The organism is Andreprevotia sp. IGB-42 (assembly GCF_009848685.1).
Classification (GTDB): domain Bacteria; phylum Pseudomonadota; class Gammaproteobacteria; order Burkholderiales; family Chitinibacteraceae; genus Andreprevotia.
In genome coordinates, this window is the sequence record NZ_WXTX01000001.1 from 341,030 (window position 1) to 397,040 (window position 56,011).

The 56,011-nt window shown below is 60.1% G+C and carries 56 protein-coding genes and 3 tRNA genes (1 of these 59 only partly in view); 27 read left to right on the forward strand and 32 right to left on the reverse strand.

All coding sequences use genetic code 11. The annotated features are described in order from the left end of the window. Positions 1-483: the 3' portion of an energy transducer TonB gene (locus tag IGB42_RS01530; protein ID WP_159665595.1), read on the forward strand. It extends 1,314 nt beyond the left edge of the window; the window shows 483 of its 1,797 coding nt (coding positions 1,315-1,797); its start codon lies beyond the left edge, outside the window; its stop codon occupies positions 481-483. Positions 484-569: 86 nt separating this feature from the next. Here the strand turns inward: IGB42_RS01530 and IGB42_RS01535 are convergent, their stop codons facing one another. After that, a complete protein-coding gene (locus tag IGB42_RS01535) occupies positions 570-1,223 on the reverse strand; it encodes a pseudouridine synthase (RefSeq protein WP_159665598.1) in 654 nt (217 codons plus the stop codon). A gap of 177 nt (positions 1,224-1,400) precedes the next feature. Between IGB42_RS01535 and IGB42_RS01540 the strand changes: the two genes are divergently transcribed. Both IGB42_RS01540 and IGB42_RS01545 read left to right on the forward strand, forming a co-directional pair. Then, entirely contained in the window at positions 1,401-1,796 is a 396-nt protein-coding gene (locus tag IGB42_RS01540; protein ID WP_159665601.1) for a YkgJ family cysteine cluster protein, read from the forward strand. 5 nt (positions 1,797-1,801) lie between these two features. After that, positions 1,802-2,422, forward strand: coding sequence for a YigZ family protein (locus IGB42_RS01545; protein WP_159665604.1), 621 nt, complete (start codon positions 1,802-1,804; stop codon positions 2,420-2,422). A 4-nt stretch (positions 2,423-2,426) separates the two neighbouring features. On the opposite strand, the gene IGB42_RS01550 is transcribed toward IGB42_RS01545, so the two are convergent. Continuing rightward, complete coding sequence (locus tag IGB42_RS01550; protein ID WP_159665607.1) at positions 2,427-2,813, reverse strand: carboxypeptidase-like regulatory domain-containing protein; 387 nt, start codon at positions 2,811-2,813, stop codon at positions 2,427-2,429. Between the two features lie 254 nt (positions 2,814-3,067). Between IGB42_RS01550 and IGB42_RS01555 the strand changes: the two genes are divergently transcribed. The 6 genes from IGB42_RS01555 (at position 3,068) to IGB42_RS01580 (ending at position 9,365) form a co-directional block, all read left to right on the forward strand. After that, the gene (locus tag IGB42_RS01555; RefSeq protein ID WP_201799788.1) at positions 3,068-3,628 is read left to right on the forward strand and encodes a DUF1415 domain-containing protein; all 561 of its coding nucleotides are present in this window, start codon (positions 3,068-3,070) and stop codon (positions 3,626-3,628) included. A gap of 89 nt (positions 3,629-3,717) precedes the next feature. Beyond that, positions 3,718-5,706, forward strand: coding sequence for a biofilm regulation protein phosphatase SiaA (siaA, locus tag IGB42_RS01560; protein WP_159665610.1), 1,989 nt, complete (start codon positions 3,718-3,720; stop codon positions 5,704-5,706). A gap of 54 nt (positions 5,707-5,760) precedes the next feature. Continuing rightward, positions 5,761-6,303 (forward strand): biofilm regulation protein kinase SiaB, encoded by a 543-nt coding sequence (gene siaB / locus IGB42_RS01565; protein ID WP_159665613.1) that lies wholly within the window; start codon positions 5,761-5,763, stop codon positions 6,301-6,303. Between the two features lie 29 nt (positions 6,304-6,332). Next, entirely contained in the window at positions 6,333-6,707 is a 375-nt protein-coding gene (gene siaC / locus IGB42_RS01570) for a biofilm regulation phosphoprotein SiaC (protein WP_159665616.1), read from the forward strand. A 9-nt stretch (positions 6,708-6,716) separates the two neighbouring features. Continuing rightward, a complete protein-coding gene (gene siaD, locus IGB42_RS01575) occupies positions 6,717-7,508 on the forward strand; it encodes a biofilm regulation diguanylate cyclase SiaD (RefSeq protein ID WP_159665619.1) in 792 nt (263 codons plus the stop codon). Positions 7,509-7,667: 159 nt separating this feature from the next. Then, positions 7,668-9,365, forward strand: coding sequence for a sensor domain-containing diguanylate cyclase (locus IGB42_RS01580; RefSeq protein ID WP_159665621.1), 1,698 nt, complete (start codon positions 7,668-7,670; stop codon positions 9,363-9,365). Positions 9,366-9,535: 170 nt separating this feature from the next. Here the strand turns inward: IGB42_RS01580 and IGB42_RS01585 are convergent, their stop codons facing one another. Then, positions 9,536-10,471, reverse strand: coding sequence for a carbohydrate ABC transporter permease (locus IGB42_RS01585; RefSeq protein ID WP_236822459.1), 936 nt, complete (start codon positions 10,469-10,471; stop codon positions 9,536-9,538). After that, positions 10,471-11,355 (reverse strand): carbohydrate ABC transporter permease, encoded by an 885-nt coding sequence (locus IGB42_RS01590; protein ID WP_159665624.1) that lies wholly within the window; start codon positions 11,353-11,355, stop codon positions 10,471-10,473. Before IGB42_RS01590 ends, IGB42_RS01585 begins: the two co-directional genes overlap by 1 nt. Before the next feature lie 193 nt (positions 11,356-11,548). On the opposite strand from IGB42_RS01590, the gene IGB42_RS01595 reads away from it, so the two are divergent. Continuing rightward, on the forward strand, positions 11,549-12,412 hold the full coding sequence (locus IGB42_RS01595; RefSeq protein ID WP_159665627.1) for a polysaccharide deacetylase family protein: 864 nt from the start codon (positions 11,549-11,551) through the stop codon (positions 12,410-12,412). Here the strand turns inward: IGB42_RS01595 and IGB42_RS01600 are convergent. Next, positions 12,387-13,184, reverse strand: a complete 798-nt coding sequence (locus IGB42_RS01600; RefSeq protein ID WP_159665630.1) for an alpha/beta hydrolase — start codon at positions 13,182-13,184, stop codon at positions 12,387-12,389. The genes IGB42_RS01595 and IGB42_RS01600 overlap by 26 nt on opposite strands. A gap of 80 nt (positions 13,185-13,264) precedes the next feature. Between IGB42_RS01600 and IGB42_RS01605 the strand changes: the two genes are divergently transcribed. Both IGB42_RS01605 and IGB42_RS01610 read left to right on the forward strand, forming a co-directional pair. Beyond that, positions 13,265-14,215, forward strand: a complete 951-nt coding sequence (locus IGB42_RS01605) for an AraC family transcriptional regulator (RefSeq protein ID WP_159665633.1) — start codon at positions 13,265-13,267, stop codon at positions 14,213-14,215. Between the two features lie 102 nt (positions 14,216-14,317). Next, positions 14,318-15,262 (forward strand): glycoside hydrolase family 16 protein, encoded by a 945-nt coding sequence (locus IGB42_RS01610; RefSeq protein ID WP_159665636.1) that lies wholly within the window; start codon positions 14,318-14,320, stop codon positions 15,260-15,262. Positions 15,263-15,344: 82 nt separating this feature from the next. On the opposite strand, the gene IGB42_RS01615 is transcribed toward IGB42_RS01610, so the two are convergent. The 13 genes from IGB42_RS01615 to IGB42_RS01675 form a co-directional block, all read right to left on the reverse strand. Next, positions 15,345-16,133, reverse strand: coding sequence for a dioxygenase (locus tag IGB42_RS01615; RefSeq protein WP_159665641.1), 789 nt, complete (start codon positions 16,131-16,133; stop codon positions 15,345-15,347). Positions 16,134-16,224: 91 nt separating this feature from the next. After that, positions 16,225-16,653, reverse strand: a complete 429-nt coding sequence (locus tag IGB42_RS01620) for a DoxX family protein (RefSeq protein ID WP_159665644.1) — start codon at positions 16,651-16,653, stop codon at positions 16,225-16,227. A gap of 106 nt (positions 16,654-16,759) precedes the next feature. Beyond that, complete coding sequence (locus IGB42_RS01625) at positions 16,760-17,185, reverse strand: hypothetical protein (RefSeq protein ID WP_159665647.1); 426 nt, start codon at positions 17,183-17,185, stop codon at positions 16,760-16,762. Further along, positions 17,182-17,394, reverse strand: a complete 213-nt coding sequence (locus IGB42_RS01630) for a hypothetical protein (protein ID WP_159665650.1) — start codon at positions 17,392-17,394, stop codon at positions 17,182-17,184. The genes IGB42_RS01625 and IGB42_RS01630 overlap by 4 nt, the downstream gene beginning before the upstream one ends. A 176-nt stretch (positions 17,395-17,570) precedes the next feature. Further along, entirely contained in the window at positions 17,571-19,424 is a 1,854-nt protein-coding gene (locus tag IGB42_RS01635) for a SurA N-terminal domain-containing protein (protein WP_159665653.1), read from the reverse strand. Positions 19,425-19,562: 138 nt separating this feature from the next. After that, positions 19,563-19,639 (reverse strand) — tRNA-Asp (locus IGB42_RS01640). Positions 19,640-19,725: 86 nt separating this feature from the next. Beyond that, positions 19,726-19,802 (reverse strand) — tRNA-Val (locus IGB42_RS01645). Positions 19,803-19,844: 42 nt separating this feature from the next. Further along, a complete protein-coding gene (locus tag IGB42_RS01650) occupies positions 19,845-20,117 on the reverse strand; it encodes an HU family DNA-binding protein (protein ID WP_159665656.1) in 273 nt (90 codons plus the stop codon). An 83-nt stretch (positions 20,118-20,200) separates the two neighbouring features. Further along, positions 20,201-22,630 (reverse strand): endopeptidase La, encoded by a 2,430-nt coding sequence (gene lon, locus IGB42_RS01655; RefSeq protein ID WP_159665659.1) that lies wholly within the window; start codon positions 22,628-22,630, stop codon positions 20,201-20,203. A gap of 120 nt (positions 22,631-22,750) precedes the next feature. After that, complete coding sequence (clpX, locus tag IGB42_RS01660; protein ID WP_159665662.1) at positions 22,751-24,019, reverse strand: ATP-dependent Clp protease ATP-binding subunit ClpX; 1,269 nt, start codon at positions 24,017-24,019, stop codon at positions 22,751-22,753. A 54-nt stretch (positions 24,020-24,073) separates the two neighbouring features. Continuing rightward, the gene (gene clpP / locus IGB42_RS01665) at positions 24,074-24,688 is read right to left on the reverse strand and encodes an ATP-dependent Clp endopeptidase proteolytic subunit ClpP (RefSeq protein ID WP_159665665.1); all 615 of its coding nucleotides are present in this window, start codon (positions 24,686-24,688) and stop codon (positions 24,074-24,076) included. A gap of 143 nt (positions 24,689-24,831) precedes the next feature. Then, on the reverse strand, positions 24,832-26,139 hold the full coding sequence (gene tig / locus IGB42_RS01670; RefSeq protein WP_159665668.1) for a trigger factor: 1,308 nt from the start codon (positions 26,137-26,139) through the stop codon (positions 24,832-24,834). A 129-nt stretch (positions 26,140-26,268) separates the two neighbouring features. After that, positions 26,269-26,353 (reverse strand) — tRNA-Leu (locus tag IGB42_RS01675). A gap of 352 nt (positions 26,354-26,705) precedes the next feature. Between IGB42_RS01675 and IGB42_RS01680 the strand changes: the two genes are divergently transcribed. Beyond that, positions 26,706-27,758, forward strand: coding sequence for a DUF2007 domain-containing protein (locus IGB42_RS01680; RefSeq protein ID WP_159665671.1), 1,053 nt, complete (start codon positions 26,706-26,708; stop codon positions 27,756-27,758). A gap of 136 nt (positions 27,759-27,894) precedes the next feature. Here IGB42_RS01680 and tcdA read toward each other — a convergent pair whose 3' ends face one another. After that, on the reverse strand, positions 27,895-28,689 hold the full coding sequence (tcdA, locus tag IGB42_RS01685) for a tRNA cyclic N6-threonylcarbamoyladenosine(37) synthase TcdA (protein WP_236822460.1): 795 nt from the start codon (positions 28,687-28,689) through the stop codon (positions 27,895-27,897). A gap of 19 nt (positions 28,690-28,708) precedes the next feature. Beyond that, the gene (gene rimO, locus IGB42_RS01690) at positions 28,709-30,028 is read right to left on the reverse strand and encodes a 30S ribosomal protein S12 methylthiotransferase RimO (protein WP_255461403.1); all 1,320 of its coding nucleotides are present in this window, start codon (positions 30,026-30,028) and stop codon (positions 28,709-28,711) included. 252 nt (positions 30,029-30,280) lie between these two features. Here rimO and IGB42_RS01695 point away from each other — a divergent pair, with 252 nt between their 5' ends. Beyond that, positions 30,281-30,703, forward strand: coding sequence for a hypothetical protein (locus IGB42_RS01695; protein WP_159665680.1), 423 nt, complete (start codon positions 30,281-30,283; stop codon positions 30,701-30,703). Here IGB42_RS01695 and IGB42_RS01700 read toward each other — a convergent pair. Further along, the gene (locus IGB42_RS01700; protein WP_159665683.1) at positions 30,700-30,972 is read right to left on the reverse strand and encodes a hypothetical protein; all 273 of its coding nucleotides are present in this window, start codon (positions 30,970-30,972) and stop codon (positions 30,700-30,702) included. The genes IGB42_RS01695 and IGB42_RS01700 overlap by 4 nt on opposite strands. Positions 30,973-31,228: 256 nt before the next feature. Between IGB42_RS01700 and IGB42_RS01705 the strand changes: the two genes are divergently transcribed. From IGB42_RS01705 to IGB42_RS01720, 4 genes are all read left to right on the forward strand, one after another. Further along, complete coding sequence (locus IGB42_RS01705; protein ID WP_159665686.1) at positions 31,229-31,753, forward strand: hypothetical protein; 525 nt, start codon at positions 31,229-31,231, stop codon at positions 31,751-31,753. A 388-nt stretch (positions 31,754-32,141) separates the two neighbouring features. After that, positions 32,142-32,855, forward strand: coding sequence for a GTP cyclohydrolase I (gene folE / locus IGB42_RS01710; protein ID WP_159665689.1), 714 nt, complete (start codon positions 32,142-32,144; stop codon positions 32,853-32,855). A gap of 3 nt (positions 32,856-32,858) precedes the next feature. After that, entirely contained in the window at positions 32,859-33,284 is a 426-nt protein-coding gene (locus IGB42_RS01715; RefSeq protein WP_159665692.1) for a BLUF domain-containing protein, read from the forward strand. 255 nt (positions 33,285-33,539) lie between these two features. Beyond that, on the forward strand, positions 33,540-34,121 hold the full coding sequence (locus IGB42_RS01720) for a lipocalin family protein (RefSeq protein WP_201799789.1): 582 nt from the start codon (positions 33,540-33,542) through the stop codon (positions 34,119-34,121). Between the two features lie 79 nt (positions 34,122-34,200). Here IGB42_RS01720 and phaR read toward each other — a convergent pair whose 3' ends face one another. Continuing rightward, positions 34,201-34,851 (reverse strand): polyhydroxyalkanoate synthesis repressor PhaR, encoded by a 651-nt coding sequence (gene phaR / locus IGB42_RS01725; protein ID WP_159665695.1) that lies wholly within the window; start codon positions 34,849-34,851, stop codon positions 34,201-34,203. Between the two features lie 193 nt (positions 34,852-35,044). On the opposite strand from phaR, the gene IGB42_RS01730 reads away from it, so the two are divergent. Continuing rightward, positions 35,045-35,614 carry a phasin family protein gene (locus IGB42_RS01730; protein ID WP_159665698.1) on the forward strand — a complete coding sequence of 190 codons (570 nt, stop codon included), beginning with the start codon at positions 35,045-35,047 and terminating at the stop codon, positions 35,612-35,614. 351 nt (positions 35,615-35,965) lie between these two features. Here IGB42_RS01730 and pnp read toward each other — a convergent pair whose 3' ends face one another. The 7 genes from pnp to rimP all read right to left on the reverse strand — a co-directional run bounded on the left by pnp (position 35,966) and on the right by rimP (position 44,956). Then, positions 35,966-38,113, reverse strand: a complete 2,148-nt coding sequence (gene pnp, locus IGB42_RS01735) for a polyribonucleotide nucleotidyltransferase (RefSeq protein ID WP_159665701.1) — start codon at positions 38,111-38,113, stop codon at positions 35,966-35,968. A 257-nt stretch (positions 38,114-38,370) separates the two neighbouring features. Beyond that, the gene (gene rpsO / locus IGB42_RS01740) at positions 38,371-38,640 is read right to left on the reverse strand and encodes a 30S ribosomal protein S15 (protein ID WP_084089147.1); all 270 of its coding nucleotides are present in this window, start codon (positions 38,638-38,640) and stop codon (positions 38,371-38,373) included. A gap of 110 nt (positions 38,641-38,750) precedes the next feature. Next, positions 38,751-39,665 (reverse strand): tRNA pseudouridine(55) synthase TruB, encoded by a 915-nt coding sequence (truB, locus tag IGB42_RS01745; protein ID WP_159665704.1) that lies wholly within the window; start codon positions 39,663-39,665, stop codon positions 38,751-38,753. Beyond that, positions 39,665-40,042, reverse strand: coding sequence for a 30S ribosome-binding factor RbfA (gene rbfA / locus IGB42_RS01750; RefSeq protein WP_159665707.1), 378 nt, complete (start codon positions 40,040-40,042; stop codon positions 39,665-39,667). Before rbfA ends, truB begins: the two co-directional genes overlap by 1 nt. Positions 40,043-40,211: 169 nt before the next feature. Then, a complete protein-coding gene (gene infB / locus IGB42_RS01755; protein WP_159665710.1) occupies positions 40,212-42,977 on the reverse strand; it encodes a translation initiation factor IF-2 in 2,766 nt (921 codons plus the stop codon). A gap of 27 nt (positions 42,978-43,004) precedes the next feature. Next, entirely contained in the window at positions 43,005-44,477 is a 1,473-nt protein-coding gene (gene nusA / locus IGB42_RS01760; RefSeq protein WP_159665713.1) for a transcription termination factor NusA, read from the reverse strand. A 47-nt stretch (positions 44,478-44,524) separates the two neighbouring features. Next, on the reverse strand, positions 44,525-44,956 hold the full coding sequence (gene rimP / locus IGB42_RS01765; protein ID WP_159665716.1) for a ribosome maturation factor RimP: 432 nt from the start codon (positions 44,954-44,956) through the stop codon (positions 44,525-44,527). Positions 44,957-45,162: 206 nt separating this feature from the next. Between rimP and IGB42_RS01770 the strand changes: the two genes are divergently transcribed. From IGB42_RS01770 to IGB42_RS01790, 5 genes are all read left to right on the forward strand, one after another. Beyond that, positions 45,163-46,830, forward strand: a complete 1,668-nt coding sequence (locus IGB42_RS01770; protein WP_159665718.1) for an AMP-binding protein — start codon at positions 45,163-45,165, stop codon at positions 46,828-46,830. Positions 46,831-46,848: 18 nt separating this feature from the next. Next, positions 46,849-48,018 carry a PilT/PilU family type 4a pilus ATPase gene (locus IGB42_RS01775; protein WP_159665720.1) on the forward strand — a complete coding sequence of 390 codons (1,170 nt, stop codon included), beginning with the start codon at positions 46,849-46,851 and terminating at the stop codon, positions 48,016-48,018. A gap of 87 nt (positions 48,019-48,105) precedes the next feature. After that, positions 48,106-48,450, forward strand: coding sequence for an ArsC family reductase (locus tag IGB42_RS01780; RefSeq protein ID WP_159665722.1), 345 nt, complete (start codon positions 48,106-48,108; stop codon positions 48,448-48,450). 11 nt (positions 48,451-48,461) lie between these two features. Continuing rightward, positions 48,462-49,595: a succinyl-diaminopimelate desuccinylase gene (dapE, locus tag IGB42_RS01785; protein WP_201799800.1), complete on the forward strand. Its 1,134-nt coding sequence runs from the start codon at positions 48,462-48,464 to the stop codon at positions 49,593-49,595. 363 nt (positions 49,596-49,958) lie between these two features. Then, the gene (locus tag IGB42_RS01790) at positions 49,959-51,659 is read left to right on the forward strand and encodes a hypothetical protein (protein WP_159665726.1); all 1,701 of its coding nucleotides are present in this window, start codon (positions 49,959-49,961) and stop codon (positions 51,657-51,659) included. Between the two features lie 101 nt (positions 51,660-51,760). On the opposite strand, the gene IGB42_RS01795 is transcribed toward IGB42_RS01790, so the two are convergent. Further along, complete coding sequence (locus IGB42_RS01795; protein WP_159665728.1) at positions 51,761-52,567, reverse strand: MipA/OmpV family protein; 807 nt, start codon at positions 52,565-52,567, stop codon at positions 51,761-51,763. Between the two features lie 141 nt (positions 52,568-52,708). Here IGB42_RS01795 and IGB42_RS01800 point away from each other — a divergent pair, with 141 nt between their 5' ends. Next, positions 52,709-53,248: a DUF2238 domain-containing protein gene (locus tag IGB42_RS01800; RefSeq protein ID WP_236822461.1), complete on the forward strand. Its 540-nt coding sequence runs from the start codon at positions 52,709-52,711 to the stop codon at positions 53,246-53,248. A 110-nt stretch (positions 53,249-53,358) separates the two neighbouring features. Here IGB42_RS01800 and IGB42_RS01805 read toward each other — a convergent pair whose 3' ends face one another. Then, entirely contained in the window at positions 53,359-53,667 is a 309-nt protein-coding gene (locus IGB42_RS01805) for a hypothetical protein (protein ID WP_159665733.1), read from the reverse strand. Between the two features lie 113 nt (positions 53,668-53,780). Between IGB42_RS01805 and IGB42_RS01810 the strand changes: the two genes are divergently transcribed. Next, entirely contained in the window at positions 53,781-54,059 is a 279-nt protein-coding gene (locus IGB42_RS01810; protein ID WP_159665736.1) for a DUF6150 family protein, read from the forward strand. A 14-nt stretch (positions 54,060-54,073) separates the two neighbouring features. Here the strand turns inward: IGB42_RS01810 and IGB42_RS01815 are convergent, their stop codons facing one another. Further along, positions 54,074-54,616, reverse strand: a complete 543-nt coding sequence (locus IGB42_RS01815; RefSeq protein WP_159665739.1) for an SPOR domain-containing protein — start codon at positions 54,614-54,616, stop codon at positions 54,074-54,076. Positions 54,617-54,968: 352 nt separating this feature from the next. Here IGB42_RS01815 and IGB42_RS01820 point away from each other — a divergent pair, with 352 nt between their 5' ends. Further along, positions 54,969-55,949 (forward strand): sigma 54-interacting transcriptional regulator, encoded by a 981-nt coding sequence (locus IGB42_RS01820; protein WP_159665742.1) that lies wholly within the window; start codon positions 54,969-54,971, stop codon positions 55,947-55,949. Positions 55,950-56,011: the final 62 nt, after the last annotated feature.

A 56,011-nucleotide genomic window follows, 5' to 3' on the forward strand; every position in this document is an offset into this window, starting at 1 on the left:
TCCAATGCAGCGGGCAGGGAAGTGGTGGTCGGCGACATGTCCAGCATGCTGGCCAAGCCCAGCGCACCGCCAGCACTGGTCACCCGTTATGGCGACCTGAAGCCGGAAGTGCCGCGTGTCACCCGCAGTGGCATGGAAACACCACAACCCGATTCGATCACCCGCGCCATCTATTCGCTGTGGGAAGACCAGATACGCCGCAAGATCGTGCGTATGGGCGAAATGAACTTCCCGCGTGACGAGCGCGGCAAGGCCATCTATGGCCAGGTGCGGGTGCGCATCGTACTCAATGCCAATGGCACGCTGGCCAGCAGCACCATCATCGAGCCCTCCGGCAATATGGAACTCGACAAGGGTGCACTGCGCATCCTGCAGTATTCGTCCCCGTTCGGGCCGATTCCACGGCCGTTGCTCGATAGCGATGGCCAGGTGGTGCTGCTGCGCACTTTCTATTTCTCCAGCGACAAGTTCGGGCTGGAATAAGACGCTACCGGCAAGAGCGCAGTCGGCAGCGTTGCACCGGGATTATCAGCAATGCCGGCAGTCCACCGGGGCAGCCAGGATGCAAGCTAGAACGGTGCCGGTGCGTCGAAGGTCATCGCCGCACCGCTGACCGGGTGTTGCAGCGACAGCAGCCGCGCATGCAGCAACAGGCGTGGTGCGCGTGGCGACCATTCCGGCCCGCCGTACAGGGTATCGCCGAGCATCGGATGCCCGATCGCCTGCATATGAATGCGCAACTGGTGGGTGCGGCCGGTCACCGGCTCCAGATCGACGCGGCTGCTGTTGCTGGCGGCATCGAACGCCACGCGCCAGAAGCGCGTGTGCGAGGGCTTGCCCGTTTCGAAGTTGACGTGGTGCAACGGCCGGTTGGGCCAATCGACGATCAGCGGCAAGTTCACTTCACCATCGGCAGCGATCTCGCCCCCCACCACCGCCACATAGCGCTTGTCCACCTGGCGATCCATGAAGGCCACGCTCAGATCACGCTGCATGAGCGGGCCGCGGCCGAAGATCACCAAGCCCGAGGTATCCATGTCCAGCCGGTGCACGGTCATGGCATCCGGGTATTCCAGCTGTACACGGCTGAGCAGGCAATCGGCCTTGTCTTCACCGCGGCCGGGCACGGCCAGCAGGCCGGCAGGCTTGATCACGACCACGATGTGGTCGTCGGCATGGACAAGATCGAGCCCGGTATGGGCGGGTGGCTGGTAAATGGACATGGCAACTCCGGTCAAGCGCGCGGTTTTACCAGCCGGCGGTCAGCCCGGCAAGCGGCACGCATGCCGCATTGTGCGACAATCCGCCCTCTTCGCATCTGCAAGGCACATTCCGGCACGTGTTGAGCGCAGTGGCCTGCAATGCAGCCGGCTGCGCAAAACAGGTGGTACGGCGCCATCATGGACAAAAAACTCATACACGTCTCCACGCTGGAGAACCTCGATACCTGGGCCAGATACCGCAACGGCATGTGCCTGGATTGCCGCTCTGCCTGCTGTAGCATGCCCGTGGAGGTCAAGGTTTCCGATCTTGTCCGCATGGGCGTGGTCGATCCGTTCGAAGCCGAGCACGAAGCTCCCAAGCAGATCGCCCGGCGGCTGCAAAAAGCCGGTGTGGTGGCGCATTTCAATTTCAAGCACAGCATCTTCACGCTGGCGCAGCGCGCCAGCGGTGAATGTACGTATCTGGATGCCGATACCCGTTTGTGCACCATATACGACCTGCGGCCCAATACCTGTAGGAACCACCCCAAGATCGGCCCGCGGCCGGGCTTTTGCGCGTACCGGAACAAATAAGCGCCATGCCGTATACCCTGGCCGCGCCGGTGAGCAGCCTGCTGGAAATAAAGAAAAGCCGCTTCATCGGCCTGGTGACGCCGGTGGCAGACCGGCCCGCCGCACAGGCCATCGTCGAGCGCTTACGCGTCGAGCACCCCGAGGCTGTGCATGTCTGCTGGGCCTTGCTGGCAGGCGGGCACTCCGCAGCGGTGGACGATGGCGAACCAGGCGGCACCGCCGGCCGGCCGATGCTGGAAGTATTGCGCCACCAGCAGCTGGAGCGTGTGCTGGCAGTGGTGGTGCGCTATTTCGGCGGTGTGAAGCTGGGGGCCGGCGGGCTGGTGCGCGCGTATACCGATACGGTGGCACAGGCACTGCTGCACGCCGAGAAAATGCCGTTGCGCAGCATGGGCACGCTGCACGCCCGGGTGCCATATGCACAGGAAGGTCTGCTGCGCCGGCTGATCCAGCAGGAAGCGGATGCCGAATTGCTGGCGGTGGAACATGGTGATGCGGTCACCATCACGTTGCGCTTGCCAACCGATCAGGCTGGCAACTTTGCGCTGCAGGCCAGCGAAGCCAGCCATGGCGCGCTGCGCTGGCTCAAGCCGGACGAAACCGATCCAGCTACGAGCCAGCGCTAGCCATTTAGAAAGTCAGGTGCAGATCGGGGCTACGACCACCGCGCACCAACAGCTTGCGCTGCTGGGACTTGCCCTCGGATTCAGCCGCCAGCGTGTATTGACCATCCGGTAACTGGGCGTAGAAATACGGGCCTTCCGATTGTGCATCGACCACCGCATTGCCTTGGCGATCCTTGATGGTGATCTGCACGCCCGAGAGGTAGGCACCGCTCTTCTCGGTCAGCAGCAAGTGCACGTTGTAATTGGCACGCTCGCTCTTGATTGCGACTTCTTCGCTGTCACCCACACCGCCGCTGGTAAAACTGGCTGTGCTGTCGGCAGCGTAAACAGGGGCAATGGCCAGCATTGCGACAGTGGTAGCCTGCAGCAGACTGCGTTTGAAGTTGTTCATTGTCGGTTCTCCTTATGCATCCTCGCCCCATTTCCGGACTTACCGGACAAGACGCGGGTTCATGGAATTTCATTAAGCCTCCATTTTGCTGGCTGCACACAGCCACAATTCACGCATCTGCCGGTTCAAAATGCCAAAACGATATTGCAATGCCAGCCATGCAGGCACCCGGAAAAATCCATGCGCTGATGGCAGACCGCATTGGCAAGGCCGGTGGGCAACGGGCAGAATCACGCACCTAGAAACAGGCAGGAATGACCATGATGCAAGACAAGGTAATCGCCGCAACGCGCAGCTGGGTGGAAAAAGCCGTGATCGGCCTGAATCTGTGCCCGTTTGCAAAAGCGGTCCATGTAAAGGAACAGGTGCGTTATGTGGTGAGCGAAGCACGCCACCTGGATGCATTTCTGGAAGATCTGGACCGCGAGCTGGATCTGCTGGCTGCGGCAGACCCGGCACAGATCGATACCACCTTGCTGATCCATCCCACCCTGCTGGCCGACTTCCTGGATTTCAACCAGGTGATCGGCATTGCCGAAGAGGCTGTTGAAGAGCACGAGCTGGAAGGCGTGATCCAGATTGCCGCCTTTCATCCACAATTCCAGTTTGAAGGAACCGGCCCGGACGACATCAGCAACTACACCAACCGCTCACCCTATCCTACGCTGCACCTGTTGCGCGAGGACAGCATTGCGCGCGCCGCAGCGGCGTTTCCCGATGCATCGGCTATCTTCGGGCGCAATATCGCAAAGCTGGAAGAACTCGGCCATAACGGCTGGCAAGCATTGCAGGTCGGGCCACCGGCAGCAGATTGATGAACTGGCTCCAGGATTCATGTTCCCGCACTGACAACAAGCGCATTTTCAATTTATAGTGAACGCCAAACTTACAGGGCAGGGCTGACATGGGGTTTCGTTTGGGGTTGCGCGGCAAGTCACTGGTGGCCTTGCTGGGCACTGCGCTGCTGGCATTGGTATTGGCCGGCGCACTGGGCTGGCAAGCCATCGATTCGATCCGCACTCACCTAGGCGATGCCTTTGCCCGCAACTTCACCCTGCTCAACCGTGAACGCATCCTGGCGCCGGTATCGCGCGAGCTGGCACTGTCATTGCGGCTGGCCCATTCCGAAGTCACGCGCCGCTGGCTGCTGGCGGAAAACAGTCAGGACATGCGCACGCTAGCGTTTACCGAGGCGGAAGGCTACCGGCAGGATTTCCGTGATCACTCGTACTTTTTGATCTCGGCGCTATCGAACAACTACTATTTCAACGACAGCAAATCGCCGTTCAGCACCGCCCCCCGTTACACGCTCAACCCTGCCACCAGCAACGATGGCTGGTTCTTCGGCACCATGAAGGACACGCACGATTTCAACATCAACGTCGATCACGACGTGGCGCTGGGGCTGACCAAGATCTGGTTCAACGTGATCGTGAAGGATGGCGACAAGCCGATCGGACTTGCCGGCACGGGGCTGGATCTGTCGACCTTCCTCAAGGATTTTGTCGGCAGCGGCGAAAAAGGCGTGACTGCCATGGTCATCGACGCCAAGGGCGCCATCCAGGCCCATCCGGACGACAAACGCATTGCGCTCAATTCAGCGGTGCGCCAGGCGGGTTACGACAAATCACTGTTCGGCCTGCTGGCACGCCCCGAAGACGTGGCGAGGGCGCAGCAGGCGATGGCCGCCTCCGTTGCAAAGCCGCAGGATGCCACGCTGTTTTCAGCACAGCTGCAAGGCAAGCCGCAGCGCTTCGCCATGTCCTATATCCCCGAACTGAAATGGCATGTGGTCACCGCGGTGGACATGGATGCCGCGCAGGTGATCGACAGCAAGCTGCTGCTGCCGATTGCACTGGCCGCACTGCTGCTGTTCATTGCCGCCATCCTCGCCTTCATCTATGCGGTGAACCGCCTGCTGATCGTGCCGTTGCTGCAGCTGGAGCAATCGGCCCGCGCCATTGCCAATGGCAACTACGCGGTGGCCTTGCCGCCTGCGCGGCTGGACGAGATCGGCGCGCTGACCACCGCATTCGGCAGCATGGCCAGCAAGATCCAGCGCCATACCGAAGAGCTGGAATCGACAGTACGCCAGCGCACCGGCGAGCTGATCGTGGCCAACCAGAACATGGTGGCTGCCCACAAGAAGATCAGCGATTCCATCGCGTATGCCAGCCTGATCCAGCGCGCCATCCTGCCCGAACAGCAACTGACGCAGGCACTGGGCAGCTCGCAGTTCGTGCTGTGGCAGCCGCGCGATGTGGTGGGTGGCGATTTCTACCTGTACCGCCCGCACCCGCGCGGTTATCTGGTTGGCGTGATCGATTGCGCCGGCCATGGCGTGCCGGGCGCGATCATGACCATGCTGGCCACTGCCGCAGTAGACCAGGCCATCCTCGAGGCCGGCGTGCAGGACCCCGCAGCGCTATTGACCCGGCTGGACGACATCGTACGCAGCAAGCTCACGCGCGATCAGCGCGACATGATCGCCACCAATATGGATGCCGGCTTTGCCTGGGTGGACCGCAGCACGCAGATAGTCACCTTTGCCGGCGCACATATCCCTCTTTACTACCACGATGGCGAAGAGGTGCAGGTGATTGCCGGCAACCGCCGCGCCATCGGCGACCGTCACCGCGGCGAGTTCGGCAATGCAAGCATCGAAGCCACAGCCGAAACCCGTTTTTACCTGACCACCGATGGGTTTCTGGACCAGGCCGGCGGCGACAAGGGCTTCGGCTTCGGCAACGCGCGCTTTGCCGACATGATCCGCCAGTATGCCCGCCTGCCGCTGGCCGAACAGGCGCAGGCATTTGCCGCCACGCTGGCTGCGTACCAGGGCGAGCATGCGCAGCGTGACGACATCACCATCATCAGTTTCCAGCTGGATTGAATTGCCATGCCCGATCAAGGCCCATCGGCCCAGAGCCCCACGAAGGGAAACCATATGGAAGTGCTAGACCTGCATGCATTGCAGCAAACCTATAACGAGCAGCGTATCCTGCTGTGCTTCAACGGGCCGCTGACGCGCAGCCTGATCGAGGAAATCGGCAAGGCGCTGCGTAACTACCTGCAAGGCGAAAATGCCGCCGCATCTGCAGCCACCGATGTATTCGGCGCTTATATCGAGATGACGCAAAACATCCGCCACTACGCCGCCAGCAAAGGCTGGGATGATCTGGAGGCATGTGCGACCGTAGTGATTGCCCGCGACCTGGAAGGCCGCTATGTCGTCTCCGCCGGCAATGTGGTTGATGCCGTCGATGGTACGGCGCTGGCGCAACAGGTGAACGGCCTTGCCGCACTGGACAAGGATGCGCTCAAGACCGCGTACAAGATGCAACTGCGCAAACCGCGCGACGAAGAAACCGGCAGCGGCGCCGGCCTTGGCCTCATCGACATGGCGCGGCGTGCCTCACAGCCGCTGGCCTGCGTGCTGCGCGAACTGCCCGATGGCCGCGCCTTTTTCAGCTTGCGTGTCGTGATCTAAAGAATATTGAGCAACAAGGAACAAGCCTGATGACCGACCTCCGTATCGCGGCTACGCAAGCCACCCCGGAAATCCATACCGACCACGCGGCCGGCCTGCTGACCATGCGCGGGGACTCCTATCCGGAAAACTCTTTCGAGCTGTTTTCACCGTTGCTGGAGTGGGTGGATGGCTTCCTGGCCTCCGGTGATGCCCCCCTTACCGTCAACCTGCATCTGCTATACCTGAACACCAGCAGTGTGAAGGTGATGATGGATATCTTCGATGCACTGGAAGACGCACACGCCAACGGCCGCGAAGTGACCGTGCACTGGCACTACGACCAGGAAAACGAACGCGTGGCCGAACTGGCCGAAGAATTCAGGGAAGACTGCAGTTTCCCGTTCCACATCATCAAGCAATAGGCAGCTGCAATGAAAGACGGCCGGATTCTTGATGGCACCATCGAAACGCTGCTGGCAGACCCGCAGTACGCCGGACATCCGCTGCGCGCGGCGCTGGATGAGCTGTATGGCGAATTTCGCGGCCAGCTGCATCAGATCGAACGCATCACGCATATTTCAGACCGTTACCAGAGCATGGCGCGCGAGCAGAACCAGTCGCTACTGGAGCGCTATCGCCGCCAGATGAAAAAACTGGAAAAGATTGCACGCATTTCCGATCGTTACCAGGCGGTGATGCGTGATCTGAACGAGGCCCTCAAGGAGGCATCCAACCACGATGCGCTGACCGGCCTTGCCAACCGCCGCATGCTGATGGAAGCGCTGCGTACCGAATCGAACCGCCTGCAAAGGCTGGACCGGCCGATGACGCTGGTGCTGGCCGATATCGACCATTTCAAGCTGATCAACGACGAATACGGCCACGAGCAAGGCGATGCGGTGTTGGTGGAAATTGCCCGGGCGCTGTCATCCGCGGTGCGCGAATACGATCTGTGCGGGCGCTGGGGCGGCGAGGAATTCCTGATCCTGATGCCCGAGACCGGTACCGCCGGCGCGCTGGAAGTGGTGGAGCGGCTGCGCAGCGCCATCACCGACCTGCACCTGCACACTGGTGACGTGCGCCTGCATGTATCGGCCAGTTTCGGCGTGGCTGACCACCTGCCCGGCGATCACCTGTCGGCCACCATCAACCGCGCCGATGCGGCGCTGTACAGCGCCAAGAAAAGCGGCCGCAACCGCTGCGAAGTCGCCAGCAAGCGCTAGCGCCAATCCGCCCTTTCCGGTCTGCCAGCCTGCGGGAGCGTGCTGTTGTCTGCCGCCTGTCGGTAATACCGCCAGCCATGTAGGAATCTTCCGGCCTGTTGCAGCGCATTTGCGGCACTATCCAAAGCAGGATCAGACCGCCAAACTCGTGCGATGCCGATGAGCAGCCCATTCTTCCTGTCGCGTTTGCTGCTGCGCTTTTCCGCCACGCGTGGCGTGGCCGGCTGGCTGTCATTTGCCGCCTTCCTGGCCTTGCTGGTCATCCTGACCATGCTCATGCTGCTGCCATTCAAATCACAGCAGAGCGCCGCACTGGCCGACCTGCGCGAAGCGCTGAACGCGCGGGCCATGACCATCGGCAACAAGCTGGGGGAAGTGGCGTATCAGGTCAGCGGCCAGCGTGAAGCTGCCGAAGCATTGCTCGAACCGCATACCGCCTTGCCCCCCTCCCCGCTATATGCGTATCTGGCCGATGATGCGAGCGCCAGCAGCTTCGGCCTCAACCATGTGCCGGCAACAATGGTGACGATGCGTGTGGGCAATATCTACGGGCTGGGCAGCTTCGCAGCTGCGGATGAACAACTGCAGCGCGAAGTACAGATGGCGCTGTGGCTGTTTTCGCTGCACCGTGCCGCACTGCGGGCCACCCCGGAGCTGGCAGCGGTTTACTACGATTCGGTGCAGCCGATGCAAGCAATATCGCCGTGGGTTTCGCACCAGAGCATGGTGCTGCAAACCCGTGCGGCCAATACCGCGGCAATGATCCGGCAACTGCAGCAGCAGCGCTTCATCACGCAGGGCGAACCCGCGCAGAACCCCAAGCGGCTGCCTTGCTGGAGCAGACCGTACCCGGCCGGCATCGGCCAGGGCAGCCTGATCAGCTACGGCGCACCGGTTTATGAGGGCAATACCTTCAAGGGCATCGTCGGTGCGGACCTCCGGCTGGATTTCCTGGCCGCACACATGAAGCAGGAGCGCCTGGCGGGTGGACGACTGTTCGTGGTGCAGGGAAAAAGCGGCCGCGCGGCACAAGGCACGGTAATTGCCAGCAGTGAAAGCATTGCTGCCGGCAAAGCGCCCCCCAGCTTGGCCGGCATGCTGGGCCTGCCGGCGGCAGCACTCGAGGATGTCTTATCCACCGAAGGCGAATTCCAGCCGGAAGGCCGCAATTACCTGATCGCGGTACCGGTACAGCAGGCAGACTGGTGGCTGGTCTACCAGGTGCCGCGCAGCAGGGTGTTGCTCAATGTGGTGGAGCAATTGCGACCGGCAGCGGGCATCGTCGTTGCGCTGTTATTGCTGTTGATCCTTACCTTCCACCGGCTGCGCCGCAGCACGCTGGCACTGCAGCAACAGGCCACGCGCGATGCGTTGACCGGTGCGCTGAACCGCCGTGCGCTGTTTGCCGCCATCGAGCAGGAGCGCGCGCGCCAGCGGCGTGGCGGTAGCTTCTATGCGCTTATCATGATCGATATCGATTTCTTCAAGCAGGTGAACGATCTGAACGGCCATGGTGGCGGCGATGAAGTGCTACGCCAGGTGGCCAGCGTGCTGCAGGCCAACCTGCGCGATACCGACCGGCTGGCGCGCGTGGGTGGTGAAGAGTTCGTGGTATTGCTGCCAGGCAGCGACCCGGCCACCGCCATGGCCACCGCGGAACGATTGCGCAAACAGGTGGAAGCGCTACGCGTGGTTGTGTGCGAGAAAACCATCCAGGTCACCATCAGCCTGGGCGTGACGGTGCCCGCCTATGCCGATGAAGCGATCGATACCACCTATCAGCGTGCCGATGTGGCGCTCTATGCGGCCAAGTATGCAGGTCGCAATTGCTGCAAGCCGTTTTTTCTCGATGAGTGAAGCGCTATCACTGCACCGCCTGAGTGCCCATCGCTGCATGGTTGACGGACCCAATCTCCACTCTTGTGGGCCAGCGCTGCGGTTCGCCCCTCTGCAGCCGATGAGAACCCGGTCAGGCCGGGCGCTTCCTACCGGTCACTACAGATAACGGTGGGGCGTATGACAAGCGCTCAGGCGCGCGTATCCATCACCCCGGCAAGGAACAAGCGCTGCGTGATGGCAAAGCAGGCCAGCACCGGCAACATGGCCAGCATGATGGCTGCCATCACCAGGCTGGTCGATACCGCGAACGGCCCGGTCAGATCGTTGAAGATACCCACGGTGATGGGCATTTTCATGCGGTCGTACAGCACCACTGCCGGCCACAGGTAATCATTCCACGCGGTGACCAGCGTAAAGATCGCCAGCGTGCCCACCGCGGGCCACGACATGGGCACGGCAATGCGCCACAGCACCTGCCATTCGCTGGCGCCATCCACCCTCGCCGCTTCAAGCACCTCGCCTGGCAGCTCCTCGAAGTACTGCTTCATCAGGAATACGCCGAATGCGCTGGCGATGTTGGGCAACACCGCCGCTGCGTAGCTGTCTATCCACCCCAAGCCGGAGAGCGTGAGGAAATTGGGCACGATGCCCACCTCCATCGGCACCATCAGGGTGGCCAGCAGCACGCCGAACAGCAGCTTGCGGCCAGCAAATTCCATCTGCGCCAGTGCATAACCGGCGGGAATTGCCAGCGCCAGCGTGGCCACCACGGTCATGCCGGCCATGATCAGCGAGTTTTTCAGGTAAGTGAAAAACGGCATGTCGTGTATGACGCGGCCAAACCAGTACCAACCCGGATCTTGCGGCCAGAACGCCTGCGGAAACTGCCAGATGCCCGATGGATCGACCGATAAGCCAACCGACAATGCCCACAGGAAGGGAAACGCCGTGACAGCAGCAAAAAAAATCAGGCCGGCATAACGCACCGGCAAGCCCAGCCACGCCGGCCAGCGCCGGTTGCGCCAGCTGCCATTGCGACTGCCATTGTGATTACCGCTACCAGCAGTGACCACGGGCGGCTGCGTTGGCATATCGTGGCTGGTGGTGATCTGTTCGGCGCCCATCACACTTCCCTCCCCCAGATGCCTTTCTGGCCGAACAGGCGGAACTGCGCTGCCGCGATCACAAAGCACACCACCATCATCACCACCGCGGCGGCGGCAGCCACGCCGAAGCTCTGTCCGCGGAAAGCCGCGCTGTATACGAACATCAGCAAGGTGATCGTATCGGAGCGCCCACCCGTGAGTACCAGGATTTCCTGGAAGGCCTTGAGCGCACCGATGGTGGACAGCAAGGTGCACAGCAGGATCACCGGCCGCAGCGTGGGCAGCGTGACATGGCGCAAGCGCTGCCATGGCCCGGCACCATCCAGATGCGCAGCATCAATCAATGCGCGCGGCACCGCCTGCAGGCCGGCCAGATACAGCACCATGTAATAGCCGACGTTCTTCCACAACGAGAACAGCATGGTGGCATACAGCGCCACCTTGGGCTCACCCAGCCAGTCCACCGCTGCGCCCGGCCATAGCCCGGTGAACGACAGCACGCCGTTCAGCATGCCCTCGTAATGGAATACATACCGCCAGACCACGCCGGCAATCGACACCGCAATGATCACCGGCAGGTAGTACACCGCGCGGAAGAAGCTGATGCCGCGCAGCTTCTGCTGCACCAAAAGCGCCAGAGCCAGCGCAGCCGCCTGCATCAATGGCACCACCAGCAGGAACAACAGAGAATTCTTCAGCCCCTGCGCAAACCATTCGGATTCGCTCAGGGTCACGTAGTTGGCCAGGCCGTTCCACGCGGTGATGCGTTCGGCAAGGAAATAATCCATCAGCGACAGCCACACGTTGTAAAGCAATGGCCACAGGCTGAATACCGCAAACGGCAGCAGGAAGGGTAAAACGAACAGGTAGGCGGTATATCGGTGGACCCCGGGTTTGGCCATGGCCCTTCCTCTTGTCGGGTGGAGACTGGATTACCTGCGTGATGTTTTCCGGCAAAGTACAGTTTGCGTCAAGCTGTCACATGCATGACCCGTATGCACACCGTGCATTGATGACTCGCGCATAATGGCGCCATCCATCTCGCTGGCATACCGCATGCGCCTTTTACACAAACCGTTGTCCGGGCAGAGAAAAATGTATCTTGCCGCTGTGGTGCTGCTGTTGCTGATCCTTGCCGCGTGGTGGGCTTGGGAGTGGTGGCCACGCCCGCCGCTGCCCGCGGGCACGGTGGCTGCAGGCACTGTCAAGCCCCGCCAGACCATCCGCACCGGCTTCCTGCCGAACTGGGACCAGGTGGCGCTGCAGGAAATGGAGCGCCAAGCGGCGAAGTACCCGCACAACCTGTGGCTGGAAGGCCCCACCTACCGCCGCCAAGTGGCATTCACCTTTGACGACGGCCCCAGCGAATACACCGGCGCGCTGCTGGACGTGCTGAAAAAACACGGCGTCAAAGCCACGTTCTTCTTCATGGGCCAGAACATGGAACTGCGCCCGTGGGCAGTGGAGCGTGCGTGGCGTGAAGGCCATACGCTGGGCAACCATACCTACACGCACCCGCATCTGGCCGGGGTGGATAGCACTACCTTCTGGGATGACGAAATCGGCAAGACCCAAGCTACCTTCAAACGCATGCTGGGCTGGGAGCCGGCAATGATGCGCCCGCCCTATGGCGAGATCAGCGATGCGCAGATCGAAGACCTGGGCCGCCACGGCATCAAGGTCATCCTGTGGTCGCTGGATACGCAGGACTGGAACAAGAACCGCATGCTGTTCGGCAAGCACAATATCGAGCGCAGCGTACAAGATCACATGCATGAGGAAGCCATCCTGCTGATGCACGACGGTGGCGGAAAACGTGCCAAGACCGTAGCGGCCGTCGATGCGCTGATCCCGTGGCTGAAAGCCGGCGGGTACGAATTCGTCACCGTCGATGCCTTGCTGGGGCTGCCGGCGCAGCCCCGCGCGCCGCAGGCTAAAGCGGCAAGTGCGCCGCAATGAAGCCTGCAATGCGTTGCTGCACGGCCTCGCCGTCCGGGCCTTCCAGCAAGTCGGCGCCGTGCAGGCCGGTCGGATAGATGTCGATCTCGCTGCGGTCCGCTACAGCGTCATGCATGCGGCGGGTATCGGCCAGATAGCTATCGTACTTGCTGTTGATGAACAACTTGGCCGCCGTTGAGGCCTGCAGCGCCTGATCCGTTGCGGCAATGCCACCAAACGCGCCGGGCGCACCGATCACCACGTAGGCCACCGGCTGCACCTCCAGCGCAACCGGCACGGTAACGAGGCCGCCCATGCTGGCGCCTACCAGTACCAGTTGCGTGGCGCCATGGGCACGCGCGTAGCCCACCGCGGCCTTCAGATCCTGGCCCAGCATGGCGACATCCACTTTGCCGGTCGACGGCGCATAGCCGCGGAAGTTGTAAGTGAGCACCGTGTAGCCCGCATCGCCCAGCCGTACCGCCAGCGGCAGCCAACTGCTCTGGTCGCGGTTGTACTGGTGGGAAAAGATGACCACCCGTGTGCCATCCGCCGGGCCGTACTGCACGCCGGACAGCGTAACGCCGTCATCGGTCTGGAAGCTGACCACGCGGCCAGCCGGTACAGGCTTCGGGGTTGGATTGGATGCTACAGCAACGGGCGATACCCTGGCGGCTTTGGCACGCGATGTCGCTGGCGCAGCAATGGCAATACCTGCTGCTATCAGCAGCGAGGTCAGCAGCGCCGCGCGAATGGCATGGCCGCTATGGGCGTAGCGATGTATTGCAGACATGATTTTCTCCGTGAACCCGGCAACACGCCGGTTGACGGCAACAAGCGTATTGCAGGAACAGGAACAGGGATGAGAGCCAGATGACCATCGAAGTGTGCGAAACGACAATCAGTGAAGATGAAGCCAGCGCGCCCCCACCCGGCATACTGGGCCGGGATATCTACCCGGGCTACCTGCTGCCCTTGTCCGTACATGCGGGCAACAGCTTGCTGATGGCAGATGCCACGCACCCGCGCTTTGCCATCGTGCATGTACAGCAGGGGTCGTGCCTGCTGGCGCATGGCGGTGAGCCCATCATCGTCACCGCGCCGGCAGTGCTGCTGCTGGACGAGCAAAGCCGCCCGGCAGTGTTGCGGGCCGCAGGGCTGGTGCTGGAGACCACGTATTTCCACCCCAATATCGTCAACAGCGCATTTTTCTCGCCGCAGGTGCTCAAAGACACCGAGTGGTTTGAAGGCACCACCAACCAGGATGCGTATCTGCTGCGCCTGTTCCTGGATGTGGCACGGGTGGGAAAACCGCTGCCGTTGCCGCCAATGGCGCAAAAACAGCTTGCCAGCTCGTTCGCGCGCATCGCCGAGGAAGGCCGCGCGCAGCGCAATGGCGACTGGCCCTGCCGCGCGCGTTCCTGGCTGATCGAGTTGCTGTTCCACCTGCGCGTGCTGGCGGAATCCGCACCGGCGGATCACATGCCCGCAGCCAGCGGCAGCCGGCTGGACCAGGCGCTGCTGGTGGTGCACGACCGTTACAACACCAGCATCACACTGGATGAACTGGCCCGGCTATGCGGCAGCAACCGCACCACGCTCAACACGCATTTCCGCACCGTCACCGGCCAGAGCGTGCGCGCCTACATCATCGGGCTGCGCATGCAGATGGCTGCCACGCTGCTGCGCGATACGCTGTTGCCGATTACTGAAATCATGAGCCGCGTAGGCTACGATAACCCCAGCAACTTCACCCGCACGTTCCGCAGCGCCACCGGCAAGACCCCGCGCGATTACCGCGATGCCGAATCGTGGCTGCTTTGAATCACCAGTGGTGGTAACCCGGCAGCTGATTATCCGGTCGCCAGGCCACGGCACCACTCCGGATCCGCCCGGAGCAATGAACAGAGCAAGGAGCATCCGGCAATGCACATTCCCGTCAAGCCTGTACGGCAGTTGCTGCCTCTCATATGCGTGCTGGCCCTGGCAGCCTGCCAGGAAAAACCGGCAGCGCCAGCGGTAGCCAGCGCCGATGCGAAGGGCGAGCTGTTCGACGATTTCAGCTACGGCAGCACCGGCGAGCTAGCCGGCAACGGCTGGACCATGCGTACCGCAGCGGGCTGGCCGGGGGTCGCTGGTGCGGCTTGGGGGGTGGAACGCTTTGCGCTGGTTGACGATACAGAGCAGGCCGGCAACCGGTTGCTGCGGATGAATGCCGAAACCGACGGCAGCAAGACCGCACAGGCGCAGCTATGCCATGCCCGCAAATACCTGGCCGGCACCTACGCGGCGCGCGTGCGCTTTGCCGGTGCACCGGTATCGGGCCCGAATGGTGATCAGACGGTACAGACCTTCTACATGATCAGCCCGCTGGCGCGGGACATGGACCCGGATTTCAGCGAAATCGATTTCGAATACCTGCATAACGGCGGCTGGGGTGAAAGCGGCCCGGCTTTCTTCATGACCAGTTGGGAAACGGTGCAGATGCAACCAGTGTTCAAGCCGGTGAACCAGAGCCACACCCAACGCGACAACATGACAGGCTGGCACACGCTGCTGGTGCAGGTGGCCAATGACGAAACCGTGTATTACGTCGATGGCATCTATAGCGGCCGGCATGGCAAGCCCAGCTACCCGCGCGTGCCGATGTCGATCAATTTCAACCTGTGGTTCACCGCGGAAGGCCTGCTGGCCAGCAAGGAAAAACGCCGCTGGGAAGAAGACGTGGACTGGGTATTCCATGCAGCCAATGCGGTGCTGTCACCCGAACACGTGAACGCCCGCGTGGCCGAACTGCGCCAGCACAAGGTGGCGTTCAGCGATACCGTGCCGGCAGCGAAACCGGCGCTGCCGTCGCCTTGCGATCTGTAGCTGGCAAAATCCGGCACAAGACAGGGTTGCGGTTCGCTGTCCATATGGAAAAACCGGCCCTGATGGCCGGTTTTTCATACGCTCAATCCCGTGAGAAACTGTACACATCCATCGCCAAAATACGCTCGGTCACCTTGGCAAAGTGCCGGGTCACCGCCGGTTGTGCGCTGGCGGCCCCCAAGGCAACGAAAATGGGCAACAGGTGCTCTTCGCTCGGGTGGGCACGTGCAGCCTCCGGCGCCTGATTGCGATAGTCGAGCAAGGCGGCCACATCGCCGGTACTGAGCTTGTCGTGGAACCAGTCCTGGAACGCAGTGACATACGGCGGTGGCGTTTCGCCGTCCCGGCCCCATTCGATCTCGTACAGGTTGTGCGTGAGGCTGCCCGAGGCCACCAGCAATACGTCATCCGGCAGCAGGCCAGCCAGCGCCTGCCCCAGCCGATAATGCCATTCCGGGCTTTGCTGGCTATTGATGGCGATCGGCACCACCGGCACATCCGCAGCCGGATACATATCCTTGAGCGGCACCCATGCACCGTGATCGAGGCCGCGTTCGGCATCGGTACGGGCCGGCCAGCCGGCCAGCTGCAGGCCGGCTGCCAGCTGCGCGCCCAGCGCAGGATCGCCCTGCGTGTCGTAGCGCACTTCGTAGAGCGGCGGCGGGAAACCGCCGAAATCGTGGATGGTATCGTGCTGCACGGCAATGCCCACCACCGGCACCGGCGCCGACCAGTGGGCAGACAACATCACCACCGCGCGCGGCGTGGGCAGCGCCTGCGCAAGCGAGCGCCAGGCGGTGCCGGTTTCGCCGGCACCCAGGGCCAGCATGGGCGAGCCATGGGAAACGAAAACGGTAGGCAAGCGGGTCATGATGTATTCCTCTGCTGATCGGATGATGGATCGGTGCGCCGGAGGGCGGCTTGATCGGCATGCGCCGCCTCCCGGTAGCCTGCGTGGGCGCTTAGCGGCCCGGGCGCGGGCTGGTGCGCAAGGTGAATACCCCGTCGCCCAGCAAGGCAACTGCCACTGCGGCAATGGTCAGGAATACCGGGTATTCCCAGCCGCCGCCCGCATTGCCGAACGCCCAGCCATTGCTGAAATGCACGGTGGAGGCAGCAGCCAGTTGCATCGCCAGCATGGCGGCCACCCAGCGCGGCATCACGCCCAGCAACAACAATGCACCACCGAAAATTTCGGCAAACGTCGCCGGGTACGCCAGCCAGCCTGGAAATCCGACCGAGGCAAAGAACTGTGCAGTACCGGGCAGCGTGAACACCAGCAGCTTGGTGAGCCCGTGCGCGGCGAACATCACGCCCAGTGCAGCGCGCAGCAGGAAAATACCGTATGGCGCGGTGTAGCTGGTGCCAGGAGCTTGAGCGGTGCTGGTCATGATGCTGGTCCGGTGTATCGAGTGGGCAATGACTGCACTTTAAACCCCGTACCCACCCAGGATAAACAGCCGGATAACACACAATCAATCCCGAAAAATGGAACAATCAGATCTCCACGCCGATCTGTGCCAGGCTGGCCGCGTCGTAAAGCGACGGGATCAGCCGCAGCCCGTCTCTGGTGCGCGCGATCAAAGCCGGCACGCCAAGCACGCCAACAGCGCGCATGGCGGCACGGACAGCTGCCATGCGCTGCTGCACGGCCCGGGCGGTATCCGCTGTGCTCAGCGCCTGCAGGAAGGCAGCACGCGCCATGCCTTGCTGTATGGCGATGTCCGCCAGCACCGCCGCATTGCCGACATCCAGCCCTGCCACGTAACGCGCCTGCTGCAATGCCTCCAGCCGTTGCAGCCCCTGTGCGGGCGAGGCGGATTCCAGCACATGGAATGCACAGGTCAACAGCCATGAATCGAATCGGCCACCGGCACCCAGTGCCTGCTCCCGATAGCTGCCGGAAAATACCTGCCCGGTCATTCCATGATGCGCTGATCGTTCTGCCACGCATAGGCGGCAAATGCGGCATCCATCTCGCGCCCGCCCTGGCCTGCGAACAAGCCGGTGGGTGACAACTGCAATGGCTTGCCGGTTTGCGCGATCACTTCCCGCACGATGGGGTGCGCACCGTAGCACCAGCCGCAAAGCGGATCGAACAGCAATTCGAAGGATTCGGCAACGATAGCCATGACGGTTTCTCCTGCCAGGGCGGGCAATCGGGCCGAATATAAAGCAGCGGCAGTGAAATCATGCCCTTGACCGCCGGATGGCGCCATAGCCGCCGCGAGCCTGCATCATTCCTTTCTCCCATGACAAAGAGCCACGCATTGCGTGGCTCTTTGTCATGGGGTAATGCGTACCGTAATTACGGCTGCGCAGCAGCCTGCGGTGGCGGTACGGCACTGCCGTATTCAACCTTGATGTCGCGCTTCAGGCCGTTTACGTAGTTCTGCATTTCAGCCTGGCCATAAGCTTGGGCCAGTTGATCAACCAGACGCTTGCGCGTTTCTGCAGTCAACGCCGGGGCCGGTACCGCCTTGATGGCCTTGTAGATCACATAGCCCTGGCCAGGTACTTCGCCAGAGGCATATGCGGGCAGCTTGTCGGCTGGTGCAGCGAACAGTGCTGCCAGGGTCTTGGGCTCAACGCTACGTTCGCCAATACGCGACAGCTCGCGCGTTTCGGTCCATTTGAGCTGCACGTTTTCGCCCTTCTGCAATGCAGCCAGTTTTTTGGCGCCATCAGCAGCGGCAAGCTTGAAGGCTTTCTCCTGCTTGAGCTTGGCCTGGATATCCGCAGACACCTGCGCCAGCGGCGTTTGCTGTGCCGGCTTGTGCTCGATCACACGGGCAGCAATCAATGTACCCGGCGCCACTTCGATGCCTTCGGTGTTGTGCTTCTTGGTCAGCACGTCATCACTGAATGCCGCTTCCAGCAGCTTGGGATTGTTCAGTTGCGGTTCCTGCGCATTGGTCTTGCTGACCCAGCCACTGGTTTGCACCTGCAGCTTGAACGCATCCGCGGCCGGCTTGAGGCTGTCTGCCTGCTGGTAAACGGTTTCGTTGAATTTCTCGACCTGCGACTGGAAAGCAAGCTGTGCTTTCTGCTGCTTCACCTTGGCCACGATCTCCGGCTTCACGTCGGCCAGTGTCTTGGTCTTGATGTCGTCCACGCGGATGATGTGGTAGCCGAACTGCGTTTGCACCAGGCCAGACACTTCACCCTTGCCCAGCTTAAGCGCTGCGGTCTTGAATTCAGGTACGAACTGCACCGAATCATCGAACCAGCCCAGATCGCCACCGTTCTCGCCGGAGCCCTTGTCATCCGAATTGGCCTTGGCCAGCTCGGCAAACTTGGCCGGGTTGGCTTTCACCTGCTTGAGAATATCTTCTGCCTTGGCGCGGGCAGCCTTCTGTTCTTCAGCCGGTGCTCCCTTCGGGGACGCGATCAGGATATGCGCGGCCTTGCGCTGTTCGCGGGTCAGCTCTTTCTGGTGCTCGTTGAAGTATTTCTGCACGTCGTCATCGCTGATGGTCTGCGCGTCGGCCAGTGCCGCTTGCGACAGCGTCAGGTATTCAAGCTTGACGAGCTCCGGCGCCTTGAATTCGGCCTGGTTCTTGTCGTAATACGCCTTGACCTCGGCATCGCTCACCGTAGCTTGCACCAGGTAATCAGCTGGGCTGATCAACACCGCAGTCACTTCCCGTTTTTCACCGGTGAGCTTGGCAATCCGATCAACCGTTGCATTGGAAGGAATACCGCTGAGCATGAACGACGACAGCAGCTGGCGCGATGCCAGATCGTCACGCACACGCTTTTCGAATTGCGTGGCAGTCATCTGCTGGGCAGCCAGCAGCTCCTGGTAACGTTTGGGGCTGAACTGGCCATTTTCCTGGAACGCAGGAATGGCGGAGATGGTTTCCTGCAGTTGCTGCGGGCTTGCGCCGAAATGCAGCTTGCGCGCCTGCGCCAGCATCAGGTGCTGTTGCACCAGCTGATCCAGCAGCATCGGCTTCATGGCCTCGCTGACCGGACGGCCTTGCGCCGCTTCGGCAAGCTCGCGCTCGGTGATCTCGGTGCCACCCACCTTGGCAAGGAAGGTACTCCGGCCCTGGAACGCATCCAGGCCAGCCACACCTGCGGTGGCGACCAGACCAAGCGCTACAAGTCCCAGAAGGATCTGTACCGCAGTTTTATTTCTTTCTACAAAATCGAACATGTGACATGCAGCTCCGCGACGTTTCGCGCAGTATCATGCCAGAAGCGTCAGGCGCTGTCTCGACCGTTACAGGAATGCTGCGGAACTGATGCGCGGAAAACAAAAAAGCCAAGCACATTGTGCTTGGCTTTTTAATTCTGGCGGAGCGGACGGGACTCGAACCCGCGACCCCCGGCGTGACAGGCCGGTATTCTAACCAACTGAACTACCGCTCCAGAAGAGAAAGCGATTGTAGCAGATTTCAGGAGCTTTGCAAGAGGTTTTCACCGAATTTGCTTGGAACTGAACTACTAGATCACTTTGGTGGGTAGTAATGGATTCGAACCATCGACCCCCTGCGTGTGAAGCAGGTGCTCTAACCAACTGAGCTAACCACCCATCCGTCTATCGCCGCTACATTCCTGCAGCGACGAAAGACAATTATTGTACTGCATCCTTCAAGGATTTGCCAGCCCTAAATTTAGGTTGCTTGGCTGCTTCGATCTTGATGGTCTCGCCAGTGCGCGGATTGCGGCCGTTACGGGCTTCGCGCTCTGCAACATAGAAAGTACCAAAACCGACCAACGTCACTTCGTCACCCTTGTTGAGGGCAGCGGAGATGGCGTCCACGGTTGCATCGAGCGCTTTGCCAGCAGCAGCCTTGGACAGGCCGGCAGATTCAGCGATGGCATCAATCAATTCGGATTTGTTCACTTACGTCCCCTTACATTCTGGTTGGATGGTTCCGGTCAGCCGATTGCTTGAGCTTTATAGCAAGCGGCAAAATCGCGTGTCAACTAGTGCTTGGTCAGCTGTTGGCCCGCATCAACGCTTGGATTCGCGCTGCTTTGCGGCAAAATCGCCGCGGTATTCTCTGCTGCAGTCGCCAGTGCCTGCGGTTGACGCTCCAGCGCCAGCCCCAGTACCTGGTCGAACCACTTCACCGGATGGATCGCAAGGCCGCGTTTCACGTTATCCGGAATTTCCGCCAGATCCTTGACGTTCCCTTCCGGAATCAGCACTTGCTTGATGCCGCCACGGTGAGCGGCCAGCAGTTTTTCCTTCAGGCCACCGATCGGCAGTACCTCGCCCCGCAGGGTGATTTCGCCGGTCATGGCCACATCGCATCGTACCGGAATATCAGTCAAAACTGATACTAGCGCGGTTGCCAGACCGATACCTGCACTCGGGCCGTCCTTGGGTGTAGCGCCCTCGGGCAGATGAACGTGGATATCTTTCTTCTCGAAGGCATCTGCAGCAATACCAAGGCTTTCAGCGCGGCTGCGCACCACCGAGCGGGCCGCCTCGATGGATTCCTTCATCACGTCGCCCAGCGTGCCGGTACGGGTGATATTGCCTTTGCCGGGCATGGTCACAGCCTCGATGGTGAGCAATTCGCCACCCACTTCGGTCCATGCCAGGCCGGTCACCTGCCCCACCTGATTCTGCTGTTCGGCCACGCCATACTCGTAGCGCTGCACGCCCAGATACTTCTCCAGGTTCTTCGGGGTAACCGAGATTTTCTTGTCCGACGGCTTGAGCAACAGCGCCTTGACTACCTTGCGGCATACCTTGGCGATCTCGCGGTCGAGCGCACGCACGCCCGCCTCACGGGTGTAATAGCGGACGATATCGCGTACGGCAGCATCGGAAATGGCCAGCTCGCCGTCCTTCACGCCGTTGTTTTCCATCTGCTTGGGCACCAGGTATTTCAGTGCGATATTGACCTTTTCATCCTCGGTATAACCCGACAGACGGATCACTTCCATGCGGTCCAGCAGTGCCGGCGGTATGTTCAGCGAGTTGGCGGTCGCCACGAACATCACGTCGGACAGGTCGTAATCGACCTCCAGGTAATGATCGTTGAAAGCATGGTTCTGCTCCGGATCGAGCACTTCCAGCAACGCGGACGACGGGTCGCCACGGAAATCCTGGCCGAGCTTGTCCACTTCATCGAGCAGGAACAGCGGGTTTTTCACGCCGACCTTGGTCATGCTCTGCACGATCTTGCCGGGCATGGAGCCGATATAGGTACGGCGGTGACCACGGATCTCGGCTTCGTCACGCACGCCGCCCAGCGCCATGCGCACGAACTTGCGCCCCGTTGCACGCGCAATCGATTCACCCAGCGAGGTCTTGCCCACGCCAGGAGGGCCTACCAGGCAGAGGATGGGCGCCTTGAGCTTGTCGACACGGCTTTGCACGGCGAGATACTCGACGATGCGTTCCTTCACCTTCTCGAGGCCGTAGTGATCGGCATCAAGCACGTCTTCAGCCGCGCCCAGATCCTTGCTGATCTTGGATTTCTTCTTCCATGGCACGCCCAGCAACGTATCGATGTAGTTGCGGACCACTGTCGCTTCCGCGCTCATCGGGCTCATCATGCGCAGCTTCTTGAGCTCGCCCTCGGCCTTCTCGCGACCTTCCTTGCTCATGCCGGCAAGCTTGATCTTCTTGTCCAGCTCATCCAGATCGGCGTTCTCGTCGAGCTCGCCCAGTTCTTTCTGGATGGCCTTCACCTGCTCATTCAGGTAGTACTCGCGCTGGCTCTTTTCCATCTGGCGCTTCACGCGACCACGGATGCGCTTTTCCACCTGCAGGATGTCCAGCTCGGTTTCCAGCTGCTTGAGCAGATGCTCGATGCGCTTCTTCACATCGGGCATTTCCAGGATCGCCTGCTTTTGCTCAAGCTTGAGCGGCAGATGCGCGGCAACGGTATCGGCCAGACGGCCGGCCGATTCGATGCCAGCCAGCGAGGTGAGGATTTCCGGCGGGATTTTCTTGTTCAGCTTCACGAACTGGTCGAACTGCGCCAGCAAGGTGCGGCGCATGGCTTCCACTTCGTGGCCATCGTTCTCTTCCGGCGCGAACGGCATGGCCTCGGCGCGGAAATAGCCGTCCTCATCGAAGAGGCCGGTCACATCGGCGCGCACCAGACCCTCGACCAGTACCTTGACGGTACCGTCCGGCAGCTTGAGCAATTGCAGCACGGTGGCGATGGTGCCCACCGGATAGATGTCGCCCAGCGACGGTTCGTCTTTCTGGGCATTCTTCTGCGCCGCCAGCAGGATATGTTTGCCGCCTTCCATGGCAGCTTCCAGCGCGCGGATCGACTTGGGCCGGCCCACGAACAGGGGGATCACCATGTGCGGGAAAACGACGACATCGCGCAGGGGCAACATCGGATACACGGCGGACTCGGTCGGCAAGGTATGGTTTTCGGACATGAGATTCGCCTTGTTAAAAAGGGAGACAGTGAAGGGATAATGTGGCCTCACCGCCATAAATTCAACGCCGCCGGGCACGTATGTGCACGGCGGCGTTAAAAATGACACAAGAACAGAGGCTTAGGCGGCTGCCGCCTGATCGTTTTCTGCTGCAACCAGCTCGGGCGTGGCGCCCTCGGTGATCACCGGTGCGTCCACCACCACCCTGGCAATGCCTTCCATCGCCGGCAGCTCGTACATGGTATCGAGCAGCGCGCCTTCCAGGATCGAGCGCAGGCCACGTGCACCGGTCTTGCGTTCCATCGCCTTCTTGGCAATCGCGGCAAGGCCGGCTTCAGTGATGTCCAGCGACACCTCTTCCATCTCGAACAGGCGCTGGTATTGCTTTACCAGTGCGTTCTTCGGCTCGGTCAGGATGGAAACCAGCGCGGTTTCATCCAGCTCGCCCAAGGTGGCAATCACCGGCAGACGGCCGACAAATTCCGGGATCAGGCCGAAGCGGATCAGGTCATCGGGCTCCACTTCATGCAGCAGCTGGCTGATGTTGGCATTTTCGTCCTTGCTGACCACCTGCGCGCCAAAACCGATACCGCCCTTTTCCGAACGGCTGCGGATGATTTTGTTCAGGCCCTCGAACGCGCCACCGCAAATGAACAGGATATTGGTGGTATCGACCTGCGGCATTTCCTGGTTCGGGTGCTTGCGGCCACCGTGCGGCGGCACCGATGCAACCGTGCCTTCCACCAGCTTCAGCAGCGCCTGCTGCACGCCCTCGCCCGATACATCGCGGGTGATGGACGGGTTTTCCGACTTGCGGGCGATCTTGTCGATTTCATCGATGTAGACAATGCCGCGCTGTGCCTTGTCGATATCGTAATCGCACTGCGCCAGCAGCTTGGCAATGATGTGCTCGACGTCTTCACCCACGTAACCGGCTTCGGTCAGCGTGGTGGCATCAGCGATCACGAACGGCACATCCAGCATCTTCGCCAGCGTTTGCGCCAGCAAGGTCTTGCCCGAGCCGGTAGGGCCGATCAGCAGGATGTTGGACTTGGACAGTTCAACGCCCTGCGTGGCCAGCTTGCCCTTGGTGGAGAGGCGCTTGTAGTGGTTGTAAACCGCAACGGAAAGGATCTTCTTCGCGCGTTCCTGCCCCACCACGTACTGATCCAGCGTGCTGCGGATTTCCGTCGGCACCGGCAGCTTGCGGCCATCGGGCGTGGTCGGCTCGGCCGACAGCAATTGCGTGGCCTCTTCCTTGAGCACATCCGTGCACAGGTCGATGCATTCATTGCAGATGAACACATCCGGCCCGGCGATCAACTTCTTCACTTCGTGCTGGCTTTTGCCGCAGAAAGAGCAATACAGGAGTTTTTCTTTATCGGTCATCTTGAAGCCAATCAGTGGCCGCTGGCCTGGCCAGCGGCGTTTACATCAATGCAATCAGCTTGCGCGGGAAGTCAGCACTTCATCGATCAGGCCGTATTTCTGTGCTTCGGCCGAGCTCATGAAGTTATCGCGATCGGTATCGCGTTCGATGGTTTCCAGCGATTGGCCGGTGTGCTTGGCCAGCAATTCGTTGAGCAGGCGCTTGGTCTTGATCAGCTCGCGGGCATGGATTTCGATATCCGATGCCTGGCCCTGCAGCCCGCCGATCAGCGGCTGATGGATCATGATACGCGCGTTGGGCAGCGCAAAGCGCTTGCCTTCCGCACCGCCTGCCAGCAGGAATGCACCCATGCTGGCCGCCATGCCCACGCACAGCGTGGAGACCTTGGGCTTGATGAACTGCATGGTGTCGTAGATCGACATGCCGGCAGTCACCGAACCGCCCGGCGAATTGATGTAGAGGTGGATGTCCTTGTCCGGGTTTTCGCTCTCGAGGAACAAGAGCTGCGCCACGATGACGTTGGCAACGGCATCGTTCACCGGGCCGACGAGGAAAATCACCCGCTCCTTCAAGAGGCGCGAGTAGATGTCATAGGCGCGTTCGCCACGGCCGCTTTGCTCGATCACCATCGGCACATAGCCGAGGTTCTGCGGATCAAATTGCTGCATCCTGATTCCCCTGGGTTCGGTACATAAGCCGGCAGATATCCAGTATCCGCCGGCAAGAATGAGTGCGGCGCGGTAACCACTGCGCCATCGAAATGGACATCAGGGCGCCGCGCCGGTTTTACAAGGTGCGAATGATGGTTCGCTTAGCCTTGCTGGCCCATCAGTTCGTCAAAACCGATGGCCTTTTCCACAGCCTTGGCCTTGGACAGCACGAATTCAACCACATTGTCTTCCAGCGCCATCGATTCCGGGCCGGCCAGACGTTCACGCTTCTCGTAGTACCAGCCGATCACGTCAGCCGGATCTTCGTAATTCTGCGCCAGATCTTCAACGATTGCCTTTACTTGTTCCGGCTTCGGCTCCAGGCCATTGGCCTTCACCAGCTCGGCCAGCACCAGGCCCAGGTGCACGCGGCGCTGTGCTTGCTGCTCGAACATCTGCGGCGACAGCGGAACCAGCTTCGGATCGATGCCGCGCTGCTTCAGGTCAGCCTGCGCTTGCTCGGCCAGACGGCCGATTTCCAGGCCAACCAGTGCCTTGGGCAGGTCAACCGGTGTGGTTTCGATGATGGCGCTCATCACGTTTTCCTTGGCGCGCGCCTTCAGGCGGAAGCGCACTTCACGCTCCAGATTGCCCTTCACTTCTTCGCGCATCTTGGCCACATCGCCATCTTCGATGCCGAGGGTCTTGGCAAATTCAGCGTCGATCACCGGCAGCTTGGCTTCGGCAACGTTCTTCACGGTGATGGCGAAAACGGCAGTCTTGCCAGCCACTTCCTTGCCCTGGTAATCGGCCGGGAAATTGACGGTCACGTCCTTGGTTTCGTCTTCCTTCAGGCCGACGATGCCGGCTTCGAACTCGGGCAGCATCTGGCCCTTGCCCAGCAGGAACGCGTAGTTCTGCGAAGTACCGCCGTCGAACGCCACACCGTCGATGGTGCCGGCGAAGTCGATGATCACGCGGTCGCCTTCGGCAGCAGCGCGCTCTACGCGGTCGAAACGGGTGCGTTGCTTCTGCAGGATTTCCAGTGTCTTGTCGATTTCGGCATCGCCGACGGTCAACGTCGGGTTTTCGATTTCCTTGCCGGCAAATTCAACCAGCTTCACTTCCGGATACACTTCGAAAGTGGCCACGAACTGGAAATCGCCTTCTGCATCGGCACCTTCCTTCGGCTCGAAACGCGGGTAGCCGGCAACCTGGATCTGATCCTTGGTCACGGCTTCGCCGAACGAGCGCTCGACGGTTTCGCCCAGCACTTCTTCCTGCACGCGGAAACCGTATTGTTGCGATACGATGCTCAGCGGCGCCTTGCCCGGACGGAAACCGTCGATCTTGGCAGTCTTGGCCACGCGCTTCAGGCGTGCATCCACCTGCTTGGTGATTTCTTCACGCGGAATGGCAAAGCTCAGACGGCGCTCGAGCTGGCCCAGGGTTTCCAGTTGTACTTGCATGTTCGTTCCTTGACTTGTCCGGCCGTCTCGCGTGACGGGATGGATGAAAACGTGGTCAATAGAAGTCGGTGCGACGATAGCACCCAGGCGGGACATGCCGGCCGAAGCAGCATGTTGCAATCTTGATGCTGGTGCGAGCGGAGAGACTCGAACTCTCACGCCTTACGGCGCTGGAACCTAAATCCAGTGCGTCTACCAATTCCGCCACGCTCGCAAACCTTGCTATCGCCAAGTCACCGAAACGACTATCTGACTTGGGAAAACGGGGATTATAGGCAAACCCGGTCTAGATCACAAACCCGCATGCGCGCCATGGACTGATGAACGTCATTTGTGGCGACTGACGGTGGTTCCTGCTTGGCCAGACACCGCCTCTGACCCCCCCCCCCCGGATTCCGATGCCTCGCCATACCCCCGGCAGCGGCAATGACGATCACCGCGAACGGCAGCCCAGGGTTGCTGACATGAAACCTGCCAACATCCGGGAACCCGGTCGTGACCATTGCGGGGATCGCCTTGCGCTACTTCGGTATGATGGATGGATATTTCTCATTGACTGATCGACCATGGCCCCTGCAACGACCGACACAACGCCACTAGATTGCCCACCCCCGGACCCCGTCACACTGGTCACCCTGCGTCATTTCGATACGCTACCGGACGCGGCAATTATCCGGGGGCTACTGGAGAGCAACGGAATCCCCGTTCGTCTGAGCGATGCCTATATCGTGCAGGCCAACCCTTTGCTGTCGACGGCAGTAGGTGGTTTGAGGCTGGAAGTACCCGCAGACCGGCTTGCTGAAGCAGAAGCACTACTGGCCAGCATGGCAGCGGGCGAACTGATTGATACCGAAACAGCAGATACCGATACCGCACCGGTTGCGCCGATGGACCCGATGCCGCCGCTATGGCACCCGGATTGGGCATGGGCATTGGGCTGGATCACCTCCGGCCCTTGGCTGCCGATGCTGTTGCATTACCAGAACTGGAAAAAACTCGACCAGTCCCGCGAAGCACGCAAGGCACTCTATTGGCTACTGTCTTCGGCAGCCCTCGCGCTATCAGCAACAGGATATGCGCTGGGCGTTGCACGCGATCTGAATGTCCTGATCGCGCTCGGGATGCTGGTTTTCGGCCCGATGCTGATCATCTGGTATTTGCTACAGGGCCGTCGGCAATCACAACTCCTGTTGCGCTGGCCTTATCCACGCAGGCCGATGTGGCTCGCAGCGTGGCTGGGCATCATTGCAGCCATCAGTTTCTGGCTTGGGGCATATTTTGTGTTGCAGCATGGCATTCCGCTGGAACAGCGAGTGGCCGATCTGGCGCAACAGGCTAATGCGCAGCGTGCTGTCAGGGCGGATGGTATAACCAGCAAGGTTGAAGCGCGTGCAGAAGGAGAAAAACTGATCCTTGTTGTGGAAGTGCAGAACGCACAGGTCACCGAAGAATCGCTGGCAGCCGTAATACATATCAATACCTGGAAAACATGTCATGACCCCAAAATGCACGATCTATTTCTACAAGGCATGACTCTGGAAACACGCATTGTTGACCCGGATAAAACGCTACTCGGGGAATATCAGATCACCAAAGCCAACTGCAATTTCGCCAGCTGATCGTTGGACGGGCCCACATCGTCCTGCACGCAAGCATATGCCTGGCAAATCAGTAGCGAGCTACCTTTCAAGCGGGTGGCTCGCAATGATTTTCATGATGCAGCGAAGCGGGTACAAGACGCTGCCCATCAGTATTTCACCCCGCCAGTTTGCGCAGCACCCGTGCCACCGCGGCAAAGCCGAAGCTGCCGGTCACCGCGATGCTGGCACCGAAACCGCCTTCGCAATCAAGGCGTACCGCCGCTTCGCCTTCCTGGCCCATATGCGGCGGCTTCTGCGCGCACACCGAGCCATCGGGCTGCGGATACACCAGCGGCTCGGTCGAGTAGACGCACTCGATGCCGAACTTCTTGTCACCCTTGGGAAAGCCATACTCGCGCCGCAACAACGCGCGCACCTTGGATGCCAGCGGATCCTGGATGGTGCGGGTCAGGTCATCCACCTTGATCTGCGTGGGATCGGTCTGCCCGCCAGCGCCGCCGGTGACGATGAGCTTCACCTTGTGGCGGCGGCACCAGGCAATGATGGCCGCCTTGATCTTGACGCTGTCGATGGCATCGATCACGTAATCGAAGCCGCGCCCCAGATAGTCATCCAGGTTTTCGGCCACCACGAAATCCTCGATGGCGTGGACTTCGCATTCCGGATTGATGGCCAGGATGCGCGATTTGAGCACCGCCACCTTCATGCGGCCATAGTTGCCGATCATGGCCGGCAACTGGCGGTTGGTATTGGATACGCACACGTCATCCAGATCGATCAGCGTGATCTTGCCGATGCCCGAGCGCGCCAGCGCCTCTGCCGCCCACGAGCCCACGCCCCCTACCCCGATCACGCACACGTGTGCACGCTGGAAGGTATCCAGCGCAGGGCGGCCATACAGCCGGGCGATGCCGCCGAAGCGGCGCTCGTAGGATTGTTCCATGCTCATTCCACCCGGCCTGCAGCCATCAGAGCTGTTCCGCCCAGAGGTCGTGCTCGTCCGCATCGGTGATGCGCACGGTCACAAAATCGCCCGGCTGCACGCCCGGCTTGGGATCAAAATAGACCAGGCCGTCGATTTCCGGTGCATCGGCATAAGTACGTGCCACTGCGCCTTCGTCGTCGATCTCGTCAACCAGCACCTTGTACTCGCGGCCGATGCGCGCCTGCAGCCGCGCTGCGGAAATGGCCGCCTGCTTTTCCATGAAGCGGCGCTTGCGGTCTTCGGCAATGTCTTCCGGCACATGGTCGGGCAAATCGTTGGCGGTCGCGCCATCGACAGGCGAATAGGTAAAACAGCCCACGCGATCGAGCTGCGCCTCATCCAGGAACGCCAGCAATTCCTCGAACTCTGCCTCGGTTTCGCCAGGGAAACCGACGATGAAGGTCGAACGGATCACCAGCTCCGGACAGGTCTCGCGCCATTTCTTGATGCGCTCGAGCACGTTGGCGCTGTTGGCCGGCCGTTTCATCAGCTTGAGGATGCGCTGATTGGCATGCTGGAACGGGATATCCAGGTAGGGCACGATCTTGCCCTCGGCCATCAGCGGAATCACTTCGTCCACGTGCGGGTACGGGTACACATAGTGCAGGCGTGCCCAGATGCCCAGCTTGCCCAGTTCCTCGCACAGCTCGGTCATGCGGGTTTTGACCGGACGGCCGTTGTGGAAGCCGGTCTTGTACTTCACATCTACACCGTAGGCGGAGGTATCCTGCGAGATGATCAGCAGTTCCTTCACGCCTGATTTGGCGAGGTTTTCCGCTTCCTTCAGCACGTCATGGATCGGCCGACTGACCAGATCGCCGCGCATGCTCGGAATGATGCAGAACGTGCAGCGATGATTGCAGCCTTCGGAAATCTTCAGGTACGCGTAGTGCTTGGGGGTGAGCTTGATGCCGGCAGGCGGCACCAGATCGGTGAAGGGATCATGCGGCTTGGGCAGGTGCAGGTGCACATGGTTGAGTACTTCATCGCGCGCATGCGCACCAGTCACCGCCAGCACCTTGGGGTGCACTTCGCGGATCATGTCGCCGTCTTTCTTGGCACCCAGGCAACCGGTGACGATCACCTTGCCGTTTTCGGCCAGCGCCTCGCCAATCGCATCCAGCGATTCCTGCACTGCTGAATCGATGAAGCCACAGGTGTTGACCACCACCAGGTCGGCATCGCCATAGGACGGCGAAATCTCGTAGCCCTCGGCACGCAGCTGGGTAATGATTTGTTCGGAATCGACCAGCGCCTTGGGGCAACCCAGGCTGACCATACCGATACGGGGAATCTTGTTCACGGCTAAGCTCTCTGCCATGGAAAACCCGTCAGTATACAGTGATTTAGCGCACTTTGGCCTTCCGGCGGTCTGCCGAACCACCACATCACATGCCATACGCGTGACAAGCCAACTAAGTGATAGATGAAAAGGCCTTACCTTCGCTCCCCAACTGTAAGCCATATAGAATTTCGCAAAACCTTGCATTAAAAAATTCCATTTATAAACAGCACCAATAAAATACGCTCATGCATAAAATACGGATAAACGGTCATGTATTCGCATTACCACAATGCTAGAATTAAACAAGCTAGCACTCGATTCTTATTGATCACAAAAAATCAAGGGGCCGTAATGAGTATGCCGTCGCACTTACTGCAACATCAAGTAAAGCATCGTTTTGCGGAATTCATTCAAAGTTACGATGATACGGAACTATTTTGGCATGAAGGCACAAGAGAAAACGATACATCTCTGACCATTCGTTATCCAATAGCAGACGGATTCGCGGGAGCAAGTGGACGCTTTGTTACTGGGTTTTGGCCGCGCTTTGAAGTGTCTACGCCAGAAGAGCAAGCAAATGTCTTGGATCGCATCTTCTGGCGTATCGAAGCTATTCAGGGAACTGGAACATACCTTCCAAATACCACGTTCGGATTGGATACCTTTAATTCCGATCAAACCGATAAAAGTTAAACCACAACTACTGTTTCAACTCTATTCCCTGCTTTCGCCACATAGGCAAAGCAGCTGAAGCCCAGTTCGCCCGCCAACTCGCGCACGTTGCTGCCGTGGGTATCCACGCTATCGCGCGATTGCAGCGTGGCGTAGGTGCCCAGTAGCACCTGCATGGCCTGCTCGGGTTTGCTGTAACCGGCGGCGATTTCGGTATCGCGATGGCCCGGCATGCCGTTACGGATGTATTCCACCCTGATCTGCAATTTGCTCTCGTGCATATCCAGCATGGCTTGTCCTCCTGTAATGCATGTGGCCACCTTGCCGCTTTGGACGTTGGCTGCGTAGCGGCGGCAGCCAGATTGCGCTGTGGGAAAAGCGCGCTGGCGCTGTAGGGCCGGGCTCGCCTACGCGGGCGGATTGAATATCCCGCCACAAACCGCACCGTTGTCCGACAGCGGCAGATTTTCATCGGCATAGCATCCGTCTCAGTGGCTGCGCCTGCCGATTGGCAAGCGTGGCCCATACCCAGCCAAGGAGATCGCCATGAGCCAGCAACAACGCTTCGAAGTGAAAAAAGACCGCGACAATCAGGACCCGATCACCGGCGCAGCTGAATTCCATCCGGCCGGTACCGCTGCCGGTGCGGCAGTGGGTGGTGCCGCAGGCATCGGCGCGGCAGCGGCAGCAGGTGCCGCAATCGGTGCTGCCGGCGGCCCGGCCGGCTTGGCGGTGGGTGCAGCAGTAGGTGCCGTGGTGGGCGGCCTGGCTGGGAAGGCTGCCGCCGAGCGCTTCAACCCAAGCGAAGAAGATGCCTACTGGCGCGCCAACCATGCCGGCCAACCTTATGCCACGCAAGGCCTGGATTACGATGCCTACCGCGGTGCCTATGTAACCGGCTACGAAGGCCGCACCCGCTACGAGGACCGCACTTTTGAAGATGCGGAAAACGAGCTGCGCACCGACTACGAACGCAACCGTGGCGATTCGGAACTCGATTGGGAAAACAGCCGTGCCGCATCCCGCGCAGCGTGGGATCGTGTCGGCCAGCGCTACTACGGCCTGCATTGAGCTACGGTCAGATAGGGCACCCGCTGCCTGCATTGCAGCGATCGCCCTGTCCGCGCCGGGCCCCGCCTGCTGGTGGCGCCCGGCGCTTTGCCGTATCGGCCAGCCGGCATTGTGCAAGCGACCTTCCCGCTTCTCTACCTGAGGCAGATGGCCTGTGCCTGATACAGCGTTGCAGCCTTCATCGATCTCCTTCACCACTCCCGCCGCTTTGGCGGCGATCACCACCAATGCACGAATACGCGGCGCGTTATGCACACGGCGCGATGGTTGGGCACGCGCATATTTCATGGCGCGGGGCCGCAATCGGCGGGATAATTCATCCCTTGGTAATACGGCGCGCCGCCATGGCCTGAAGGGGCGCTGCAGCGCGCCTCCGACAAGGCCCATTATGTCCAGACCCAGTATCAACCCGGATTCCATCCGCCCCGTGGCGCTGTCCGAGCGCATCCGCAGCCGCATCCAGGCGGCAGGCGCGCGCTACCACGCCAACGACAATATTGCCGCCTTCATCGAGGAAGGCGAGCTGGCCGAATTGCAGGCCGAAGTGCAGCTGAAAATGCAGGGCGTGCTGGAAAGCCTGGTGATCGATACCGCCAGCGATCACAACACGCAGGACACCGCCAAGCGCGTGGCCAAGATGTTTATCCAGGAAGTATTCCGCGGCCGCTACCAGGCGATGCCGCCGGTGACCGAGTTTCCGAACATCGAGCGCCTGAACGAGCTGATGATCGTGGGCCCCATCACCGTGCGCAGCGCGTGCTCGCACCACCTGTGCCCTATCATGGGCCGTGTATGGGTAGGCGTGATGCCGAACGAGCACTCCAACCTGATCGGCCTTTCCAAGTATGCGCGGCTGATCGAATGGATCATGAACCGCCCGCAAATCCAGGAAGAAGCGGTATCGCAGGTAGCCGACCTGCTGCAGGATCGCCTGCAGCCCGATGGCTTGGCCATCGTGATGGAAGCAGATCATTTCTGCATGCACTGGCGCGGCGTGAAAGATACTGATGCCAGAATGACCAATAGCGTGATGCGCGGGTCTTTCCTGCGTGATGCCACTTTGCGGCGCGAGTTTCTTGCGCTGATGCCCAAGCGAGGATGATGAATGCTGGTCCGCCTGATTTACGCTAGCCGCGCCAAAGCGCCGATTACCACCGAAACCATCAATGGCATCCTGCTTGCCGCACGCAAGCACAACCCGGATAACGGCATTACCGGTATCCTGGCGTATGGCAACGAGACCTTCCTGCAGGTGCTGGAAGGCGGCCGCCAGCAGGTGAATCAGCTGTATGGCCAATTGATCCACGATGAGCGCCATACCGATGTCACGCTGCTGGACCTGAGCGAAATCGACTGTCGCCAGTATGCCAACTGGAGCATGGGGCGCGGCAAGCTGGACCGGGTCAACCTCTCGCTACTGCTGAAGTACTCGGCCAACCCGGTGTTCGATCCGTACAGCATGTCCGGCAAGGCGGTGGCCTGCCTGGTGCAGGAGCTGGTGGCTTCGGCATCGTTCGTTACCCGCGATTGATACCGGCACGCCCGCGTTGACGGCGGGTGCCGCCCCCCCTCCTTTTCCCCACAAGGAGCAGGCCGCAATGGCCGATAGCGCCACGCTGTAGCCATCTGCGGCGCTGCCGTGAGCTGGGTGCGCCCTACCCGCCGGCGTAGCGGTGCAACGCCGCACAGCGTCAGCAAATGCCGACACACGCTACTGCCGTGCCGCCACTACCCGGCGCCCGCGTCGATCAATAGCATGGACCGATCGCACACATCGGGAGTTGCCATGCAAAACACCATGCCTGTTGCCCGCACGCGCATCACGCCAAGCACATCACGTACCCGCTTGCTGGGTGGCCTGCTGGCCGGCCTGCTTGCGCTGCCTATCTGTACACACGCAGCCGATCAGGCACCGGTGCAGACCGTGCCAGCCGTCGAGCTGCCGCGCTATCTGGGCCAGTGGCATGAAATCGTCCGCTTGCCGATGTTCTGGGAACGCAACTGCCTGGATCAGGTGACCGCCAACTACAACCTGCGGCCCGATGGCAAAGTCGAGGTCATCAACCGCTGCCGTACCGAAAAAGGCATGGATGAAAGCCGTGGCGTTGCCAAGGTGATTCCGGGCAGCCAGAACGCCAAGCTGGATGTAACCTTCTTCTGGCCCTTCAGTGGCGACTACTGGGTGTTGGGGCTGGCGGACGACTACCGCTGGGCACTGGTGGGTGCGCCATCGCGTGATTACCTGTGGGTGCTGGCACGCAAACCGGATCTGTCGGATGCCGATCTGCAGCAGGCATTGTCGATTGCCCGCGCGCAAGGCTTCAATCTGGACAAACTGATTTACGCGCCGGGCCACGGCCCGAAGTGACGCAGCGCACAAGCAAAAGGGCATGCGTGGGCATGCCCTTTTGCTATGGCCGGCCCAGATGGACCGGCACTGCTGCAGCTCAGGTGCTGCGCTTGCGGGGTGCCGCCTTGGGCGCTGCCGGTGCAGGCTCGGGCACGGCGGTAGGCGGCGTGGACGGTTGCGGCTCGCCCGGCTGCGGTTCGGCCGGCTTGGCATAGCCCGGCATGCCGAATCCGGTAAACAGGTGCTTGGCGCGATCCTGCAACTGTTGCTGCATGTCCACGAACAGGTTGGTACTGCTTTCCAGGTAATTGCCCATCATGCTCTGCAACGCCGGGCCCTGGAATTTCATGAACTCGCCCCACAGGTTGGCATTGCCCAGCATCGGGTTCTCGCCATTCATTGCGTGCTTGGCCTGGTCCTGCAGACGGCCCTGCATTTCTCCGAACAGTTGCAGGTTCTTTTCCAGATAGTTGCCCATCAGGCCCTGCATGGCATTGCCATAGAAGCGGATGATCTGCGTGAGCACCTCATACGAGAACAGCGGCATGCCGCCCGCCTCTTCTTCCATGATGATCTGCAGCAGCACGCTGCGCGTGATGTCCTCGCCACTCTTGGCATCCGACACCTGTAGATCGATGTTTTCCAGCACCAGCTGCTTCACGTCTGCCAGCGTGATGTAACAGGAAGTGGCGGTGTCGTAGAGCCGACGGTTAGGGTATTTCTTGATCACTCTTTTTTCGGCGCTCATGCCACGACCTTTGCAAACACGGTTTCAACCTCTGCACGATAGCCGCCGTTCGTCGGGGATGCAACAGCACATGCTGCAACGCAACAAAAACAGCTTGACGAAAGGATAAGGACTTTCCACAATGGAGTCGTATTGTGCAAAGCAACATCGGCACTGTTCCATGCCGAGCCCACCATCGTTCAGGAGAACTGTCATGTCGCAAATCCAGCAACAAGCCCAACAGCAATTCACCGATTTCGCTACCGAAAACGTTGAAACCTACCTGCGCTTCGCCCGCATCGGCCTTGATTCCGCCGAGCGCCTCGTCAAGCTGCAACTCGAAACCGCCAAGACCACACTGGAAGAATCTGCCCGCGCCGCCCAGACACTGGCCGCCGTGCGCGATCCGCAGGAAGCTTTGGCGCTGCGCAGCAAACTGACCGAAACCGGCGTAGATCAAGCCAGCGTGTACTCGCGCCACGTGTACGAAATCGCTTCGCAAGCCCAAGCCGCGCTGTCGCAACTGGTTGAAGAGCGCACCACCGCGTTCAACCGCAACGTGGTTGCCGGCCTCGACCGCTTCGTGAAAACCGCACCGGCCGGCGCCGATGTGGCCGTTGCCGCCGTGAAGTCCACCGTGCAGGCCACTGCCGCCGCCGTGGACAGCCTGACCAAGGCTGCCAAGCAGGTTGCCGACTTTGCAGATGCATCGGTGAAGGCGGCTTCCACCGCCACCAGCGACGCAGTGAAGGCTGCTGCCAAGAAGACTGCAGCTGCTGCCTGAGCGTTTGTAGTGTTGTAAAAAGGGGAGCCTGCGGGCTCCCCTTTTTTATTGGGCCAGTCACTGGACCGGCCAAGCCCCGTTTGACAACGCACGCGACACGGCAAAACGCTGCGGGACGCACATCAATAAATTCCGCAGCAAGGCTTTTCCTGCCTGCGAAAATCTACCAAAACCTGCAGGCCGGCAAGCATGAAGGAAGGACGCCTGGCAAGCACTGGGGCCGATCCCGCGCTGTAGATAAAGCATGAAAAAACCGCCCGATCTATGCAGATGGAGCGGTTTTGTTGATACCTGCATCACTGCAGCATCCAGCCAGGCCAGCGGCAAGCCGCTGGCTGCAGACTGTACTACTTACTCGGCATCAGCCACCGGTGCAGCTTCAACCGGAGCAGCAGCAGGCGCTTCGTCGTTCAGCACGGCCTTGATCGACAGGCGCACGCGGCCCTTTTCGTCTTGTTCCAGTGCCTTCACGCGTACAACCTGGCCTTCCTTCAGGTAGTCGCTGACGTTCTTGATGCGCTCGTTGGCGATCTGGCTGATGTGTACCAGGCCGTCACGGCCCGGCATGATCGAGACGATGGCGCCGACGTTGTTGTCCAGAATCTTGACGACCGGGCCTTCGTAGATCTTGCCGATTTCGACTTCGGCAGTGATCTCGCTGATGCGGCGCTTGGCTTCATCAGCACCTTCGGACGAAACCGAAGCGATGGTGATGGTGCCATCTTCCTGGATGTCGATCTGCGTGCCGGTTTCTTCGGTCAGCGCGCGGATCACCGAACCACCCTTGCCGATCACGTCACGGATTTTCTCCGGGTTGATCTTCATGGTGTAGAGGCGCGGCGCGTGTTGCGACACTTCGGTGGAAGCGCCAGCCACTTCGGATTTCATGATTTCCAGGATGTGCAGACGGCCCGACTTGGCCTGGTCCAGCGCAACCTTCATGATTTCCTTGGTGATGCCGTCGATCTTGATGTCCATCTGCAGTGCGGTGATACCACCATCGGTACCGGCCACCTTGAAGTCCATGTCACCCAGGTGATCTTCGTCACCCAAGATGTCGGTCAGCACCGCAAAGCGGTTGCCTTCCTTGATCAGGCCCATGGCGATACCCGCCACGTGGTTCTTCAGCGGCACGCCGGCATCCAGCAGTGCCAGGCAGCCACCACACACCGATGCCATCGACGACGAGCCGTTGGATTCGGTGATTTCGGAAACCACGCGCATCGAGTACGCAAAGTCTTCCTGGCTGGGCAGCACGGCGATCAGTGCGCGCTTGGCCAGACGGCCGTGGCCGATTTCGCGGCGCTTCGGCGTACCAACGCGGCCAGTTTCACCGGTGGAGTACGGCGGGAAGTTGTAATGCAGCATGAAGCGGTCGGTGTATTCGCCGGCCAGTGCATCGATCTTCTGTTCGTCCAGCTTGGTGCCGAGGGTGGCCACCACCAGGCCCTGTGTTTCACCACGGGTGAACAAGGACGAACCGTGCGTGCGCGGCAGCACGCCGGTACGGATCTTGATCGGGCGCACGGTGCGGGTGTCGCGGCCGTCGATACGCGGGAACCCGTCTAGGATCTGGTTACGCACGATCTTGGCTTCCATGTCATGGAAGATGCCACGGATCTTGTTGGCGGTCAGCGTATCGGTTTCTTCGGTGATCAGTGCTGCCTTGACCTTGGCCCAGGCTTCATTGATCTTGACGGTGCGTGCCTGCTTTTGCGGAATGCGGAATGCCTGGGCGATATCATCACCCGAGATACCGGCAATCTGTGCTTCCAGCGCTTCATCGCGGGTCGGCTCGGCCCAGTCGAACAGCTCCGGGTTCACTTCGTCGGCGAGTTCGTTGATGGCGCTGATGACTTTCTGCAGTTCGTCGTGACCGAACACCACGGCGCCCAGCATGATTTCTTCCGACAGCTCTTGTGCTTCGGATTCGACCATCAGTACAGCCTTTTCGGTACCGGCAACCACGAGGTCCAGCTGGCTGGTCTTCAGCTCATCCTTGGACGGGTTCAGCAGGTACTGGCCGTTGGCGTAACCGACGCGGGCAGCGCCGATCGGGCCGGAGAACGGCACGCCAGCGATCGACAGCGCAGCAGAGGCGCCGATCATGGCAGGGATATCGGAATCGATTTGCGGATCAAGGCTGAGTACGGTAGCGATGATCTGGATTTCGTTGAAGAAGCCTTCCGGGAACAGCGGGCGGATCGGGCGATCGATCAGGCGGCTGGTGAGAATTTCCTTCTCGGACGGACGGCCTTCACGCTTGAAGAAGCCACCGGGGATTTTACCGGCAGCGTAAGTCCGCTCTTGGTAATCAACCGTGAGCGGGAAGAAATCCTGGCCAGGCTTCACGCCCTTGGCGGCAACAACGGTTACCAGCACGACGGTGTCGTCCATCGACACGACGACGGCACCGGAGGCCTGACGGGCGATTTCGCCCGTTTCCAGCGTTACGGTGTGCTTGCCGTACTGGAACGATTTCGAGATTTTATTGAACACTAGAGTTTCCTTTGCGTGCACCCGGTGCCAAGAGTGCGAAGGGATATGAATGCAATCATTACGACGCGGCCACGTCGCCGGCTTCGGCACAACAACCCGGACCTGCCGCCGAAGCCTGTTTGGGCTGGGGCCGGGAAAAATCATGGTGCAGGTTTTTGCCGGAACGGGGAGATCACCGCAAAACCCGCTTTTCAGACCGGACGGCCTGAAAACAAAAAAGTCGCAGTACGGTGACTGCGACTCTCTTGATAGCTGCCTTACTTGCGCAGGCCCAGCTTGGCGATCAGATCGCGGTAGCTGTCGGCGTTGGTGCGCTTGAGGTAATCCAGCAGGCGACGACGACGCGACACCATCTTCAGCAGACCACGACGCGAGTGGTGATCCTTGGCGTTAGCCTTGAAGTGGGGGGTCAGGTCATTGATACGGGCGGTCAGCAGTGCAACTTGCACTTCCGGGGAACCGGTATCGCCTTCGGCGCGTTGGTACGATTTGACGATGCCAGCTTTCTGGTCAACGGTAACAGCCATTTCTGAAACTCCGATTTGATGATTGATGAGCCTTGCCTGTCGATCAACAGGGACTCGTCGAGCCAACGCCAGCCGAAACCGGCACTGACTCCCCTCGCCTGCCCGCTTCCCTATTCAGGAAAATGGGCCAGCAGTCGTTTGGGCCGCAGCACACCATCGGATGCCACTTCGCCCAAACCGATGAACCGCGCATTATCCGTGTTTATCGGGTAGCCGTAAAGGCGGATGTTCTCGGCGGCATTCCAGCCCTGCCCATCCGCGATCGGCATGCCGTGCAGGATGCGGTCGGTTTGCGCGGCATCGAGCGCCAGGTGCGGCAGATCGGTAACAAGGCTGTCCACCGGCAGCAGCGTGGCTTCACGCGCCGGCAAGTCCATTTCGATCAGCGCATCCAGCGGCACCGCATCTTCCAGCCGGAAACCTGCGGTGCGGGTTCGGATCAGGCCGGCCAGATAGGCGCCGCAACCGAGCGCCTTGCCCAGGTCATCGGCCAGCACGCGGATGTAAGTGCCCTTGGAGCACAGCACATCGACCACCAGTGTGATGCCATCGAAGCTGACGAGATCCAGTTCATAGAAAGTGATCTGGCGCAGCTGGCGTTCGATCTCCACGCCCTGGCGTGCATATTCATACAGCGCCTTGCCCTGGAACTTCAGCGCCGAGTGCATCGGCGGCATTTGCTCGTACGCGCCCAGGAACGATGCCAGCACTGCCTTCAGGCGGGCTTCATCGCAATCGACATCGCCACTGCGGGTGATCTCGCCCTCGCCATCGAGCGTACTGGACACCTCGCCCAGGCGGATGGTGGCACGGTAGCCCTTGTCGGCATCCAGCATGCGCTGCGAAAACTTGGTGGCCTCGCCAAAGCACAGCGGCAACAGGCCGGTGGCAAACGGATCGAGCACGCCGGTATGGCCGGCTTTTTCAGCCGACAGCAGCCAGCGCGCCTTCTGTAGCGCATTGTTGCTGGAAATGCCAAACGGTTTGTCGAGCAGCATCACGCCGTCGATCTTGCGCTTGGCCATCAGGCATTGCCCTCGTCGTCCAGCGCCTGGCTGCTGACCGCTTGCTGGATCAGGTTATCCAGATGCATGCCGTTTTCGACCGAATGGTCATAAACGAAATGCAGCTCGGGCATCTTGAACAACTTGAAACCCTTGGACAGCGCGCTGCGCAGGAAGCCCTTGGCATTTTCCAGCTTGACGCCGATGGCCACCGTATCCTCGGGCGTGCCGAGGAAAGTGTAAAAAATCTTGGCGTGCGAGTAATCACGCGTGACTTCCACATCGGTCACGGTGATCAGCGATGCCTTGGGGTGATCCAGCTCCGCGCGGATCAGCTCGGCCACATCGCGCTGCAATTGCTGGGCGATGCGGTCGGAGCGGGTGAAATTCTTGGCCATGTCATGCCCTCTTTAACGTGTATTGCAACATCCCGGCCGAAGCCATTGCGTGCCGGCCAGAAAAGGCAAAAGGCGGTTGCCCGCCTTTGCCTGTGTACAGCCCGGAAATACCGGCCTGAACGGGTTCCACCTGCCACACCGGGAGGTGCGACTGGCGGTGGACCGGTTCTTACAGCGTACGCGCCACTTCGATGATCTCGAAGACCTCGAGCTGATCGCCTTCCTGGATGTCGTTGTAGTTCTTGATCTGCAGACCGCACTCGTAGCCAGCCTTGACTTCCTTGACGTCGTCCTTGAAACGCTTGAGCGTTTCCAGCTCGCCCTGGTGCACCACGACATGGTTGCGCAGCAGGCGTACACCCGCACCACGCTTGACCGTACCGTCGAGCACGTAACAACCGGCGATCGAACCCACCTTGGACACCACGAACACCTGGCGGATTTCCACGAGACCGATGATCTGTTCGCGTTTTTCCGGTGCCAGCATGCCGGTCAGTGCGGCGCGCACATCGTCCACAACGTCATAGATGATGTTGTAGTAACGGATGTCGACGCCTTCGGCTTCGGCCAGCTTGCGTGCGGCCGCATCGGCGCGCACGTTGAAGCCAACCACCACCGCCTTGGACGCCAGCGCCAGGTTGATGTCCGATTCCGAGATGCCGCCCACGCCCGAGTGCAGGATCTGCACGCGCACTTCGCTGGTGGAAAGCTTGAGCAGACTGCCGCTGAGTGCTTCCAGCGAGCCCTGCACATCGCTCTTGATGATGATGGGCAGGTTCTGCACTTCGCCCTCGGCCATCGCCGCGAACATGTTTTCCAGCTTGGAAGCCTGCTGCTTGGCAAACTTCACGTCACGGAACTTGCCTTGACGGAACAGGGCAATTTCACGCGCCTTCTTCTCGTCGCCCAGCACCATCACGTCGACACCGGCTGCCGGTACTTCGGACAGGCCCAGGATTTCGACCGGGATGGACGGGCCGGCTTCGCTGATCTGCTTGCCGTTTTCGTCCAGCATGGCACGCACGCGGCCATACACGCTGCCGGCCAGCACCACGTCGCCCTTCTTGAGGGTACCGGATTGCACCAGCATGGAAGCCACTGCACCACGGCCCTTGTCCAGACGGGCTTCGATGATGATGCCCTTGGCAGGGGTATCGATCGGCGCGGTCAGCTCCAGCACTTCGGCCTGCAGCAGGATCGCGTCGAGCAGACCGTCGATATTGGTGCCCTGCTTGGCAGAGACTTCAACGAACTGCGTATCGCCACCCCAGTCTTCCGGCACCACTTCCTGTGCCACCAGTTCCTGGCGGATACGCTCGGCGTTGGCACCCTGCTTGTCGATCTTGTTGACCGCAACGACGATGGGTACACCGGCCGCCTTGGCGTGGTGGATCGCTTCGATCGTTTGCGGCATCACGCCATCGTCAGCCGCCACCACCAGCACCACGATGTCGGTCGCGCTGGCACCACGTGCACGCATGGCGGTAAACGCCTCGTGGCCCGGGGTGTCGAGGAAGGTGATCATGCCCTTGTCGGTTTCCACGTGGTACGCACCGATGTGCTGGGTAATGCCACCGGCTTCGCCTGCGGCAACCTTGGCACGACGGATGTAGTCCAGCAGCGAAGTCTTGCCGTGGTCAACGTGACCCATGACGGTAACGACCGGCGCACGCGAAACCTGCAGGTGTTCTTCGCCCTTGGCTTCGTCAACCAGATAGGTATCCGGATCATCGAGCTTGGCGGCAACCGGGGCATGGCCCATTTCTTCGACGACGATCATCGCCGTTTCCTGGTCCAGAACCTGGTTGATGGTCACCATCATGCCCATCTTCATCAGGGCCTTGACGACTTCCACGCCCTTGACGGCCATCTTGTGCGCCAGATCGGACACGGAAATGGTTTCCGGTACGTCAACGGTATGCACGATTTTTTCAGTCGGGGTCTGGAAACCGTGCGCGTTGTCGCTATCGGTGCTCTTGTTGTGCTTGCCGCTGCCCTTCTTGGATTTCCAGCCACCGGTACCGGTGTCGCCACCGCGGGTCTTGAGGCCGGCACCGCCCTTCTTGCCGCGGGTGTCTTCCCAGTTGCCGCGCTTGTCGCCGTCTTTCTTCTTGTCGCCCGGCTTCGGGGCAGCAGTGGTGGAAGACGGCGTTGCCGCAGCGGCAGGCGCTGCAGTCTTTGCAACAGCCACCACCGGTTCCGGCTTGACCGGCTCCGGCGCGTGCATCGGGGTTTCCTTCGGCTTGCGCAGCTCTACACGCATGCCGATACGCGGGCGATCACCACTGACCGAAGGCACTGGCGACGGGGCCGGTGCAGCAACGGGTGCAGGGGTGGGTACCGGCGCAGCAGCTGCCGGGGTGCTGGCAGCAGCAGCCGGTGCCGGCGTGGCGACAGGCGTAGCAGCGACCGGGGTAACCACCTCGGCAGCAACAGCTTCAGCCACCGGCGCAACGGCAACGGCTTCATCTTCCCTGGCCGGCGCAGTACGCTGTTCCTGCTTGGCGCGCATTTCTGCCGCCTGGCGCTCACGCAGCGCATTGCTGCGCTGGGCATCCGCATCACGCGCGGTACGCTCGGCATCGCTCAAGGCCACCGGCGCGACTGCAGGCTCTGCAGCACGCACGATTTCTGCTGGCGCCTCGGCCGGCAGCACGCGCTTCTTGCGTGTTTCAACGGTGATGGTCTTGGCACGGCCGGTGGAATCGGTCTTCTTGATTTCCGACGTCTGCTTGCGTGTCAGCGTGATCTTCGGCTTGTCGGCCGCAGCACCATGCTTGTGTTTCAGGTGATCGAGCAGACGCGCCTTGTCGTCTGCAGTCACCGGGTCCGATTCACCTTGCTTGGCCACACCGGCCGCACGCAACTGCTCAAGCAGTTCTTGCGGCGGCATTTTCAGCTCAGCGGCAAATCGACTGACGTTTAGTTCACTCATGCATTTCTCCCAGCCCTCTACGAGCAATTACGCGAACCAATGCTCGCGGGCCTTCAGAATCAGTTGCTTGGCAGACTCGTCATCAATGTTGGTGATTTCGGTCAGCTCGTCCACGGCGAGTTCAGCCAACTCGTCGCGGGTGTGGATATCTTTCTCAGCCAGCGCGGCAGCAATTTCCGCTGTCATGCCTTCGAGATTTTTCAAGTCTTCAGCCTGGTGCTCAAGTTTTTCTTCGCGCACGATCGCCTGCGTCAGCAGGGCATCACGGGCACGCGAGCGCAATTCGTTGACGGTATCTTCGTCAAAACCTTCGATCTCGAGCATTTCCGCCAGCGGCACGTAGGCCACTTCTTCCAGCGTATTGAAGCCTTCCTGCACCAATACGTCGGCGACGTCTTCATCCACATCCAACGCTTGCACGAAGAGTTCGCGGATCTTGGTGAACTCTTCTTCGTGTTTCTCTTCAGCTTGCTCAACGGTCATGATGTTGAGCTTCCAGCCGGTCAGCTCGGCAGCGAGCTTCACGTTCTGGCCGCCACGGCCGATGGCCATGGCCAGGTTGTCTTCATCAACGACCACATCCATGCTGTGGTTGTCTTCATCCACGATGATGGAATTGACTTCGGCCGGGCTCAGCGCGCCGATAACGAACTGCGCCGGATCCGGCGACCACAGAATGATGTCGACACGCTCGCCGGCCAGCTCGTTGGTGACCGCGTTCACGCGGGTGCCGCGCACGCCGATGCAGGTGCCTTGCGGGTCTACGCGCTGGTCGTTCGACTTGACAGCGATCTTGGCGCGGGCGCCGGCATCACGGGCCACGCCCTTGAGCTCGATCAGGCCGTTTTCGATTTCCGGCACTTCCAGCTCGAACAGCTTGGCCATGAATTCCGGCGTGGTACGCGACAGCACCAGCATCGGGCCACGGCCCAGGCGGTCGATACGCAGCAGGAATGCCCGCACGCGGTCGCCCACGCGCAGGTTTTCCTTCGGGATCATCTGGTCGCGCGGCAGCACGGCTTCGAGCTTGCCGATCTCGATGATGGCATTGCCACGCTCGATACGCTTGATGCTGCCCGACACGATGTGCTCGCGGCGCTGCAGGAAATCATTCAGGTTCTGTTCACGCTCGGCATCGCGGATCTTCTGCAGGATGACCTGCTTGGCGGTCTGCGCACCGATACGGCCGAATTCGATCGGCTCCAGTTCTTCTTCCCAGGTTTCCCCGAGTTGCAGATCCTTGTCGTAGTCCGGCGCATCGGTGATGGCGATCTGGCGGCTGGGTTCTTCGTGGTCGTTGTCTTCCACTACGGTCCAGACGCGGAACGAACGATAGTCGCCGGTATCACGGTCGATATCGACGCGGATATCCACTTCGTCTTCGTAACGCTTCTTGGTCGCCGAAGCGAGGGCCATTTCCAACGCGGTGAACACCACGTCTTTCTCTACATTTTTCTCACGTGCCAGCGCATCGACCAGCAACAGGATTTCACGGCTCATTGTCTTCTACACCTTCAGCAAAAGCTCGCAAACGCGTTTTCTAAAATTCAAAACTGCGGCTCGAGCCGCACCTTGTCTATCTGTGCCAGCGGCAGCGCCAGGCGCTCGCCATCGGCATCCACGACGACCGAACCGTCTTCCAGCCCGATCAGCGTGCCTGTAAATCGTTTCCGCTTGTCCGGCAGGGGCAAACGCAGCTTCACCTTGACGAGCTGCCCTGCGAAACGCGCAAAGTCTTCCGGTTTCCTGATCGGCCGATCCAGACCCGGCGACGACACTTCCAAGCGTTCGTAGGCGATATTCTCTACCATGAACAAACGCGTGAAATGGTTACTGACCGTCACACAGTCTTCCACGGTGATGCCGCCCGGCTTATCGATAAACAACCGAACCAAACCGTTTTGCGCCAACTCCAGATCAACCAGCTCGTAGCCGAGACCGGGCAGCGTGGACTCCAGCACGTCTTGCAGATTGGGCATACTTTCCTTTCAACAAACGCCACAAACAAAAAATGGGCTGCAAAACTGCGCCCATTTCAAAAAGGACTCCCCTGTTCATACCGCTTTATAGGGAATAGCCCCGATTCTAACAGAAACAACCACTTGGCGAAACTAGGGGCGCTCACCGCTTGAGCGATGTAGCTGACCTCACTACAGTTACAGATTAACTACCAGGAGACTGTGCAATGGATCGACCGTGGTTCGAGAGCTACCCCGAGGGCATTCCGCAACAAGTGGATGTGCATGAATTCGGCTCCATCCCCGAGGTGATCGCGCGCACCGTCGAGCGCTTTCCCGATCGCGATGCCTTCATCAACATGGGGCGCGCGATCAGCTATGCCGAGATGGACCGGCTATCCAATGCATTTGCCGCCTACCTGCAACACGATCTGAAGCTGGCGCGCGGCGCCCGCGTGGCGCTGATGATGCCCAATCTGCTGCAGTATCCGATCGCGCTCTTTGGCGTGCTGAAAGCCGGCATGGTGGTGGTGAACGTCAACCCGCTGTACACGCCGCGCGAGCTGGGCCACCAGTTGAAGGATGCCGGTGCCGAAGCGATCGTGATCCTCGCCAACTTTGCGCACACGCTGGAAAAAGTGACGGCCGAAGAAAAAGTCAGCCTCAAGCGCGTGATCGTCACCGAGATCGGCGATCTGCTGGGTTTCCCCAAGCGCTTGCTGATCAATGCAGCGGTCAAGTACATCAAGAAGATGGTCCCTGCGTATGTGCTGCCGGGTCATGTGAATTTCAACAGCACCATCGCCAGTGGCGAGCAGCTGCAGCTGACCCCGATTGCCCTCACCCACGACGACATCGCCTTCCTGCAATACACCGGTGGCACCACCGGCGTGGCCAAGGGCGCGATGCTCACGCATGGCAATATCGTCGCCAACATGCAGCAGGCGCATGCGTGGATCAAGGATGCGGTGGACGAAGGCCGCGAGATGATCATCACCGCGCTGCCGCTGTACCATATCTTTTCGCTGACCGCGAACGGCATGGTGTTCACCAAGATCGGCGCCACCAACCTGCTGATCACCAACCCGCGTGACATTGCCGGCTTCGTGAAGGAGATCGGCAAGTACCCGGTCACCTGCATGACCGGTGTGAACACGCTGTTCAATGCGCTGACCAACAACGCCGACTTTGCGAAGCTGGACTTCAAGCGCTGGAAGCTGGCGCTGGGCGGCGGCATGGCGGTGCAGCACGCGGTGGCGGACAAATGGAAACACATCACCGGCGTGCCGCTGGTGGAAGCCTACGGGCTGACCGAAACATCGCCAGCGGCGATGATCAACCCGATGACGCTGAAGGAATACAACGGCATGATCGGCCTGCCCATCCCCAGCACCGACGCGGAGATCCGCAGCGACAGCGGCGAGGTACTGCCGGCCGGCAGCGCAGGCGAGTTGTTCATCAAGGGCCCGCAGGTGATGAAGGGCTACTGGCAGCGCCCGGATGAAACCGCCAAGGTACTGGGTGCCGACGGCTTTCTGGCTACCGGCGATGTGGCGGTGATGTCGCCCACCGGCTTCTTCCGCATCGCGGACCGCAAGAAGGACATGGTGCTGGTATCGGGCTTCAACGTGTACCCCAATGAGGTGGAAGACGTGGTGGCCGAGCATCCGGGCGTACTGGAAGTGGCGTGCATCGGCGTGCCGGACGAGAAATCCGGCGAGGCAGTGAAGGTGTTCATCGTGAAGAAAGACCCCAAACTGACCGAACAGGACGTGATTGCCTTTGCCCGCGAACGCCTGACCAATTACAAGGTGCCACGGCTGGTTGAGTTCAGAGACCAATTACCCAAATCAAATGTGGGTAAAATCCTGCGCAGGGAACTTAGGCCCCACTAATAACCAGAGAATATCGCCATGAACCTGTTGCCGTTTTTCAAACTGATGGCCGATCACAAGGCATCCGACCTGTTCTTGTCCGCACAGTCGCCGGTCATCATCAAGATAGGCGGCAACTGCCGGCCGGTGAATAGCCAGGTGCTGAACGCGGAGCATGTGCAGCAGCTGGTGTACCAGTTGATGAGCCCGCAGCAGATTGCGGATTTCGAGCGCGAGCTGGAATCGAACTTCGCCATCTCGGTACCCAGCGTGGGGCGTTACCGGATCAACGTGTTCCGCGCGCGCGGCGCGGTGGCCATGGTGGCGCGCTACATCCGCGTCGATCCGCCATCGATTGCCGAGCTGCGCATGCCGGAGGTGCTGCAGGAGCTGGTGATGCAGAAGCACGGCATCATCTTGCTGGTGGGCGCCACGGGTTCGGGCAAGAGCTCGACCATGGCGGCCATGCTCAACTACCGCAATGAGCACCACGCCGGGCACATCCTCACGCTGGAAGACCCGATCGAATTCATGCACCCGCACAAGAAATCGCTGTTCAACCAGCGCGAGGTGGGTATCGATACCAAGACCTACGGCGATGCACTGAAGAACGCGATGCGGGAGGCTCCCAACGTGCTGATGATCGGCGAAATCCGCGATCACGAAACCATGCTGCATGCGATGCAGTACGCGCAGGCCGGCCACCTGTGCCTGTCGACGTTGCACGCCAACAACAGTTATCACTCGATGAGCCGTATCGTGAACTTCTTCCCGCAGGATGCGCGCGAATCGCTGCTGTACGACTTGTCGACTTCGCTGAAGGCCATCATTTCGCAGCGGCTGGTGAAAACCGACGATGGCCGCGTGGTACCGGCAGTGGAAGTGATGCTGAACACGCCACGCGTGGCGGAACTGATCCGCAACGGGCAACTGTCCGAGATCAAGGAAGCGATGGAGCAATCGCTGACCGATGGCTCGGTCACCTTCGAGCAAGCATTGTTCCGGCTGTACAGTGCGGGCGAAATCAACCTGGACGAAGCGCTGCACAACGCCGATTCGGCCACCAACCTGTCGTGGATGATCAATAACGCCAACGCGGGCGAAGATGCGCCGATCCCGGTGCGCCCCAAGAACGCCGATTCCATCCTTGCCCCCAGGCAGGAAGTAGTGGAAGACGCCAACCTCAATTTCGACATCAACCTGCATTGAGCCGGAAAGGCGCAGCCTTTCCGACAGCAGGATGCCCCCCCGCCAGGGCCGCAGACGCGGCCCGCTGCATTTGCAACGAGGACACCCATGAAGCTTTACGGCATACCCAACTGCGATACCGTCAAGAAAGCCCGCAGCTGGCTCGCGGACGCCAATATCGGCTACGAATGGCACGATTTCAAGAAACAGGGCGTGACGTCCGAGCTACTGGGCGGCTGGGCAGCGCAGGTGGGCTGGGAAAAGCTCGTCAACAAGGCCGGCACCACCTGGCGCAAGCTGGACGATGCCACCAAGGCGGGCGTGGTCGATACCGACAGCGCCATTGCGTTGATGATGGCCCAGCCATCTGTAATCAAGCGCCCGGTGCTTGACAGCAATGGTACGATTTCCGTGGGATTCTCTACCGAACGCTACGAGGCTTTGCTGAAATAATGGCTGTTGAACTGAACGACGACCCCACGCTGGCGCTGACCATCCAGTTGCTGAAACAGGCATCCGTGACACCGGATGACGCCAACTGCCAGCAGATCATGGCGGCCAGGCTGGCCAAGCTGGGCTTCAAGATCGAGCCGATGCGCTTTGGCGACGTGGACAACCTGTGGGCGCGGCTGGGAGACAGCGGCCCGGTGCTGATGTTTGCCGGCCATACCGACGTGGTGCCCACCGGCCCGCTGGACCGCTGGCATTCCGATCCGTTCAAGCCTGACCTGCGCGACGGCCACCTGTTTGGTCGCGGCGCAGCGGACATGAAGGCATCGCTGGCAGCCTTCGTGACTGCCTGCGAGGCATTCGTCGCGAGGCATCCGCAGCCCAAGGGCTCGATTGCGTTCCTGATCACCTCGGATGAAGAAGGCCCGGCGCATGACGGCACGGTAAAAGTAGTCGAGGCGCTGAAAGCGCGTGGCGAAGCCATCGATTACTGCATCGTGGGTGAGCCCACCAGCGCCGAGGTATTCGGCGATACCATCAAGAACGGTCGTCGTGGTTCGCTGTCCGGCCATCTGTCGGTACACGGCGTGCAGGGCCATATTGCCTATCCGCATCTGGCGAAAAACCCGATTCACCTGCTGGCGCCTGCCCTGGCCGAGCTGGCAAACACCGAGTGGGACAAGGGCAATGCCTACTTCCCGCCCACCACTTGGCAGGTATCGAACATCCATGGCGGCACCGGCGCCACCAATGTGATTCCGGGCACGGTGGAAGTGCTGTTCAACTTCCGCTTCAGCACCGAAAACACCGCGGACACGCTGAAGGCCAAGGTGCACGCACTGCTGGATGCGCATGGCTTTGAATATGAGATCAACTGGTCGCTGTCGGGCGAACCATTCCTGACTGGCGAAGGCGAACTCACCCAGGCGATCAAGGCTGCGGTGAAAGATGTGACCGGTAGTGAACCACAATTGAACACCACCGGCGGCACCTCCGACGGGCGCTTCATCGCCAAGCATTGCGCACAGGTGGTGGAGTTCGGGCCGATCAACAAGACCATCCACAAGCTCAACGAGTGCGTGGCAGTGGAAGATGTGCCCAAGCTGGCACAGGTTTACCTGGGCGTGCTGGAACGGCTGATTGCCTGATAATCCACTCGCTTACCCGCTGTTCTACCGGCTAATAGAGAACGCCAGCAAACCAACATCAATCTGTCTGGCGCCCCGGTGCCAGCGCTCTCTTCCTTCACAGGCAGCATGTCAGATGACATGCCTGCCCACAGCGTCCCAAATATTCATGGAAGAGAAATGGGATGCGGCACCCGCCAAGCCTCATCCTCAACGATATTGCTCCATGTTGTCCCCTCTTTAGAGAACGACTTTGAACATGCCTGCACTTCAGGCCCCTCGGCATCAGCGAAAAGAATGCCAAGGAAAAACTTGCAAGTTTCGTCATCAAAATGATAAAAAGCCAGCGGAAATTAACCAAGTAAACCTAATGGGATAACAGAAATGAGGGCTCTGGCTGCTGTACGAATTTCATTACTAGCAATGGCATTTACCCTGACAGCCTGCGGTGGTGGAGGTGGAAGCAATGGTGCGTCTGGTGGCGCTACTTCAAACGGCAATGCGTTGATCTTTTCCCCGCCCACACTGGATGTTGATATCCCTTTTGCTGGGCCTGAGAACAGCAAAGAAGTAACTGTATCGGCAACTGCCTCCGGCGCTATCGACGGCGATGTATATGTGAAGGTCACGGAGCCCACTGGCACCTTCAAACCCAACATCAGCGTTCGCGTAAACAATCGCAATATAACAGCAACGCTGGTCACCATCGCTAACCTGCCAACAGGCACGCGCAGTGGCAAAATCAAAGTGCAACTGTGCAGAGATTACGATTGCAAGAATGAATATCCAGGCTCGCCTTCCTATTTGCCTTTCAATGTAAGCAGCGCTTGGCGGCAACCGCAATTAAGCAGCTGGGCCGGCGTTGCAGATTGGGGGACCGAGCGCTATAACCAGGCACGTAATCCATTTGTTCCTGTCACGCTTGACCCTCAGCAATTTTCGCCCCGCTGGGAATGGCGTGGTCAGGATACATTCGCGCATTGGAGCCGCATCGCTATCGGTGGCGACAAAGTCATCATTACCGACAATTCGATGTACGGACTTTCACAGATTGCACTTAACGAAGGCGATGGACAGCAAGCATGGAAAAATCCCTTCACTGGTGTGGGGCTATCTGCAAGCAATGTACTGCCTGAAGTCAGCTCTCCAACCATCGAAAGCGGCAACATCTACTTCAAGGGCTTGTCCTCTTATTGGCAACAAGACTCAACCACAGGCATCATCAAGAACACGCCTTTATCTTCCGCATGGAGCGGCACCGCCACCGAGCCGATTTACGAAACGCTGAATGTGGAAAAAGGGGTTTTCTATGACTTTGCCCCCATATCGCAAAGCGTGCTTACCCAGCCAGATTACCCGGTAACACTGAGAGCCAGAGCCGTTTCCGGTGAGCTATGGCGCACCAGCTGGATATCAGCAGCAGCCAAGCGCCACATTGTGATCGGTAACAAAGGTATCTACATTTATTCCTGGTATGTAGACCATACCGATCTACGCATAATTGATAAAGCCAGCGGCACAATCCGTCAAACCATCGGAGATAACGTCATAAACACCAACCCCTCCGTCATTTACGGTGGTGCAGTGGTTGGCCCGGATGAGGGTGTGTACGTTGTCAGCAATTACAACAGGGGCGGTGTAAGCGGTAGCGATGGAACCCCACCAAACATAGCTCGTCTGGATCGGTTTGAGGAAGGCAAGGGCAAAATTTGGTCGGTTAACGGTACTTTCTGTGGCAAACCTACGGTCAGCGACGATCATGTCTATATTCTGGCATCTGACCGCTTGGAGGCGCGCCGTCTCAATGATGGTGGGCTGGACTGGAGCTGGCCGTTCCCGAAGGTTTATAACGAGGTTGGTTGCCCGGCTCCGAGTGATATATTGGTCACACGCAATCTGGCATTCCTGAATACGCGTGATGGTATCTACGCCGTTGACCTGACCACACACCAGAAAGCATGGGCTTTTGTTAACCCCATGGCCACTGGCGACCTGGCGCTTTCAGCCAACGGTGTGCTTTACTCAGTAGGCAGCGGCGATCCAAATTACCGTACGGCACGCATACGTGCGTTCAATGTGAAATGATCTGGCGCTAGAGTCCAGCTCGACTTTCCAGCCACCCATTGGATGCAAACAGCCCGGTCATAACCGGGCTGTTTGTTTATCACAGCAGCAGAGTGCCAGACTTACGGCGACCACACGTAGCCCAGCCCTACCCCATAGGTAAGCTGGTTGCGCGTGCCGCGCTGCGTGACGATGGGCGTGTTGGCTGCCGACCCCATCAGGTATTGGTCGAATACGCCGGCGCCGGCATACCAGTTGGGATGCAGCTGGTAAATGGCACCCAGCCAGCCGATCACCTGGTGTGCACCGCCGCTGGCAGCAAAACCCGGCAGGCCGCTGGCCTTGGCGCCTGCGGCATCGATACCGTAATAGGTATTCATGAAATCGCGGCTGGCCCAGCTGAACCCCGTCCCGGCCCCGATCAGGAAGCGCCGCGACAGGGGCAGCCAGCCAGTAGTGGACACATTGAGCCGCGCGCCATCATAGACCGAGCCGGCATTGGTCAAGACGTTGGCACCCACCCGCCATGTATACGGCACCTCGCCCGCGTTGATGTACTGATAGCCGACATAACCGCCGAATTCGATGGTGGTGTCGATCTCGGGCAAGGCATTGAGCACGGAATCGCTCAGATCGCTGCGGCCCAGCTTGAGGTTGACGGCAGGGCCCCATTGCAAACCCTGAAGGCCGCCGAAATTGTATTGCGCATACGGGCCATACCATTCGATCAATCGGCCTGACTCGGTGACGTAACGCACGCCCGGCACAACGCCCACCATCGTATCCTTGCAGCCGCTGCACTCGGTGGTCACGCCCACCGCAGCACCCACCAGATTGGGCAATTGCGGCAAATCCACCTGCGAGAACGCGGCGGAGAGGCTTCCCGCGCAAAAAATGGTAATCAGCACACGCTGAATCAGGCACGGCATGCCGTTTCTCCTGTAAAAACACGGTTGAATTTCAAAATTTCAGGATGCCCTGTGCCCAGAATCATCGCTGCATCGATATGCATATTGCTTGCCGCCCTGCTCATCTATTCAGGAATCAATGCCTATGACAGGCTGACATGGTTGCTGGAAGTTACACCAGTCCTGATTGCCACGCCCATACTCGCATACACCTATCGCGGTTTTCCGCTGACACCCTTGTTGTACAGCCTGATTGCACTGCATGCGGTGGTACTGATTTTTGGTGGTATGGATACCTATGCCCGCGTGCCGCTGGGATTCTGGATCCAGCATGTGTTCGATCTGTCACGCAACCCGTACGACAAGATCGGCCATTTCATGCAGGGCCTGGTGCCTGCGCTGGCCGCACGCGAAATCCTGTTGCGCCGTGGTTACCTGAGCAGCCGGGCGATGGCCGGCTTTCTATGCGTCTGCGTGGCCATGGCAATCAGCGCCTGCTACGAACTGGTTGAATGGTGGTCTGCACTGGCGCTGGGCCAGGGTGCGGATGAATTTCTCGGCACACAGGGCGATCCGTGGGACACGCAATCGGACATGTTCATGGCACTGATTGGCGCAACGCTGGGCACGGTGGGACTAGCATGCTGGCACGACAGGCAAATTGCCCGGTTGGAAAAACCGATTGCTGCCGCAGTCCGTTGATTGGCCTGGGAGCCACCAGCAACCCTGCACGCCGCCTGAAACGGTTCGGGTAGTCCCGGGGGCCGGCAGGCATCATGAGCGGCGGCAAACAGCGTTGCATCGCCCTGCGATCACCCGGATGGATTGCCGTCATCCACCCCGTAGCGCGCCGGCGTTTGCAGCTGCGCTGCGGCCTCTGCAGGCAACGCGTATGACAAGATGGTCTGTTCCCGCACCGGCAGCGCTTCGTTGATGGTTTCCACCGTCTGCAGCCGCTGCGGGGGCGATGCATGGCCCCAGTCGCGGCATACCCGGGCACGACGATCCTCGGGGCCCTCGTCTTCCGGGTACGATCTGGCCAGTACCGGCTTATCTTCACCGGGAACCTGCCTGATAGCGACAGTGGTACCAAGGTAGCGCAACAATTCGAGCGGGTTCATCGCAGCTAGGGCCTGCAGCAGTTACATTCACCGGGTGAGTATCGTGCATCTGCGGGCGTTCCGCGCTGCATTTTCTTGCCCAGCCCAGCCCCACAGCACAGGAAGCCCAGCACATGGCCCGGATTTACCAGTCTGCGACCCCCGGCGAAGCGCATTTGCGCGTTGCCATCGTGCCTGAGCGCGGCAGGGCTGACTTGCTGGTGCATCGTGTTGCCAGCCAGGGGCTCGCACATGGCGACGCGCTCTGGTTCATTACCCGTGACAGGCAGATGGCCAGCGCATGGGTTTACTTCACCAGCCCGGGCATGGCCGATCTCAATATCTGTTTTGTCGACAACTACAGCGAAGCGGGCTGGCTGAAGGAAAGCCGCTACAAGGGGCGTTTCGGCTAGCACCCGGCAATCACTCAGGCTGGCGCGGCAGGCAGCAGGATCACCGGCAACGCCGTAGTACCATGCAGTAGCGTGTCGAGCAACGGTTGCGCCGCACGGGCTTCACCGACGCTGCCATATGGCCCCACCGCCAGAATGGCACTCTGCCCATCCCATTGGTCGACCACCATGATGACGCGCCAGGCCACATGCAATGGCGCCAGTAATGCTGCAGCCTGCTCGGCGCTGGCTGCATCCGCAAACCGTCCCACCTGCAATGCATACTGCCCCTTTGCGGGCAAATCTGGCGGCAACAGGATGGCCGAGGCCGCAATAGCTTTGGCTGCGGGCCGGGCAGGCGCTGACGCGCTGGCGCTGGCAGCTTTACCGGCGCCTGCCCCTTTGCTGGCTGCAGCGCCCGAAGCAACGGCAACAACGGATGCGGCCATCTTCGCCTGCCCGGTCAGCTGCGCAAGGTAGCCTGCCAGCCCGGTTTTGGCCGATGCAGGCATGGCAACGCCAAGCACGAGCATCGATGCGCCAAACACCAGCACCAGCAAGATCAAGCCGAATTTCATCAAGACAACGACCCTCTCGTCAGCCCGAGCGCCCCGGCCACCAAACCGGAGCGGTCAATTGGGCCTGCCCGTATCCACATGGCATGCATACTAATATCGAATACCGGACAAAACCAGACCATGAAACTTCTGCGTGACTCTGTCAGCTAACCGCGCCATTCCCGCTAACGACCTGTGCATCTTTACGGAACGGCACAACAATGGCGTTGTTTATAAAGCGTTTTTTATTTACAAAAGTCGGGTGGACTTCTGAAAACTGTAAACTATCCTCATTGAGTCGGATCATGCTGACGTCGGCCCCACGTCAGCCCATGATAATCAACGTAAAAATGTGTCATCGGTAGGTAAGCGAATGGACAAGTTTTCCCAACTGAACCTGATCGGTTCCTCGCATTCTTTCCTGCAAGTGCTCAAGCAGATTCAGAAGATCGCCAAGGTTGACGTTTCGGCGTTCGTGATGGGGGAAACAGGCACCGGCAAGGAGCTTGCCGTGCGTGCCATCCACTATCTGGGCCAACGACATGAGAAACCGTTTGTGCCGGTCAACTGTGGCGCGCTACCGGAAACCCTGATCGAAAGCGAGCTGTTCGGCCACGAGCGCGGCGCCTTCACCGATGCCAAGGCGCCCTATCGCGGCCTGATTGCCGAGGCCGAAGGCGGCACGCTGTTCCTGGATGAAATCGATTCGCTCGGGCCCAAGGCGCAGTCAGCGCTGCTGCGCTTCCTGCAGGATGGCAGCTACCGGCGCGTTGGCGCCAGTGTGCAGCGTCATGCCGATGTCCGCATCATCGTCGCCAGCAACGTGAAGATGGAAACGCTGCTCGAATCGCGCACCTTCCGCCGCGATTTGCTGTACCGGCTCAATATCCTCACCCTGCATATCCCTCCGCTGCGCCAGCGTGGCCAGGATGCGGCAGAGCTTGCCCATGTGTTCCTCGACCGTTTGCGCCATCAATACCGGATGCCGGACAAACAGCTGCACCCCGATGCCATGCAATTCATTGCCAGCCACCCCTGGCCGGGCAACGTGCGTGAACTGGAAAACATGCTGCATCGCGAGTTTTTGATGTCCGATGATGAATACGTGCGTCTCGGGCCGCCACAGCATGGGATACCTGAAGTTGTACCTGTCGCCCCCGGCAGCGGATTACCGGTGGCGCTGAAAGTGGCCAAGGCAGAGGCCATTGCGCGTTTCGAGCAGAATTACGTGCGCGAGCTGCTGGAGCGTGCGAACGGCAACCTCACCCATGCGGCGCAAATGGCCGGGCAAGATCGCAGCGCCTTCGGCAAGCTGGTGCGCAAGCACCGGCTGAGCCATGACAAATCGAGCTGATCGCCTACAGCGCCATTGGGCGAAACAGCGATAGCGTACATGCAGAAAGTTGGCCATATTCA

Bases quoted from the DNA above. Each gene is read 5' to 3' on its own strand.
- IGB42_RS01605 (WP_159665633.1), top strand. From the start codon at position 13,265: ATGACCATCGAAGTGTGCGAAACGACAATCAGTGAAGATGAAGCCAGC.
- IGB42_RS01790 (WP_159665726.1), top strand. From the start codon at position 49,959: ATGAGGGCTCTGGCTGCTGTACGAATTTCATTACTAGCAATGGCATTT.
- lon (WP_159665659.1), bottom strand. From the start codon at position 22,630: ATGTCCGAAAACCATACCTTGCCGACCGAGTCCGCCGTGTATCCGATG.
- IGB42_RS01535 (WP_159665598.1), bottom strand. From the start codon at position 1,223: ATGTCCATTTACCAGCCACCCGCCCATACCGGGCTCGATCTTGTCCAT.
- IGB42_RS01730 (WP_159665698.1), top strand. From the start codon at position 35,045: ATGTCGCAAATCCAGCAACAAGCCCAACAGCAATTCACCGATTTCGCT.
- IGB42_RS01715 (WP_159665692.1), top strand. From the start codon at position 32,859: ATGCTGGTCCGCCTGATTTACGCTAGCCGCGCCAAAGCGCCGATTACC.
- infB (WP_159665710.1), bottom strand. From the start codon at position 42,977: ATGAGTGAACTAAACGTCAGTCGATTTGCCGCTGAGCTGAAAATGCCG.
- IGB42_RS01630 (WP_159665650.1), bottom strand. From the start codon at position 17,394: ATGGCTATCGTTGCCGAATCCTTCGAATTGCTGTTCGATCCGCTTTGC.
- IGB42_RS01585 (WP_236822459.1), bottom strand. From the start codon at position 10,471: ATGGGCGCCGAACAGATCACCACCAGCCACGATATGCCAACGCAGCCG.
- siaD (WP_159665619.1), top strand. From the start codon at position 6,717: ATGAAAGACGGCCGGATTCTTGATGGCACCATCGAAACGCTGCTGGCA.
- IGB42_RS01620 (WP_159665644.1), bottom strand. From the start codon at position 16,653: ATGACCAGCACCGCTCAAGCTCCTGGCACCAGCTACACCGCGCCATAC.
- IGB42_RS01550 (WP_159665607.1), bottom strand. From the start codon at position 2,813: ATGAACAACTTCAAACGCAGTCTGCTGCAGGCTACCACTGTCGCAATG.
- phaR (WP_159665695.1), bottom strand. From the start codon at position 34,851: ATGAGCGCCGAAAAAAGAGTGATCAAGAAATACCCTAACCGTCGGCTC.
- rpsO (WP_084089147.1), bottom strand. From the start codon at position 38,640: ATGGCTGTTACCGTTGACCAGAAAGCTGGCATCGTCAAATCGTACCAA.
- IGB42_RS01555 (WP_201799788.1), top strand. From the start codon at position 3,068: ATGACCATGATGCAAGACAAGGTAATCGCCGCAACGCGCAGCTGGGTG.
- siaA (WP_159665610.1), top strand. From the start codon at position 3,718: ATGGGGTTTCGTTTGGGGTTGCGCGGCAAGTCACTGGTGGCCTTGCTG.
- IGB42_RS01720 (WP_201799789.1), top strand. From the start codon at position 33,540: ATGCAAAACACCATGCCTGTTGCCCGCACGCGCATCACGCCAAGCACA.
- IGB42_RS01770 (WP_159665718.1), top strand. From the start codon at position 45,163: ATGGATCGACCGTGGTTCGAGAGCTACCCCGAGGGCATTCCGCAACAA.
- IGB42_RS01580 (WP_159665621.1), top strand. From the start codon at position 7,668: ATGAGCAGCCCATTCTTCCTGTCGCGTTTGCTGCTGCGCTTTTCCGCC.
- IGB42_RS01625 (WP_159665647.1), bottom strand. From the start codon at position 17,185: ATGACCGGGCAGGTATTTTCCGGCAGCTATCGGGAGCAGGCACTGGGT.
- siaC (WP_159665616.1), top strand. From the start codon at position 6,333: ATGACCGACCTCCGTATCGCGGCTACGCAAGCCACCCCGGAAATCCAT.
- IGB42_RS01590 (WP_159665624.1), bottom strand. From the start codon at position 11,355: ATGGCCAAACCCGGGGTCCACCGATATACCGCCTACCTGTTCGTTTTA.
- rimP (WP_159665716.1), bottom strand. From the start codon at position 44,956: ATGCCCAATCTGCAAGACGTGCTGGAGTCCACGCTGCCCGGTCTCGGC.
- IGB42_RS01610 (WP_159665636.1), top strand. From the start codon at position 14,318: ATGCACATTCCCGTCAAGCCTGTACGGCAGTTGCTGCCTCTCATATGC.
- IGB42_RS01595 (WP_159665627.1), top strand. From the start codon at position 11,549: ATGTATCTTGCCGCTGTGGTGCTGCTGTTGCTGATCCTTGCCGCGTGG.
- IGB42_RS01705 (WP_159665686.1), top strand. From the start codon at position 31,229: ATGAGCCAGCAACAACGCTTCGAAGTGAAAAAAGACCGCGACAATCAG.
- IGB42_RS01695 (WP_159665680.1), top strand. From the start codon at position 30,281: ATGTATTCGCATTACCACAATGCTAGAATTAAACAAGCTAGCACTCGA.
- tcdA (WP_236822460.1), bottom strand. From the start codon at position 28,689: ATGAGCATGGAACAATCCTACGAGCGCCGCTTCGGCGGCATCGCCCGG.
- tig (WP_159665668.1), bottom strand. From the start codon at position 26,139: ATGCAAGTACAACTGGAAACCCTGGGCCAGCTCGAGCGCCGTCTGAGC.
- IGB42_RS01700 (WP_159665683.1), bottom strand. From the start codon at position 30,972: ATGCTGGATATGCACGAGAGCAAATTGCAGATCAGGGTGGAATACATC.
- folE (WP_159665689.1), top strand. From the start codon at position 32,142: ATGTCCAGACCCAGTATCAACCCGGATTCCATCCGCCCCGTGGCGCTG.
- IGB42_RS01680 (WP_159665671.1), top strand. From the start codon at position 26,706: ATGGCCCCTGCAACGACCGACACAACGCCACTAGATTGCCCACCCCCG.
- IGB42_RS01635 (WP_159665653.1), bottom strand. From the start codon at position 19,424: ATGTTCGATTTTGTAGAAAGAAATAAAACTGCGGTACAGATCCTTCTG.
- IGB42_RS01775 (WP_159665720.1), top strand. From the start codon at position 46,849: ATGAACCTGTTGCCGTTTTTCAAACTGATGGCCGATCACAAGGCATCC.
- rbfA (WP_159665707.1), bottom strand. From the start codon at position 40,042: ATGGCCAAGAATTTCACCCGCTCCGACCGCATCGCCCAGCAATTGCAG.
- IGB42_RS01820 (WP_159665742.1), top strand. From the start codon at position 54,969: ATGGACAAGTTTTCCCAACTGAACCTGATCGGTTCCTCGCATTCTTTC.
- IGB42_RS01600 (WP_159665630.1), bottom strand. From the start codon at position 13,184: ATGTCTGCAATACATCGCTACGCCCATAGCGGCCATGCCATTCGCGCG.
- truB (WP_159665704.1), bottom strand. From the start codon at position 39,665: ATGGCCAAGCGCAAGATCGACGGCGTGATGCTGCTCGACAAACCGTTT.
- IGB42_RS01780 (WP_159665722.1), top strand. From the start codon at position 48,106: ATGAAGCTTTACGGCATACCCAACTGCGATACCGTCAAGAAAGCCCGC.
- nusA (WP_159665713.1), bottom strand. From the start codon at position 44,477: ATGAGCCGTGAAATCCTGTTGCTGGTCGATGCGCTGGCACGTGAGAAA.
- clpP (WP_159665665.1), bottom strand. From the start codon at position 24,688: ATGCAGCAATTTGATCCGCAGAACCTCGGCTATGTGCCGATGGTGATC.
- clpX (WP_159665662.1), bottom strand. From the start codon at position 24,019: ATGACCGATAAAGAAAAACTCCTGTATTGCTCTTTCTGCGGCAAAAGC.
- IGB42_RS01545 (WP_159665604.1), top strand. From the start codon at position 1,802: ATGCCGTATACCCTGGCCGCGCCGGTGAGCAGCCTGCTGGAAATAAAG.
- IGB42_RS01805 (WP_159665733.1), bottom strand. From the start codon at position 53,667: ATGAACCCGCTCGAATTGTTGCGCTACCTTGGTACCACTGTCGCTATC.
- IGB42_RS01810 (WP_159665736.1), top strand. From the start codon at position 53,781: ATGGCCCGGATTTACCAGTCTGCGACCCCCGGCGAAGCGCATTTGCGC.
- siaB (WP_159665613.1), top strand. From the start codon at position 5,761: ATGGAAGTGCTAGACCTGCATGCATTGCAGCAAACCTATAACGAGCAG.
- IGB42_RS01815 (WP_159665739.1), bottom strand. From the start codon at position 54,616: ATGAAATTCGGCTTGATCTTGCTGGTGCTGGTGTTTGGCGCATCGATG.
- IGB42_RS01540 (WP_159665601.1), top strand. From the start codon at position 1,401: ATGGACAAAAAACTCATACACGTCTCCACGCTGGAGAACCTCGATACC.
- IGB42_RS01795 (WP_159665728.1), bottom strand. From the start codon at position 52,567: ATGCCGTGCCTGATTCAGCGTGTGCTGATTACCATTTTTTGCGCGGGA.
- IGB42_RS01615 (WP_159665641.1), bottom strand. From the start codon at position 16,133: ATGACCCGCTTGCCTACCGTTTTCGTTTCCCATGGCTCGCCCATGCTG.